General features: G+C 71.2%; 43 protein-coding genes and 3 pseudogenes (1 of these 46 running past the window's edge). 30 read left to right on the top strand and 16 right to left on the bottom strand.

The genetic code is table 11. The features are described from left to right. Positions 1-229: 229 nt before the first annotated feature. Positions 230-1,045 carry an NAD(P)H-binding protein gene (locus ABZ622_RS21610; protein WP_360545460.1) on the bottom strand — a complete coding sequence of 272 codons (816 nt, stop codon included), beginning with the start codon at positions 1,043-1,045 and terminating at the stop codon, positions 230-232. Positions 1,046-1,709: 664 nt separating this feature from the next. Here ABZ622_RS21610 and ABZ622_RS21615 point away from each other — a divergent pair. Next, positions 1,710-1,985, top strand: a complete 276-nt coding sequence (locus ABZ622_RS21615) for a hypothetical protein (RefSeq protein WP_360545462.1) — start codon at positions 1,710-1,712, stop codon at positions 1,983-1,985. Between the two features lie 12 nt (positions 1,986-1,997). Then, a complete protein-coding gene (locus ABZ622_RS21620) occupies positions 1,998-2,165 on the top strand; it encodes a hypothetical protein (protein ID WP_360545464.1) in 168 nt (55 codons plus the stop codon). Between the two features lie 521 nt (positions 2,166-2,686). On the opposite strand, the gene ABZ622_RS21625 is transcribed toward ABZ622_RS21620, so the two are convergent. From ABZ622_RS21625 to ABZ622_RS21635, 3 genes are all read right to left on the bottom strand, one after another. Then, on the bottom strand, positions 2,687-3,055 hold the full coding sequence (locus ABZ622_RS21625; RefSeq protein WP_360545466.1) for a nuclear transport factor 2 family protein: 369 nt from the start codon (positions 3,053-3,055) through the stop codon (positions 2,687-2,689). 147 nt (positions 3,056-3,202) lie between these two features. Then, the gene (locus tag ABZ622_RS21630; RefSeq protein WP_360545468.1) at positions 3,203-3,784 is read right to left on the bottom strand and encodes a GNAT family N-acetyltransferase; all 582 of its coding nucleotides are present in this window, start codon (positions 3,782-3,784) and stop codon (positions 3,203-3,205) included. Positions 3,785-4,152: 368 nt separating this feature from the next. Then, positions 4,153-4,374 (bottom strand): transposase, encoded by a 222-nt coding sequence (locus ABZ622_RS21635; RefSeq protein ID WP_360545470.1) that lies wholly within the window; start codon positions 4,372-4,374, stop codon positions 4,153-4,155. Between the two features lie 615 nt (positions 4,375-4,989). Between ABZ622_RS21635 and ABZ622_RS21640 the strand changes: the two genes are divergently transcribed. After that, positions 4,990-5,904 carry a serine protease gene (locus ABZ622_RS21640; protein WP_360545472.1) on the top strand — a complete coding sequence of 305 codons (915 nt, stop codon included), beginning with the start codon at positions 4,990-4,992 and terminating at the stop codon, positions 5,902-5,904. A gap of 817 nt (positions 5,905-6,721) precedes the next feature. Next, the gene (locus ABZ622_RS21645) at positions 6,722-7,183 is read left to right on the top strand and encodes a transposase family protein (protein ID WP_360545704.1); all 462 of its coding nucleotides are present in this window, start codon (positions 6,722-6,724) and stop codon (positions 7,181-7,183) included. 176 nt (positions 7,184-7,359) lie between these two features. On the opposite strand, the pseudogene ABZ622_RS21650 reads toward ABZ622_RS21645, so the two are convergent. Next, a pseudogene (locus tag ABZ622_RS21650) lies at positions 7,360-7,449 on the bottom strand (DinB family protein); the annotation flags it as partial. A gap of 472 nt (positions 7,450-7,921) precedes the next feature. Further along, complete coding sequence (locus tag ABZ622_RS21655) at positions 7,922-8,521, bottom strand: TetR/AcrR family transcriptional regulator (protein WP_360545474.1); 600 nt, start codon at positions 8,519-8,521, stop codon at positions 7,922-7,924. A 114-nt stretch (positions 8,522-8,635) separates the two neighbouring features. Here ABZ622_RS21655 and ABZ622_RS21660 point away from each other — a divergent pair, with 114 nt between their 5' ends. The 3 genes and pseudogenes from ABZ622_RS21660 to ABZ622_RS21670 all read left to right on the top strand — a co-directional run bounded on the left by ABZ622_RS21660 (position 8,636) and on the right by ABZ622_RS21670 (position 12,224). Beyond that, positions 8,636-9,688, top strand: a complete 1,053-nt coding sequence (locus ABZ622_RS21660; RefSeq protein WP_360545476.1) for an alpha/beta hydrolase — start codon at positions 8,636-8,638, stop codon at positions 9,686-9,688. A gap of 455 nt (positions 9,689-10,143) precedes the next feature. Then, a pseudogene (locus ABZ622_RS21665) lies at positions 10,144-10,302 on the top strand (IS30 family transposase); the annotation flags it as partial. 542 nt (positions 10,303-10,844) lie between these two features. Further along, positions 10,845-12,224 (top strand): FtsW/RodA/SpoVE family cell cycle protein, encoded by a 1,380-nt coding sequence (locus tag ABZ622_RS21670; RefSeq protein WP_360545478.1) that lies wholly within the window; start codon positions 10,845-10,847, stop codon positions 12,222-12,224. A 235-nt stretch (positions 12,225-12,459) separates the two neighbouring features. On the opposite strand, the gene ABZ622_RS21675 is transcribed toward ABZ622_RS21670, so the two are convergent. Next, a complete protein-coding gene (locus ABZ622_RS21675) occupies positions 12,460-13,419 on the bottom strand; it encodes an SDR family oxidoreductase (RefSeq protein ID WP_360545480.1) in 960 nt (319 codons plus the stop codon). A gap of 137 nt (positions 13,420-13,556) precedes the next feature. Here ABZ622_RS21675 and ABZ622_RS21680 point away from each other — a divergent pair. Further along, positions 13,557-13,640 (top strand): annotated as a pseudogene (locus ABZ622_RS21680) (ATPase); the annotation flags it as partial. 33 nt (positions 13,641-13,673) lie between these two features. Here ABZ622_RS21680 and ABZ622_RS21685 read toward each other — a convergent pair. Both ABZ622_RS21685 and ABZ622_RS21690 read right to left on the bottom strand, forming a co-directional pair. Further along, entirely contained in the window at positions 13,674-14,450 is a 777-nt protein-coding gene (locus ABZ622_RS21685) for a class I SAM-dependent methyltransferase (RefSeq protein WP_360545482.1), read from the bottom strand. 289 nt (positions 14,451-14,739) lie between these two features. Further along, positions 14,740-15,633 (bottom strand): NADP-dependent oxidoreductase, encoded by an 894-nt coding sequence (locus ABZ622_RS21690; RefSeq protein WP_360545484.1) that lies wholly within the window; start codon positions 15,631-15,633, stop codon positions 14,740-14,742. A gap of 69 nt (positions 15,634-15,702) precedes the next feature. On the opposite strand from ABZ622_RS21690, the gene ABZ622_RS21695 reads away from it, so the two are divergent. After that, positions 15,703-16,296, top strand: coding sequence for a helix-turn-helix domain-containing protein (locus ABZ622_RS21695; protein ID WP_360545486.1), 594 nt, complete (start codon positions 15,703-15,705; stop codon positions 16,294-16,296). 230 nt (positions 16,297-16,526) lie between these two features. On the opposite strand, the gene ABZ622_RS21700 is transcribed toward ABZ622_RS21695, so the two are convergent. Then, a complete protein-coding gene (locus ABZ622_RS21700) occupies positions 16,527-18,329 on the bottom strand; it encodes a DUF4157 domain-containing protein (RefSeq protein ID WP_360545488.1) in 1,803 nt (600 codons plus the stop codon). 302 nt (positions 18,330-18,631) lie between these two features. Then, positions 18,632-18,988, bottom strand: coding sequence for a hypothetical protein (locus ABZ622_RS21705; protein WP_360545490.1), 357 nt, complete (start codon positions 18,986-18,988; stop codon positions 18,632-18,634). Positions 18,989-19,398: 410 nt separating this feature from the next. Between ABZ622_RS21705 and ABZ622_RS21710 the strand changes: the two genes are divergently transcribed. The 13 genes from ABZ622_RS21710 (at position 19,399) to ABZ622_RS21770 (ending at position 39,832) form a co-directional block, all read left to right on the top strand. Further along, a complete protein-coding gene (locus ABZ622_RS21710; protein WP_360545492.1) occupies positions 19,399-19,977 on the top strand; it encodes a hypothetical protein in 579 nt (192 codons plus the stop codon). Between the two features lie 49 nt (positions 19,978-20,026). Then, positions 20,027-23,509: a CHAT domain-containing protein gene (locus ABZ622_RS21715; protein WP_360545494.1), complete on the top strand. Its 3,483-nt coding sequence runs from the start codon at positions 20,027-20,029 to the stop codon at positions 23,507-23,509. Then, positions 23,493-24,170: a hypothetical protein gene (locus ABZ622_RS21720; RefSeq protein ID WP_360545496.1), complete on the top strand. Its 678-nt coding sequence runs from the start codon at positions 23,493-23,495 to the stop codon at positions 24,168-24,170. Before ABZ622_RS21715 ends, ABZ622_RS21720 begins: the two co-directional genes overlap by 17 nt. Continuing rightward, complete coding sequence (locus tag ABZ622_RS21725) at positions 24,170-24,847, top strand: RES family NAD+ phosphorylase (RefSeq protein WP_360545497.1); 678 nt, start codon at positions 24,170-24,172, stop codon at positions 24,845-24,847. The genes ABZ622_RS21720 and ABZ622_RS21725 overlap by 1 nt, the downstream gene beginning before the upstream one ends. Before the next feature lie 58 nt (positions 24,848-24,905). After that, positions 24,906-26,003 carry a hypothetical protein gene (locus ABZ622_RS21730; protein WP_360545500.1) on the top strand — a complete coding sequence of 366 codons (1,098 nt, stop codon included), beginning with the start codon at positions 24,906-24,908 and terminating at the stop codon, positions 26,001-26,003. Between the two features lie 528 nt (positions 26,004-26,531). Continuing rightward, positions 26,532-28,418, top strand: coding sequence for a hypothetical protein (locus ABZ622_RS21735; RefSeq protein ID WP_360545502.1), 1,887 nt, complete (start codon positions 26,532-26,534; stop codon positions 28,416-28,418). Between the two features lie 38 nt (positions 28,419-28,456). Then, on the top strand, positions 28,457-29,632 hold the full coding sequence (locus ABZ622_RS21740) for a hypothetical protein (RefSeq protein ID WP_360545504.1): 1,176 nt from the start codon (positions 28,457-28,459) through the stop codon (positions 29,630-29,632). Beyond that, positions 29,629-32,127, top strand: a complete 2,499-nt coding sequence (locus ABZ622_RS21745; RefSeq protein WP_360545506.1) for a hypothetical protein — start codon at positions 29,629-29,631, stop codon at positions 32,125-32,127. Before ABZ622_RS21740 ends, ABZ622_RS21745 begins: the two co-directional genes overlap by 4 nt. Further along, complete coding sequence (locus ABZ622_RS21750; RefSeq protein ID WP_360545508.1) at positions 32,124-33,506, top strand: sugar kinase; 1,383 nt, start codon at positions 32,124-32,126, stop codon at positions 33,504-33,506. The genes ABZ622_RS21745 and ABZ622_RS21750 overlap by 4 nt, the downstream gene beginning before the upstream one ends. Then, the gene (locus tag ABZ622_RS21755; protein ID WP_360545510.1) at positions 33,503-35,146 is read left to right on the top strand and encodes a VWA domain-containing protein; all 1,644 of its coding nucleotides are present in this window, start codon (positions 33,503-33,505) and stop codon (positions 35,144-35,146) included. Before ABZ622_RS21750 ends, ABZ622_RS21755 begins: the two co-directional genes overlap by 4 nt. After that, the gene (locus ABZ622_RS21760; protein ID WP_360545512.1) at positions 35,143-35,835 is read left to right on the top strand and encodes a 4Fe-4S single cluster domain-containing protein; all 693 of its coding nucleotides are present in this window, start codon (positions 35,143-35,145) and stop codon (positions 35,833-35,835) included. Before ABZ622_RS21755 ends, ABZ622_RS21760 begins: the two co-directional genes overlap by 4 nt. Further along, complete coding sequence (locus ABZ622_RS21765; protein ID WP_360545514.1) at positions 35,832-37,217, top strand: hypothetical protein; 1,386 nt, start codon at positions 35,832-35,834, stop codon at positions 37,215-37,217. Before ABZ622_RS21760 ends, ABZ622_RS21765 begins: the two co-directional genes overlap by 4 nt. Continuing rightward, positions 37,214-39,832 (top strand): AAA family ATPase, encoded by a 2,619-nt coding sequence (locus ABZ622_RS21770; RefSeq protein WP_360545516.1) that lies wholly within the window; start codon positions 37,214-37,216, stop codon positions 39,830-39,832. Before ABZ622_RS21765 ends, ABZ622_RS21770 begins: the two co-directional genes overlap by 4 nt. A 40-nt stretch (positions 39,833-39,872) precedes the next feature. Here ABZ622_RS21770 and ABZ622_RS21775 read toward each other — a convergent pair whose 3' ends face one another. Then, positions 39,873-40,862, bottom strand: a complete 990-nt coding sequence (locus ABZ622_RS21775) for a hypothetical protein (protein ID WP_360545518.1) — start codon at positions 40,860-40,862, stop codon at positions 39,873-39,875. Positions 40,863-40,963: 101 nt separating this feature from the next. On the opposite strand from ABZ622_RS21775, the gene ABZ622_RS21780 reads away from it, so the two are divergent. Then, complete coding sequence (locus ABZ622_RS21780; RefSeq protein ID WP_360545520.1) at positions 40,964-44,671, top strand: CHAT domain-containing protein; 3,708 nt, start codon at positions 40,964-40,966, stop codon at positions 44,669-44,671. A gap of 150 nt (positions 44,672-44,821) precedes the next feature. Continuing rightward, a complete protein-coding gene (locus tag ABZ622_RS21785; RefSeq protein ID WP_360545522.1) occupies positions 44,822-45,853 on the top strand; it encodes an SMI1/KNR4 family protein in 1,032 nt (343 codons plus the stop codon). Between the two features lie 133 nt (positions 45,854-45,986). On the opposite strand, the gene ABZ622_RS21790 is transcribed toward ABZ622_RS21785, so the two are convergent. Together ABZ622_RS21790 and ABZ622_RS21795 are read right to left on the bottom strand one after the other, a co-directional pair. Then, the gene (locus ABZ622_RS21790; RefSeq protein ID WP_360545524.1) at positions 45,987-46,346 is read right to left on the bottom strand and encodes a DoxX family protein; all 360 of its coding nucleotides are present in this window, start codon (positions 46,344-46,346) and stop codon (positions 45,987-45,989) included. A gap of 171 nt (positions 46,347-46,517) precedes the next feature. Continuing rightward, positions 46,518-47,015 (bottom strand): cupin domain-containing protein, encoded by a 498-nt coding sequence (locus ABZ622_RS21795; protein ID WP_360545526.1) that lies wholly within the window; start codon positions 47,013-47,015, stop codon positions 46,518-46,520. An 81-nt stretch (positions 47,016-47,096) separates the two neighbouring features. Here ABZ622_RS21795 and ABZ622_RS21800 point away from each other — a divergent pair, with 81 nt between their 5' ends. Then, on the top strand, positions 47,097-47,948 hold the full coding sequence (locus ABZ622_RS21800) for a LysR substrate-binding domain-containing protein (RefSeq protein WP_360545528.1): 852 nt from the start codon (positions 47,097-47,099) through the stop codon (positions 47,946-47,948). Positions 47,949-48,080: 132 nt separating this feature from the next. Next, the gene (locus ABZ622_RS21805; protein WP_360545530.1) at positions 48,081-48,869 is read left to right on the top strand and encodes an IclR family transcriptional regulator; all 789 of its coding nucleotides are present in this window, start codon (positions 48,081-48,083) and stop codon (positions 48,867-48,869) included. Positions 48,870-48,932: 63 nt separating this feature from the next. Here ABZ622_RS21805 and ABZ622_RS21810 read toward each other — a convergent pair whose 3' ends face one another. Continuing rightward, positions 48,933-51,233, bottom strand: a complete 2,301-nt coding sequence (locus ABZ622_RS21810; RefSeq protein WP_360545532.1) for an FAD-dependent oxidoreductase — start codon at positions 51,231-51,233, stop codon at positions 48,933-48,935. A 438-nt stretch (positions 51,234-51,671) separates the two neighbouring features. On the opposite strand from ABZ622_RS21810, the gene ABZ622_RS21815 reads away from it, so the two are divergent. From ABZ622_RS21815 to ABZ622_RS21830, 4 genes are all read left to right on the top strand, one after another. Further along, on the top strand, positions 51,672-52,601 hold the full coding sequence (locus ABZ622_RS21815) for a sugar ABC transporter permease (protein WP_360545534.1): 930 nt from the start codon (positions 51,672-51,674) through the stop codon (positions 52,599-52,601). After that, positions 52,598-53,518: a carbohydrate ABC transporter permease gene (locus ABZ622_RS21820; RefSeq protein WP_360545536.1), complete on the top strand. Its 921-nt coding sequence runs from the start codon at positions 52,598-52,600 to the stop codon at positions 53,516-53,518. The genes ABZ622_RS21815 and ABZ622_RS21820 overlap by 4 nt, the downstream gene beginning before the upstream one ends. A gap of 64 nt (positions 53,519-53,582) precedes the next feature. Further along, positions 53,583-54,884, top strand: a complete 1,302-nt coding sequence (locus tag ABZ622_RS21825; RefSeq protein ID WP_360545538.1) for an extracellular solute-binding protein — start codon at positions 53,583-53,585, stop codon at positions 54,882-54,884. 232 nt (positions 54,885-55,116) lie between these two features. After that, complete coding sequence (locus tag ABZ622_RS21830) at positions 55,117-56,433, top strand: BNR-4 repeat-containing protein (RefSeq protein ID WP_360545540.1); 1,317 nt, start codon at positions 55,117-55,119, stop codon at positions 56,431-56,433. A gap of 51 nt (positions 56,434-56,484) precedes the next feature. Here ABZ622_RS21830 and ABZ622_RS21835 read toward each other — a convergent pair whose 3' ends face one another. Continuing rightward, positions 56,485-57,671, bottom strand: the 3' portion of a protein-coding gene (locus ABZ622_RS21835) for a hypothetical protein (protein ID WP_360545542.1). It continues 427 nt past the right edge of the window; only the last 1,187 of its 1,614 coding nucleotides appear in the window; its start codon lies off the right edge, out of view; it ends in the stop codon at positions 56,485-56,487.

The raw sequence follows: 57,671 nt of genomic DNA on the forward strand, positions 1-57,671 counted from the left end.
CTCAACCCCCGCACCCCGCCACCCCGTTGGCAAGAAACACAACAGAACGGACACGACTCCGCAGGCCACGCCAAAGTCAAACCTTTAAATACAAGCTTACGCACCACAGGAGTTGAGCCAGACCTCGATTCTTCGCGGGAACCCAGGGAGCATCTGGACGCGATGCCGAGGCTCATCGGCGGACAGTCCGTTCATGGCCTTGCAGGATCCACGGCTCAGCGAGCGATTCCTAGCCGTTCGCCAGGAACTCGTCGAACGTGCGAGGCGGGCGCCCTGTCAGATCCCTCACCGCCGTTGTCACTTCGGACATGGAGCCGGCCGCCATGTCTGCATAGAGCCAGAGGAGGTCATCCACGAACCAGCCGGGCAGCCCTTGCGCCCGTAGATCCTCAGATGCCTTCTTGGGTGTCAGATCATGGAAGGGAATGGCGAGCTTCGCCGCGATCTCCTCATGCGTCAGTGCCTCCGGGCCGGTGAGCGCATAGGCATCGCCGCCTCCGAGCGGTCCCGTCAACAGCGCGGCGGCACAGGCGGCGACGTCATAGGCGTCGATGTACGCCACACGCCCCACGCCGTACGGACCCGCCAGGGAGCCGCTGTGGGTGAAGCCGCCCTCACCGGTGAAGAAATTCTGCATGTAGCCGGTGGGCCGCAGCGACGACCACCGCAGCCCGGACGCCTGGAGATGTTGCTCGATCTCCCAGTGCGCGCGTACGGACGGCTTCGCATCCGGTCCGGGCTGCCATGCCGACACCTTCACCACCCACGTGACCCCGACAGTCCGCGCCGCGTCGACGACACCGGTCTGCTGCCGGACCATCGGCTGCTGCCCGGCCAGGGGGAGCGCGCCACCACTGTTGAGCAGGAGACGGTCGACCCCCTTCAGGGCGGACGCCATCGATGCCGGATCGTCGAAGTCCCCGACGGGAACCCTCCGTTTATCGGGAGGGGAGCACGCAGAGCCTGGGACGCACCGTCGCCGAGGACGTCCGTACCCGCGTTCAGAGACTTTCGTCGGCGCACTCGAAGGCCCGACCAACCGCATCCGTCACCACGCCACTGCCGTCGTCTCTCATCGACATTCACAAGCCAATGTGCCACCAACTGACCCTGGAACTCGGTTCTGGCACACACTCCATGAGCGATCTCGAGTTGGGTCTCACTGCGTTCGTGCGGTCTGCGATCGGCACTGGTCGCGTGCTTGGGAGGGTCGCTCTGCGCAACCTGCTCGACAGGGGGAGTGCCATGAACTTACGGTTCGTCGAGCAGACCGTTGTTTGGATCCATGCCTTCGAACGTCCAATGAGTCAGTGTCCGGATGCGAGATTTGAGTTCCGATCTCGGGTGTTGGTGTCGTCGGCCGCCTTGGCTGCTGTTTCCGTGCCCGCCGCTGTGGCGGCCGGTGTCGGCAGTACCTCCCTCGGATCAGCTGCCCGGGTCCGGGCCGTGGGCGAGGGATATGTCGTGGGCGGCCTTCGGTATTGCGGTGCCGGAGCGGACCACGCTGTCGTGACGGGCCGGCAGCGCCCGGCGGCGCGGCAGGCCGGCGGAGCGAATGTCGTGGCGGGCGCGGCCACCGGGGTCGCGCCAACTGCGGACAACCCCACCCTCGGTCCTTCTGGGATGGGTGGCTCGCTTCATGAATCGGCCGGGGCGCTTGTCATGGCAGCCTGTTGACCTCTGTGGCCCTGGCGGTGAAGGATTCGGGCATGCTGCTTCTCGCCGGTCGGAGCGATCCCGCCGCGGGTGGTGTGTTTCTGCTGATCCGGGGGCTGGCAGTGATCTTCGTGGGAGGGGCCCTTGCTACGAAGAGAGGGGCTACTGGGATTCGCGACCTCATCCTGAACAGCCGGGAGCGGAACCCCGGGCAGCAGGCCAGAGACCGCGCCGTGTCTGAGGGCTTCCTGCGTTTCGTCGGTGGGTTCCTGGTGATCTGCGGGATGGTGGCGGTGCCTGTTTCCGTGGTCATGCTGACCCGCGGCTGACCTTCCTGGGCTGTGATCGATCCGACGCCGGGGGAGTGGGAGATACCCCGTATCCCGCTGCGCTACGACCGGGCTGTCGTCACCGGCACGGTCGTACACGAGAAGCTGCGCACCACCATTGCCGTGCGGCGGGGACGGGAGTACGACCTCGCTACACACCAGCAAGCGGCGATGCCTTAGCTGTTGTTCGCAGACCAGGATGCCGATCCCGGCCGCCCGCGCCCGCAGACGGAGTACGAGCCGCGGTCGGCGATCGACCTGAGGCACCGCGAGCCCTGAAGAAGTCCCGGACGGATGTCGGAGCCCTGGAGTTCACCGACGAGCAACTGCGCTACCTGCGGTCTGTCTTGACGAAGCCGGCCGGTCCTGACCGCGAGGCGATGAACCGGTACGGCCGGAGGAAGCCACTGCACCGCGCCCGGTGCGGGAGGATGACGGGCGCGTACTGCCCCCAGCAGCCGGGCCCACACCACGGAACAGAGGCCGGCCGCCGAGCGCAGCCAGTTCCACCCCTCCCGGCGGGACCGGTGGGTGTTCGGCGACTGCGACGGTGTCGCCTTCCTCATCAAGTTCGCCTGGACCGGCATCGTCCGTCACCAGCTCGTCAAGAGCGGATCGTCTCTCCAGACGACCCCGTCCTGACCTGCGAAGCCCTCAAGGCTTGCTTGAGAGTAGTCGTCAATATCTATGGACCGGCGGCGTCATGGAGTGCTGAGCCGATAGGTCCACATCTCGACCATCTGGCCATCGATGACTCGAATTAGCCAGATGAGGCGGATGTCTATGGCGCGTGGGCGACTTTCATGGCCGACGCCGCCGACCACCGACAGTAAGTCGTCGTTGCCGAGAATCGTGTCGATGTAGAACCGGAGTCCTGGCCGGGTGGTGTGGGTCTGTGTGACCGCGAGTTGCACGTCGGCGGGGCCATTGACCTCTGGATGCGCGTGATCGGTCCAATCCGGGCTGAGCACCTGCGGTGCAATGGAGAGGTCGCCCGTGTTCCACATCTGGAAGTACTGCTGTACGACCTGGTGGGAGGGGGCCGAGTCCGTATGCATGATGTTCTCCATCGCTGCTGGTTGATGGGCGCGTTCGAGAAGAACCCTTGAGATCCCGCCGCGCCGTGTGCTTGCCGGGAGGCCGCCCCTTCAGGAAGCTGCCTTGTTGCCCATGACTGGTTGCGCAACTTGGGCAGACCTCGCTCTGCCGCCTTCTCTTCAGCCTTCACGGACGCGGGCGTGCAGATGCATGTCGTGCCAACCATCGACATGGAGCAGCGCCCGACGCCGTACACCTTCCAGGCCGAATCCTGTCTTCTCGGCGATTCGGCAGGATGCGGGGTTTTCCGTTGAGTGGCCGAGTTCAAGGCGGTTGAAGCCGGCGTCCTCAAGTGCCCAACTCGACACTCGTGCCACTGCTCGGGAACAGACGCCCTTACCGCGGGCCTCCGGGGCGGTCCAGTAGGAGATCTCGGCTTGACCGCCGACCAGGACGACGGACTGGAGGGAGATCCGTCCGAGAAGCCTGTCATCGTGCGCATCGGCCACGGCCCAATGGCAGGCGGTCTCGCTGTCCCAGGCGCGCCTCCACTGCTCGATCCACTCCTGGGCCTCGTCCTCGGATTCCGCCTTGCGTAGATGCCAGTGCTGAATCGTCGGGTCCTGGAACACCCGTGCGACGGCGGCTGCATCGGAGGGCTGCCACGGTCGCAGCACCACGTCACCACCGATCGGCAGTCTCGGTTGGGTGGAAGCGTTGAGGCTGCCGGGAGGTATGACAGGAGTGACCAGAGATGGCATGGTCAACATCATGGCAAGGCGGCCCCGCCGCCGGGCAATATCGACGGAACCCGGCTGTTGGCCTTCGATCCTGTTCAGTGCCGGCGGACTCGCCGCAGGACCCTCACACCCCGCTTGACCCGCGGTGGCGCGGATGGCTGAGTAATTACCGTGACCCGTTGGTGAGTTGGGGCGGATCAAGTTGCGTGAGTCTCGGGGGCTTGGGCGAGGTGTTCGATTTCGAAGCGGGCGCCGCTGCGGACGAGGGTGACGAGGTGGGGTGTGGTGATCACGTGCCAGCGGGCCTGGACGGACTCGGCGAGTTTGCAGACCATGGTGAGGGCGGCGGCCGGGCTGCCGGATCGGCGGTAGTCGTGCAGCAGGTCGGCTCACGATTCGGTGGACTCGCGCAGCCTCTGGGTGAGCGCGACCAGCTCCTTGGTGCCGTCCATGTGCACGCCCATGACGACCGGGACGCAGGAGTAGGCCTGGCCCGGGCGGACCTTGGAGTGGGCGCCGTCGGCCCACGCGTAGACCCGGTCGCTGCCCGACAGGTCGCGGGCCTGGAAGGCTGCGTGGTAGTCCTGCCACTGCTCGGTGAGCCGCGTCACGGTGGGTGCGGACAGTCCGGCCGCCGAGCCGAGGAACTGCTTTCAGCACGAGCACGAAGTTGCCGGAGGACAGGCCGTGCAGGTAGAGCGCGGGCAGCACCTCGGTCGCCCTTGGCGACTTGCGGCACCAGGGCGGCAGGATCTTCGAGGGGAACCGCAGCCGCTCGCCGGTGGCCTCGTCCGGGCGACACTGGTTGACCTGCGGCGCACTGACCTCGATCGCCCTGGACGAGGTGGCCACCGTCCGCACCTGGTGGATGCCGGTGCGCACCACCGAGCGACCGCCCCGCTCGTCCGTCGCACCGGTGAACCGGGCTATGTACTGGGCGACTTTTGCTTCCGGTGCGGTGGCGAACATCCTGCGTCCGCCTTCGCGGACGATGTCGTCGATCAGAGGGTCTCCCGCAGCCGCCCCCGGCCTTTGAGCCGCCTCCGGCCTTTGTGTGCCCAGACCGAGGAAGACAGTCCCGGTGCGGTGGCTGTCAAGGGAGTGAAAGGAGCCAGGACGGAGCTGCGGGGTAGCGGAGAACTTGGCTGTACGCCGACAATGCGATCACCCTTCACCGTCCAGGGCCACCGGGCTCCCGGACCGGACCGAGAGGACCGACCATCACCATGCGCAAGCCTCTCCTCGCCACTCTCACCGCCGTTGCCCTCGGCGCCGCCGTCCTGACAGGCGCCACGGGCACGGCAGCCGCAGCACCCAACCACGTGAGCGGGGCGACCCCCACCGGCGTGACGGCCGCCGTGCACCCTGACACTACGTCCGCCTCGGTGACAGCCTCCTCCTTTGCCGGCACCGTGGCGCTCAGTAACTGTTCAGGCTCCTTGATCCGCATGCCGAACTCGCAGGCGACGGACCCGGGACTGGTCATGACGAACGGCCATTGCCTCGAAACAGGCCTCCCGAGCGCAGGTCAGGTCATCACCAACCAGCCCTCCACCCGCAGCTTCACTCTGCTCAACGCCTCGGCCGGCGCCGCCGGAACGCTCAAGGCGAACAAAGTCGTCTACGCGACGATGACCGACACGGACGTCACGCTCTACCAACTGACCAAGACCTACGCCCAGATACAACAGTCCACGGGAATCGCGCCGTTGACGCTGTCCGCTACCCACCCGATGCAGGGGCACGCGATCGACGTGGTATCCGGCTACTGGAAGCGGGTCTACTCCTGCTCCATCAGCGGATTCGCGTACCGTTTGAAGGAGGGGCAGTGGACATGGAAGGACTCCGTCCGCTACACCCCGGAATGTCAGGTCATCGGCGGCACCTCGGGTTCCCCGGTCATCGACACGACGACCGGGCAGGTCACGGCGATCAACAACACCATCAACGAGAACGGCGAGAGCTGCACCCTTGACAATCCCTGCGAGGTGAACGAGCAGGGAGCCGTCACCATCCATCAGGGCACCGGATACGCCCAGGAGACCTACGGCATCCCCGCCTGCTTCACGACGGGCAACAAGCTCAACCTGTCGGCCGCAGGCTGCACGCTCGCGAAGCCGACAGCGGTAGCGGCACGCTGAGTTGGCACCTGAGAGGGTAAGCAGAGCTTGTCCACGACGAGTATCCGCTTGCCCGCCACCCGCCACCCGCCACCCGCCCCTCGGCAGAGGCAGTAGCGCGGGCCGTGTGGCGGCCGGCCGTCCCGCCAGAGGGTCGCGTCCGAGCAGTAGATTGCGAAGGGCTCGTTCGGACCCCGCATTGCAGAGAGCCTCGCAGAACCAGCCAATGTCGGCTGACCTCTCCTCTGCGGGCCGGCCTCCATCGGCGGCCGGCCGGCCGTTCTCATGCGCTGTTGCGGAGCCGGGTGACGGTTTGCTCCAGGTCGTCGACGGCGCGCTGTTCCTGCGGCGACATCGGAGAACTCTTCCTTGATGGGGCGGCCGTGGCCGGGGAGAACAGTGCGTAGTGCTTCCCCATATTCCAGCCAGAGCCCATGGTTTGGTCAGGCTGGGGGAGGTGCGGGCCGAACGGGATGAGCTTGCCGTGGCCGAGCGCGTGTGGCAGCGGAGGAGTGAGCAGCTCGCCGACGAGCGGGCACAGGCCGGATCGCCGGTGGTTCAGGTGGCGGTCGGGCAGTGAGGGTGGTCCCGGAGCGTGGGCCGGGAGCTTTGGAGTCCGCGTTGCCGGCGGAGTATCAGCGCATCCTGACCATAGTGCTGGCCGCGCTGCGGCACGATCAGGGCCTGGCCGACATGGCCGACGGTAACGACGTCTCCGCCACCACCGTCCGGCGCTGGCGCGAGGAGCTGATCACCTTGCTGGCCGCCAAGGCCCACGTGCGCCCTGAAGAAGATCGCCCGGCGGGGCGGCGAGGTCGTCCTGATCGACAGCACCCTGATCCCCACCCAGCACCGCACCGGGACGGCGAACCGGCAAACACACCACCGCCACGGCCCGCACGTCCTCGCCCTGACCGACGAACAGGGCCGGATGATCTGGATCTCCGCGGCTCGGCCCGGCCGCACTCACGACATCACCGCCGCCTGCCGTGACCGCATCATGTCCCACCCACGCGCCGCCGTCCTCGGCGCCCGGGCCGATCTCGGCTTCCTCGCCCTGGACGACGACCCGGATGCCCCTGTGGTCGTCACCGGCTTCCAGGCCACCCGCGCCCGCAAGCCCACCACCAGCGAAAAGGAAGCGAACCGGGCGCTCGCCGCCGCACGCGCCCCGGTCGAACACGGCTTCGCCCATCTCAAGAACTGGCGGGTCCTCACCAAGTTCCGCACCGATCCCGCCCGCGCGACCGGCTTGCCGCGCGCCCTGTTCGTCCTGACGAACCTCGAAGGAGCCCGCTGACAGATGATCTACACCCGAGTCATCCGCCCAACACCAGCATGACCACCCCGAACGACCCTCACGCCACCACCCTGACCCGCTACTTCAAGAGGGCGCAGCTTCACTGAAGCTCGCAGCCACGGAGCGTCACGGAGTCCACATAGGTTTCTGAAGCTCGATCGCCGGTTTCCGGAAAGTCATATTCGGCGCGCTACGGCTCCGTCCTGCCGGCGGTAGAGGTCGCGCAGCAGGGAAATCTCGGCGCCGTGATGGATCAGCTCCCCTCGCCGCCCGTGCCTGCGATGCGCTCCACGCGGTCTGCGGCCCCGGCGGACGCCAGATCCTGGCCGCGCGGCGGCCCGCCACGGCCCGCGGATTCCCGACGACCTCCCCCTCGTGCGCGCCGGTGAGGACCAGGCCTACGCCGAGAACGATCCGCCCGTGAGCACAGTGCCCCTGCGGCCGCAATGACTGCCGGAACCGCAGTGACGGGCCCTGCTTGGCTGTACTGGGCCGGGAGGCCGACGACGCTTCCCTGTCGGACATTGGCAGCGGTGGCCGTGCCCGTGCCCGTGGGACTGATCGCGGTGCCGATCACTGTGAGTCTTCGCTTCCTTGTCCGGCGTTGAGTGTCGGCGGCCGGGCGCCGACGTTGGACAGGCGGTGAGAGATCACCTGGTCGGAGGAGTGCGAACTCTCATCTCGCTGCCGCCTGCGCTGCTACAGCCTGATCGCCCGATACGCCACACAGGGCACGGTCTAGTTCCTCCCTCTCAGCCCGTCCAGCACCAAGTCCGTCAAGCGCTCCGGCAGTTCCGGCTCGATCGGGCGGTGGCCGAGCAGGGAACGGGTCTGGAGCGGGGCGCAGAGCAGTTCCAGCGCCAGGGCCGCGTCCGTATCCGCCGGGAGTTCTCCGCGTTCGACGGCCCGGCTGACGATGGCGCCGGCCTGATCGAGGCGGGACTTCCAGAAGGCCTGCCAAGCCTCGGCGAGGTCCGGGTCGTCGGCGCTGAGCGAGGCCGCTCGGGCAACTGAGCGGCCGGTCGGGGTGGCCAGGTACTCGGCCAGCGCGCGGGCGAAGGCGGCCAGGTCGGTGCGGACGGCTCCGGTGTCGGGGACGGGGATGCCCTCGTCGCTGCCGGTCAGCATGGCGTCCAGCACGAGCTTCTCCCGACTGCCCCAACGCCGATACACCGTTGTCTCGTTGACCCCGGCACGGGCCGCGACCCCGGCGATGCTGAGCCGGGCGATGCCCTCCTCGGCCAGCACCTCCATGGCGGCCGCGAGAACGGCTTGGCGGACGCGTGCGGCGCGGCCGCCAGGGCGGCGGCGGATCGGTTCCGGTTCTTCCTCGGTCATGTGTCGATCACCTCGATCACCACCTTAACGCAGGGGTGCTTGCGTTAGGTGTCGTCCGGGTGCATAGTCGTTAACGCAATAGTTCCGGCTTTAAGAGCTGCAGGAGGCATCACCATGTCTTTCACCTGGCCCCTGGACCCGCAGGACCTGTTCGTCGAGCGCTACCCACAGATGACCCTCGGCCTCCCTGCCGACGAGGTGGACGCGGTCCGCGCCGCCGTCACCGAGATGTGGCCCGACCGGCCCGGGAGCTGGGTGTACGAGTGGTCCGCCCTCGCCGCCCGGCACGCCGAGGCCGGGTACCACCGCCTGGCCGCGCAGGCGTACGGCTGGGCCAAGTTCCCCTCACTGGCCGACGACCCGAAGCGCACCGCGCTCGCCCGCCAGGTCGAGCAGTACGCCCTCGCCGCCCCCGGCTTCCCGGTGGAGTTCGAGCGCCGCACGCTCACTGTCCCGTACCGCGGCGGCGAGGCCACCTTGCCGATCCACCTGATTGCCGCTCCCGGCCTGCCCGCCGGCGCGCCTGTCGTGCTGGCCAGCGGTGGGGTGGACTCCTGGAAAACCGACCTGCACGGGGTGTGGGAGCAGCTCGCGTTCGCGCTGCCCGCGCGGTTGCTACTGTTCGACATCGTCGGCACCGGCGAGACCGCCCACCTGCCGATGACCCCGGACGGCGGGGCCGAGGTGATCGCCGGACTGGTCTCCTTCGCCCGCACGATCGGCAACGGGAAGGTCGGCCACTTCGGCATCTCGATGGGTGGTTACTACTCTGCCCGGACCGGACTGACCGGGGCTGTGGACGCCTCCGTGGTGCTCGGCGGCCCGGTGGAGCGCTCCTTCGCTCCGGGCCGCGGCTTCGCCTTCGGCATGGACGGCATAGTCGGCAACGCCCTGGGCTTCGACGCCATGCCGAGCACGGCCGAGCGCGAGGAGGCCTTCGCGGCCTTCGATCTGCGCCCGCTGCTGGACCAGAACGTCAATGGTCCGATGCTGGTGGTCAACGGCACCGAGGACGTCCACGTCCCACTGGACGACACCCTGGTGTTCGAGGGCCGCCGGGACACGCGGGTCGAACTGATCCCGGACACCGGCCACTGCGCCATCTCGCGCTTCGACGAGGCGATGGCCGTGATCGCCCCCTGGCTGAAGAACGCCCTGATCGGCTGAACCGGCAGTCCTGTCGCGACACGAAGCCGCCGACCCGCGAACGCCGTGCGTGGCGTCGCCGAGAGGAGAGACCACGCACGGCGCCCGCGGCTCCGCGCCGGCGCTTGAGCCGTGTCCTGTGCGACTGGCCGGGCGAGGGAGGTTCTGCACGGGGCGGAAGCAGTGTTGCCATCCCGTGTGGGTGTGTTCGCTTCCTTGTCCGGGTTGGTTCTTGGCTTGGGATCCGGGCTTGGGTGCTGCGGGCCGGGCTGATTCGGTTTGTTTCGTGGGGTGTTGAGGGTTGATGTCCGGGCGCCGACGTCGGGCAAGTGGTGAGGATTACCTGGTCGGGGGAGCGGGAGCTCTCAGGGGCACCGTCAGCGCAAGTGCAACTGTCACCGCAGCCTGGACTGTCGAATGGGTCGCCTCACCCTCAACGACAACAGAACCCGGAAGTGCACCACGTCATCCAGGCGTGGGACCAGGGCACCGAGATGGCCGCTCACCACGGCCTCGGCATCGTCACCAAGGTCCTGTTCTACTTCTGTGACTCCGACAGCCCGGGGCAGCGCGTGTCGAACGAGAACACCAATAGCCTGCTTCGGCCGTACTTCCCCAAGGGCACCGACCATTCCGGCCAGCCTCGTGAGCACCGTCGAACAGTCTGGGGTCCTTACTCTCCCAGGGGGAGACGAAGAGGCCCGGCCGGACGCCCCATGCGTTCAACACGGCGATCAGCTCGGACCCGTCGGTGGCATCAGCGGAGCTGATGAGGAATGCTCCGATGTCGCAGTCGCAGTCGAAGCCGTCGATGCGTTCGCTGTCGTACTCCCGGTGCTCAAGGCGGAAGCTGGCCGGTGAACGGGACACGGAGGCGCGAGGGCCGGGAACGCAGCACGATACGGAATCCCAGGGCAGCACGGGACGGGCTTGAGTAAGGCCGGCAGTACCGCAGGAACCACCGGAACCACCGGAACCACACACGCTTCCTTCACGTCTATGGCGATAGTCAAGGCAACAGCGCCGACGACCACGGCGGTTTCGAAGCCGCCGTTCCCGACCATCACCGCACCTACTCCCAGCCCCGGCTCCCGCCCGGCCTTCTGGAGGAGAGCAGAAGGCTGTCTCCTCGATGTGCGGTCAGCAGCATGCAAGCCGTGAGAGGCCCCGCCACACGATGAGCAGCACCACAGATACGTCGACGCACGACACATCCGCGATCGGCGCACCGAGCCGGCGCAACACCGAGCTGGCGCTGCTGGTGTTCGCGGTCGCCATCACCGCGTTCGCCTACGCCGACGCGGGCCTGGCCATCAACAATCAGGTGCCGTCGGGCCTGCTGAGCTACGGACTGGGCCTGGGCCTGCTGGCCGGCGTCGCCCATCTCGTCGTACGGAAGACCGCACCGTACGCGGACCCGCTGCTGCTGCCGCTGGCCACGCTGCTGAACGGACTCGGCCTGGTCGTCATCTGGCGGCTGGACCAGTCCAAGCTGCTGCAGTCGATCAAGCAGGCAGGAACGGCCGCGCCGCGGCAGCTGATGTACACGACGATGGGCATCGCCCTCTTCATCATCGTCCTGATTTTCCTCAAGGACCACCGTGTCCTGCAGCGCTACACCTACATCTCCATGGTGGGCGCCCTGTTCCTCCTGCTGCTGCCGTTGGTCCCGGGCCTGGGCGCCAACATATACGGAGCGAAGATCTGGATCCACGTCGGCAGCTTCAGCATCCAGCCCGGTGAGTTCGCGAAGATCGTGCTCGCGGTCTTCTTCGCCGGTTACCTGATGGTCAAGCGCGACGCGCTCGCCCTGGCCAGCCGCCGCTTCATGGGCCTGTATCTGCCGCGCGGCCGCGACCTCGGACCGATCCTGGTCATCTGGTTCCTCTCGATCCTGATCCTGGTCTTCGAGACCGACCTCGGCACATCACTGCTGTTCTTCGGAATGTTCGTCATCATGCTGTACGTCGCCACCGAACGGACCAGCTGGATCGTCTTCGGCCTGATGATGTCTGCGGCCGGTGCCGTCGGCGTCGCCTCCTTCGAGCCGCACGTTCAGCAGCGTGTCCAGGCCTGGCTCGACCCGATGCACGAATACATGCTCAGCCGCCAGGACGTGGTCGGTCACACCGAGCAGTCGATGCAGGCGCTGTGGGCGTTCGGCTCCGGCGGCACCCTCGGCACCGGCCTCGGCCAGGGCCACTCCGAACTCATCCGGTTCGCCGCCAACTCCGATTTCGTCCTCGCGACCTTCGGTGAGGAGCTGGGCCTGACGGGCATCATGGCAATCCTGCTGATCTACGGCCTGATCGTGGAGCGCGGCGTGCGTACCGCCCTCGCCGCCCGTGACCCATTCGGGAAACTCCTCGCCATCGGCCTGTCAGGCGCATTCGCCCTGCAGGTCTTCGTCGTTGCCGGCGGTGTGATGGGCCTGATCCCGCTGACCGGAATGACGATGCCATTCCTGGCGTACGGCGGTTCCTCCGTCATCGCCAACTGGGCCCTCATCGGGATTCTGATCCGCATCAGCGACACCGCACGCCGCCCTGCGCCGTAGCGTGCACCCATCACGTCCGCGTACGTACCGCCGGTTCCGGCTGAACGGATTCGGCAGTTGTCCACCCGGGGTCGCGGGCCGGCAGTAACCGTTCGGAGGGTGATGAGGAGGACGGGGGACTGGCCCCCCGCGTACCGGTCGCCCCCGGCCGGGCCGGAAACAGATTGCCGCCCCCCTGCACCCGCTTCCGGGAGCGATCGGAGCCCTGCTGACTTGTACGTCGCGGGCCGGGGGATCAGCGGTAGTCGTCCGCGGGGCTGTTCTTCCCGCCGTGCGTGATGTCCTCGAAGTACGCCCAGGCGTCCGGTCGGCTGCCGTCGACGTCACGTACGTCATAGGTCCTGGCGAGCTCCGCGCTGGAGGTGGACTTCCCGTTCCAGCGGACGGACCGGTCCGGGTCGGCGGCGAGCGCGGCGACCGCGCGGGCGAGGTAGTGCGGTGATTCGGCGATCGCGAAGCCCGGTTCCCGGGCGATGGCGTCGCGCCAGTTGTCCTCGCTCACACCGAAGTGGGCGAGCATCTGTTCCGAGCGCAGGAAACCCGGTGTGACGGCGACCGCTGTGCCCCCGTACTCCGCCAGTTCCTCGCCCAGCCCGAACGCGATCCGGATCGGGGCGTTCTTCGCGAGATCGTAGTAGAGGTTCTCGCGGTATCGGCGGTTGGAGACCGCGGTGCCGTCGGTGACCTCCACGTGCAGCGGTGCGTCGGAGCGGACCAGGAGGGGGAGGGCGAGTGCCGCGGTGATCACGTGCGAGCGCACCCCGAGCTCCAGGATGCGCAGGCCGTCGGCGAGCGGTGTCTCCCAGCTCTTCTTGCCGAAGACGGAGCCGACGAGCAGGTGCTCGCCGCCCCAGAGGTCGTTGACCAGGATGTCGAGCCGTCCCTGTTCGCGGTCGATCCGTTCGACGAGGGCGCGTACCCGGTCCTCGTCCAGGTGATCGGTGGGGATGGCGATGCCGGTGCCGCCGGCCACTGTGACCAGTTCCGCGGTCTCCTCGATGGTTTCCGTGGTCCGGCCGACCTCGCTGGTGTGCTCGCGGGTGGTACGGCCGGTGACGTAGACGGTGGCACCGGCGCGGCCTAGTTCGACGGCGAGGGCGCGTCCGGCGCCGCGGGTGGCCCCGGCGACGAGCGCGATCCGGCCGGTGAGCGGGCCGTCCTGGCCGGTGTGCTGGATGTTCCTGTACTTGGTCATGGCACCACGGTGCACGTTAAAGGCGACAGCTCATGTCGCCTTTTCTTCTCGGGTTGTCTTCGCACTGCGGGGTGCGTTCAAGCCCTACGGGGCCGACGCCGACGCAGTGGTGACGAGTGCCGCCGGGGATCAGGGCCGGTGCGATCATCGAGACCGGCACCGACTCCTACCGCCTCGCCGGCACCCGAGCCCGAGCCGAAGTGCAAGCCGCCGTCGGCTGACACCTGTCGTTCCGCGCCGGGTGGTGGAATCACCTACTCGCCGGCGCGGGCCACGAGCAGTGGTTGGAAGAAGCCGGTCTCCTGTGGCATCCGCCACTCGAGGTCGACAAACCCGGCCTCGGCCGCGATGCCGGTCAGCCGGTCCTGGCCGAGTGCCCAGTAGGTGGATCGGCGGACCTGGACGCGCCATTCTCCGCCTTCCGGAAGGAGTTGGAAGTGCTCCAAGTCGTAGTGCTCACCGTCGTCATGCCAGTGCCACAGCTGGAAGGTGACGGCTCGTTCGCTGTCGTCGGCGCGGTCGGCGATCCGGTGGACCTGCGGCGGTGTCGAAGCCGGGTGGTCGCGCAACAGGTCGTCATAGGGGCGTGTGCTGACCAGCAGCAGACCAGAGGGGCGCAGCACACGGCGCATCTCGGCCAGGGCGGCGTGCGCATCCTGCTCAGTCAGCAGGTGAGGCAGCGAGTTGTCGGCGCAGACGACGGTGTCGAACCGGCCATCGGGAAACGGGAGGCGCCGCATGTCGGCGACGGCCGTGTGCAGGCGGAGGTTCCGGTGGGCGGCCTCACGGGCGGCGCGGGCGGCGGCGCGGCGACTGATGTCGGTTCCGGTGACGCGGTGCCCGCGCATCGCCAGGCCGATGGCCTGCGTGCCGATGCCGCAGGAACAGTCGAGCACCGCCGCACGGTCCTGGCCGATCAGGGCGTCCAGTGCGTTCCCCTGTCGGCGGATGCTCGCGTCCCAGTCCGGGTAGATCAGGTGGTAGTCGTCGGCCAGTTCGTCGTAGAAGCGCGCCACCGATGTCTTGGGCATGGCCCGAGATTACCGTTCCCTTTCAGGAGCGGCCCTGCCCTGGTCGCTCCTTGATCGGCGCGAAATCCCTTACTGATGAAAGTGCCGTCCTTTCCCGTGGACATCCGCGAGTGCGCTGATCGCCAACTGCTGTGGAAACTCATCGACAATCGTTGCCGCAGAATGTGCACGAGGCCAGTGGCGGGTGTGTGCGCGGGGCTCCTTGTACGACGTGCTTCTGCCGGGCGGGCCACGGCAGGTTCGCCGGGAAATGCGACTTGCCGGGCCGCGTGATTGCGTGGGGATCGGCTCAGACGACTATGACCCGGCGCCCGCGCGTGTGACCGGCATGGCTGTCGATGTGGGCGGTCGCGGCCTCGGCGAGCGGGTACGACTTTTCGACCGGGATGTGGAGCTTTGCCCGCGAGATGAGGTCCGTGGCTTCGGCGAGGGCTTGTGGCACGTTCCCGGTCACACCGGAGTACCGGGCACCGAGCTCCGGCGCGGTGAGATCGGCGATGGAGACCACCTTCTGCGCGTCCCCGGTCAGTTCGACGAGTTCACGGATGACACCCGAGCCGGCCAGATCGAGAGCCGCGTCGACATGGCCGAGCTGTCGCACCCGCTCCTTCCAGCCCTCACCGTACGTCGTGGCGAGGGCGCCCAGGCTGCGCAGATAGTCCTGGTTCGCGGCCCCGGCCGTGCCGATCACCGTGATGCCGCGGTCGCGGGCGATCTGCAGCACCGCCGACCCGACTCCGCCGGACGCACCGCTGACCAGCAGCGTCTGTCCGGACTGCACACCGGCCTCGCGGATGATGCGCAGCGCGGTTTCCACCACGGAGGGGTACCCGGCCGCCTCCGTGTAGGTCAGGCCTTCGGGCACAGGGGCCCAGGCCGACAGCACAGCGAACTCGGCATAGGTGCTTGCGCCTCGCCCGAATACGCGGTCGCCGGCCTCGACCCCTTCGACGCCCTCGCCGACCTCGTCCACTATCCCGGCGGCGTCCTGCCCGACCCCTGCGGGCAACTCGATCGGACGGACCTTCTGGAACTGGCCTTCGCGGATCCTCCAGTCGACGGGGTTCACGCCCGCCGCCCGCACGGCGATGCGTATCCGGCCGGGGCCCGCGTGGGGTTCCTCGGCGTCGGTGAGTTGCAGAACATCGGGGCCGCCGAACTCGGCGAAGCTCACTCTCTTCATGCGCCGACCGTAGCACTAACGGTTAGTGTTTAAAAACGGTTGTTGTTTTGTGTTTGGTAGTGTCAGGGCATGACCGTGCCGTCCGGACGTCGTGAGCGCAAGAAGGCCGCGACCCGCCAAAAGATCGCTGACACCGCCCTGCGGCTCTTCCTGGAACGCGGGTATGACGCGGTGGGCATCCGTGACGTGGCCACCGAGGCCGATGTGGCCGTCACCACGCTCTTCTCCCACTTCGCCTCGAAAGAGGCCCTGATATTCGAGCAGGACGACGACTTCGAGCGACGCCTCACGCAGGCGGCCACCGGCCGGCCGCCGCACGAGCCACTGATCCCCGCGCTGCGCCGCGAGATCCAGGCCCTGGTACGGCATTGCACGGCGGACGGCGCCGCCCCGATCTGGCGCATGATCGACGCCTCGCCCGCGCTGCGGGAGTACGAGGAGTCGATGAGGCTGCGCCATGCGGAGTCGCTGGCGACGGCCATCGCCGCCGATCTCGACCTGCCCGGGACCACAACGGCCTGCCGGGCGATCGCGAGGTTCGTGATCGATGCCTATTCGCTGGCCCGTGAGGCGCCCGATCCGCAGTCCGCGGTGGACGAGGTCTTCCGGATGATCGAGGCGGCCTGGAAGGTCACCTGCCCTGCTGCCCTCGATCGCGGGTGACTGCGCGCGGCCGAGAGCCTGGCGGACGCGTCGGCCACCGCGGCGACATGCGTAGCCGGCGCCGCCCAGCCGCTCGCACTCGCTGTTGGCATGCGGCGCGCCCGGATCCGTTCACTGCCAGTGGCCGCGCCACTGGTCGGGTGGCCCGGGGGTGAGACTCCCTCGGGTCACCCGACCGCGGACCTCCGCACGCCGGGACCGCTCATTTCCCTGCCAACCCTTGGAATCGGTCACCCGGGCCATGCCTCCACCAGGACGCGGGGCAGGAAGGTGGAGGTCGGGACACGGACCTCCATGCAGAAGTCGGACAGTTTCATTCCCGCGGCGTCGGTGTCGAGCTTCCGGTTCCAATAGATGTGCTGCTTCACCCGGTATCGGTCGGTCGATGCTTCCTCGACGGGGATCGATCCGGCGTATCCGTCCAGGGTGAGGGCCCCGTTGTCCACGCGACCAAAGGCGGGCAGATCGAATTCCATGTCCCCGCCGGTTTCCTGGGCGTTGGGCAGGAGTCCGGAGAGCGAAACCTTTTCCTTCGTGACGACTGTTTCCTGTGCGGTGTTCAGTTTGACGTAGATGTACGAGCCCTTGATCTCCATGGGGTGGATTGGTTCACCGTAGTAGAAGAACTTCGTCCGCTCCTTGTTCTGGGAGATTCCTTGGTACCTCCCCTTCTCTATCTCGTCCATCCGGATCATGAAGTAGGTGTAGTCCCGCATGTGGTCCCTGCCCAGGGCGCCTGCCAGCCGGTCCACTTCCCCCACCGAGGTCACCTCGGCCCAGGCTCCGGCGTCGAACGGATTCGGGGTGGCGTTCACAGTGATGCTCAGGATTTCGCGCAGCAGGCGAGCCTGTTTCTTCTTGTCCTTGGCCGCGTTCGCGGCCTTCAGCTCGTCTCCCAGAGAGGTGAGACTCGTGAACCGGTCGTTTTCGAGCGGAGAGAAGTGCCGGCCGTCGTAGTCCGTGTCGTCCCCGCTCTTGGTCGGTTCCGCGCGGAGGCTGGTGTTGGGGCCGAGGAACTGATTTCCTCCCTGCCACTCGTAGAAGGCGTAGCGAATTTCCTTGAGGTTGTTTCCCTGGAATTCGGCCGTGTCGCCCCCGCCCGTCTTGACCAGCGCGGCACGGAACCTCTTCTTGAAGTCGTCCCGGTTCATGTGCGGCGGAATCTCGACCTTCAGGTTCTCCAGCATCCTGTCGGTGATCACCTCGGGAATCGCTTGGCGCAGCAGGGACGCCTGCTGTCCGGAGTCCAATGAGTCCAGCGCGCCGGCCAGCTGGGAGTGGGCAACGATGTGGTGCGCGGTCAGTTCCCACCCGTTGTGCGTGTCGCCGGCGGCGTGGGGGTTGTCGCTACGCATCCGCTGCACGTACGGGTCGCCCGAGCCGGGCGCGGCGGCCGTCGCCTTCGCCGCTTCACGGGCCGGGGCGCTGCCGGACAGGACGCGTTTCGCATGCGCTTCCGCCTCCCGTTCGAACCGGTCGGACGGGTCGGAGACCCGGAGGCCGCCGCCGTTGTCGGTGCCGCTCACCGGGCCCTGGCGCTGCTGGACGACGTGGGTCAGCTCATGGGCCAGGGTGTGCCGGTCACCGCCGCCGTCGCCCAGCACGATGTGGTTTCCCGAGGTGTACGCGCGAGCGCCGATCCCGGCGGCGGAGGCGCGGGCGGCGCCGTCGTTGTGGACGCGTACGTCGGTGAAGTCGGCGCCGAACCGGGCCTCCATGTCCGCACGGGTTCCGCCGTCCAGGGGCTGTCCGGCGGAGCGCAGTACTTCGTGCACGGCGGAACGCTGCACCGACGGTTGTCCGCCCCGACCATGCTCGCAGCCCGCACCGTGCTGGTGCGTCTCCTCGGCCCACGGGTGGCCCGCCTGCCGCAGCATCTGGACCACGGCCGCGTTCCCCGTCGTGCTCTGCAGCGCGGACAAGCCCTGCGGGGCGCCGCTCTCGGCTCTCTCCGGCGCAAGAGAAGGCTTGCGTGCCGTCGAGCGGTCCTTTTCGGCGCCGTCGCGGGCGGGACTATGGGCGTGTGGGCGCATGCGGGGTGGCCTTCCGGCTGGTCGGGGTTAACTTCCCCTGCATACCCGGGACATGCGGTGCCGGGCCAGGGCTCCGAGGGCAGAGAGTGTTGGCCGGTGGGCACCGGGGCCGCTGCATGTTCAGCCGGTGGACATGGTGGACATGTGGGAGATACGGCACCGGCCGCCGGCTCCGAACCACGGGGCTCCCTTCAGGTACTCCCGCTCGTCGGTCATGCGGAACAGAAGCACCAACCGGATGACCGCTTGGCTTGTTCCACATCCTGCCTTCGGCGGATTGCGGCTGGGCCGGGTGGGCCCGTTCAGGAGTCAAGATCCTCCATGACCTTGCGCAGCTCACGGGCACCCCGCTGCGACATCGCTTGCATCACGCCGTCGAGTAGGGCACGGCCTTCGAGAGGGTTGCCGCAGCAGTACCAGTGCACATTGCCGAACTCGTCGTCGTGCCACAACTCACGTTCGGGGCGGTGGACGTGGTTCTTCCACAGGCGCAATGCCGCGCCGACGTCCCCCGGTTGGAGATAGTTCCGTGTGCGTTCGAGGCGAACGATCTCGGACAGTGTGCCCGGAGAAAGGCGATCGATGGCCAGTCTGGTGCTCTGCGACTGGTGTCGGTCCGGGATTCCGGCCCGGATGCGGCCCGGCCGTCTACGCGGCATGGACCTTTCGATTGGTCGGCATGCAGTACATGGTGCCACGATCTCGAACGGCTTCTCGAACGGCTTTCTCGGACGGGTTCGCTCACCTGGCAGAGCCTGGTCAGCGACTGCATCGCCGTCCAGCGTCTGCTCCGGTCCGGCCTGCTCCGCCCGGAGCAGGCCGGACCGGAGGGCGCCGGCAGGCCGATTCGCCCCGATCCGAACGATGGGCCGACGAAGGACCCCGCGGGGTGCGGGACCGGAATTCCCGCCCGCCCCGCGCTCGCGTGTCGTTCCGGCTGGTCGCCTACGGGCCGTCCCCTGGGCGACTTCCGGGCGTGCTGTTCCCAAGCCCCGCGGGCCCCTGCTTCGCTGGATCCATGACGTGACCGGACCGTCGTGACGTGATCGGGCACCGGAGTGGGGGATGCGTGGACGTCGGGAGTGCGACCGCCCTGTCGGCCGCCGTCGTGGGGGTCGTCGGGACGCTGCTGTCCGCGTTGCTGACCCAGCGCGCCGCCGACCGCAGCCGACAGCACGAGCGGGAACGCGCCGAGCTGGCGCGGGAATGGCGCAGCGAGGCCAAGGAACTACGGGTGTGCTACGTCGCCCTCAACACCGCGGCACGGCAGTATCTGGCCGCACTCACCGACCAGGTGCACGCCCTGGGCCGTGACGACTCGACGCCCGTACGGCAGCGGCTGGCGGAGGCGCGTGACCAGCACCGCGACGCGTACGCGGAGGCCCAACTGCGGGTGCCGGACCGGGTCCTCGACCTCGCGGGCGACCTCAGCCGCGAACTGGGCACGACCTACGGCATGGTGCGGCGCCTCGACGGCGGAGTGGCGCGCGAGGGGGATTCGACGGCCGCCGTCCAGGAACGCATCGACGTGCTCTGGCGCCGTCTGCGGGAGATGCGGCGGGAGATGCGGGCCGAACTGGGCGTCCCCAGGGTGTTCCGTGGTCGAAGCCCGGGAACCCGTCGTCCCACGTCCGACGGATCGGCATAGTGGTGTCGTTGCCGAAGGCGGTCCGGGCTCCGGGGGAGAGGAAGTGCCGATGAGTGACCAGGCGAGCGGCGGTGTCCAGGGGCTGCGTACCTGGTCGGCTGAGGCGGCGGAGAGGGTCAGAGAGCTGATCCCGGCCATGGGGGCACGAGCGGTGCCGCCGGCGGTGTACGACAAGTCGGTCGGCGAACTCGAACAACTCGTCCGGCTGTTGGACCACGATCCGGTGCTGCGCGGCGCGGTGAGTGTATGGCTCGGTGGCGCGCTCGCCCTGCGGCTTTCCACAGGGGCCGGGACCGATACGGACCGGGAGCGGGCGGAACGGCTCCTGCGGGACGCGCGGGACCGCCGCACGGCGCTCGGTGCCACGGTCGGAACGCAGGAGCGGCGGTGGGCGGCGCTGTTCCTGCTGACGCTCCTGACACCGATGCGCTCGCAGCCGGGCGCACCGGGGAATGTGCCGGACCTCGCCGCGTTCGTCGACTGGCTCACGCGGTCCGGGCCCGACGGGGTGATGACCTTCGCCACGGAGATCCACGAGCTGACCGACGACATCGCGGAACTGCCGCTGCCGTCCGAGTTCCTCACGGAGTACCGGCGGATGCGGGAGCTGTTCTCGGTCAGTACGGGGCCGGAGTTCACCGAGATCCTTGCGACCATGATGCCCGCCGGTGATCCCTTCGCGGATGTGCTGCGGCAGACGATGGGGCGGATGTTCGGCGGCGGCGGGGCGCCGGGAGCCGAGGGGCCCGAGGAGGGGGCTGCGGCCGACGGCCCGGGGGGCGAACGGGATACCGGAGCCGCGCCCGTGGGGAAGAGGGGAGCCGCGCCTGCCGAGGAGACCGAAGATGCCCCCGTCCCCGTCCCCGTCCCCGTCCCCGCCCTCGACCCGGAGCCCGGACCCCCGCTCGCCCTCGGTGACATCCGGCGCGTCGCCGCCGCCCTGGACGCGGTGAACGCCACCACCCACGGGTTCGACGAGGCGCTCAGGAACGGTGATGCCCAGGCGTTCAACGAAATGCTCCGGAAGCTGCGTTCCGTGCAGGACACGCCGCCGCCCGGCCCCGACCCGACGCCCGGGATCGAGGCCCTGATGGCGCTGTTGCTCAATGTCAGCGCCGGGGTCGGAGGCACGATCCAGGACCAGTCCGCGGGCCGCGCCCACGTGGACGCCGTCGCCCGCTACTTCGAGAACTACGACGGCCCGCTGCCTCCCGGGTTCCGGGACCCGGCCGTCCTCGGACGGGCACAGGTGCTCTACACCAAGGTGCTCGACGCGGAGGACGGGGAAGCGCTCCGCGGCCTCGTCGACGACGCGGAGGAGCTGGCCCGGACCGTCCCCGAGGGCCATCCGCTCCGTTTCGTCGTCGAACTGACCCTGGGCGCGGCCCTGACCCGGCTCGGCGCTGTCATCGGCGACCTGGAGCCGGTCCGACGCGGCACCCCCTTCCTGGAGAAGGGGATGACCGGCGCCCGCGCGAGCGGCTTCCCCTTCGCGGGGGTGACGCCCCTGCCCACCGTCCCGGACTTCGCTCTGCTGCGCGCCGCCCTCTCCGGTGGGACGGCGCCCGGCGTCGACCACGTCCCACCGCCGGCGGACGCGTCCACGGACGAGGTCTACTCCGCCGCGCTCTCCGCCGGACTGCGGTACGCACTCACCCGCGACCAGGCCGTCCTGGACACGCACATCGAGGAACTGGAGCGCGTGCGGGACGCCGTACGGGAGGGCAGGGCGCCGCGGATCGCCGCGGAGGCGCTGTGGAGACTGGCCGAGGCCTACCGCGAGCGCGGCGTCCGCGACCAGGACGTCCAGGACATCAGGGCGCTGGGCGCGGCCGAGGAGGCACTGACGGCGCTCGGTGCCGACGTACTGCTCCAGGCCGGTGCGGAACACGGACTCCTCACCGCCCGCTCCGGTGCCGACCGGGGCGTCCAGGCAGCGCTGTGGGCCGCCTCGCAGGGGCGGCTGCACGAGGCGGTGGCCGTGCTCGAACTGGGGCGGGCCCTGGTGCTGCACGCCGCGTCCACCTCGTCCGCCGTACCCGAACTCCTCGACGCGGACGGCCACCACGAACTCGCCGAGGCCTGGCGGGAGGCCGTCGCGCCCGGGGCGGACGGAGGGCCGGGCGACGCCCGGGAGCAAGGGGTGCCCGGCGAACTGCCGAGCACCCTGCGCCGACGAGCCCTCGAAGCCCTCGGCTACCGCGAGCGGGGCGGTCTGCTCGGCACCCCCACACCGGCCGACCTCGCGGACGGTGTCGCGGCGAGCGGCGCCGACGCACTGGTCTACCTCGTCCCGGGAGAGGACGCGGCAGCCGGAGTGGCGATCATCGTGTCGCCCGAGCGCGGCCTCGCCATGAAGGTCCTGCCGCTCCTGTCGGGCACCGAGAACGGACCGGTGGAGCGATACCTCGACGCCACCGCCCTGCGCGACGCCGCAGCCCCCGACGACGCGGCCGCCGCCCAGAACTGGGAGGAGTCCCTGGAGGCGCTGTGCGACTGGGCCCACGACGTGCTCGGCCCCGTCGTCAGCGCTCTGGAGGAGGCGCTGAGGCCCGGTGGCGACCGGGCGGACGAGCCGCTCCGCGTCGTCCTGGTGCCCTGCGGCCGCCTCGGCATCATCCCCTGGCACGCCGCGCGCGGGCCCGGCGGGACCTCACCCGCCTACCTGTGCCGGACCACGGTGTTCAGCTACGCGGCGTCCGGCAGCCAGTTCCTGCGCACGGTGCGGCGCGCGCCGCGGGACCCGGTGGCCGCCCCCGTACTCCTCGCCGATCCCACCCTGGACCTGACCTACGCCGAGGTCGAAGTCCTGGCCCTGCGGAACGCCTTCTACCCGGGGGCCCGGCTGTGCGGGGGGATGTTCGAGGTCCCCGAGGACGAACTGCTTCCCGGTACCCCGGACGACGTCCTCGGGTTCCTCGCCGACGGGACCTCGCTGCTGCACGTCGCCTCGCACGGATCGGCGGGCGTCCGGCCCACGGTCTCCGCCCTGCACCTCGCCGCCGAGCCGGCGGGAGACCCGGCCGCCGGAGCGGAGGGCACGGACCCGGGCGACCTCACCGTGACGCGGCTGCTCGACCAGCCGGTGTATCAACAACCGGTGCATCAACAGCCGGTCGGAGATGGACCGTTGGTCGTCCTCAGCGCCTGCCGGACCGATCTGAGCACCCGCGATCACGACGAGGCCCTGACGCTCACCACGGCGTTCGTCTCGGGCGGCGCACGGGACGTCGTCGGATCCCGGTGGGCGGCCGACGACGGCACCGCGGCTCTGCTGATGGCGGTCTTCCACCACCATCTGAACGTCGAAGGGCTCAGTCCCGTCGACGCGCTCAGGGCCGCCCAGCTGTGGATGCTCGATCCCGGCCGCGAGAACCCGGGCTCGCTCAGCGGTGTGCTGCTGCGACAGGCGGAAAGAACCGACCTGGACCGCGTCCCGCTGTGGGCCGCGTTCATTCACCAGGGGCACCCCGGCCCGGCAGGGACGGGGAAGACACGTGAAGAAGGGGGACCGGATGAACACGAGTGGTGAGGGCCCGACGGGCCGGCTGCTCGCACTGATCGGGGAACACCGCGCCGCCGTCCGCGCGGCACTCGACGAGGAGCAGTACGCGTTGCTGCTCACCCGGCTGGAGGCGCTCGCGGCGGTGGCACCCGACGACGGCATGGCCGTCCGCAGGGCCTGCCAGGGCATCCGTCTCGCCCTGCTGGCGCTGCCGTTCGACCATCCCGTACGGCCCGCCCTGGACGCCGTACGCCTGGTCGCCGCGCCACCCGAACCCGCCGTGGTCCTGGACGCGCGGGAGCTGATGGCGCTGCTGGCGCCCACGCGGCCACCGGCACCGGGCACGCCGGAAGGCACCTCGGACGAGATCCTCCGCGCCCCGGCCCTCTCCAGGGACGAGGCACACGCCCGGTGCGGCGGAGCGGCGCCGCCGGAACTGATCAGGCTCGCGGACCCCCGGGGCGGCGAGCGCTACCCGCAGTTCCAGTTCCCCGAGGGCTGCGGAAGCCCGTACGAGGTGGTCATCCGGGTCAACCGGCTGCTCCTCGCCGACATCGACCCCTGGGGGGCCGCGGCCTGGTGGCTCAGCGGGAACACCTGGCTCGGCGGGACACCCGCGGCGCTCCTGGGCCGGCTGCCCGACCAGGAACTGGTGGGCGCGGCCACCGCGCTGGTGGAGGGGGACTGATGACAGGCATCTTTCCCATGACCTCGCTGGAACTACGGCCCGTCCTGCACGTGCTCCCGGCCGGGACCGAGCTGTGGCGGGTGCACAACATCCGTTACGCGCCGGACGAGTTCAACCCGAAGCTGGCAGATCCCTTCGAGTTCAAGAACGGCAGCCGTTTCGACGGCACACCGCTCGACCCGTACCACTGTCTGTACCTCGGGGACACGGCGACCACGGCCCTCGCGGAAAGCGTGCTGCGCTCCCGCCCCTTCGAACTGCCCGCCGGGCGGCGGCGCATCCCGTACGCCACCGTCCTGCACCGCACGCTGAGCGTGCTGCGCACCCGGTGCGAGCTGACCCTGGTCTCCCTGATCGAGGCGAAGGACCTCGCCGCCGTCTGCCAGGAGTCCACGCTCCTGGAGGACGAGCGCAACTATGTGTCCGCACGGCGCTGGGCCAGCGAGATCCGGGCACAGGCACCCGAGGCCATGGGCCTGATCTGGCAGTCCCGGCACAACCGGCCGCAGCGTGCCCTGGTGCTGTTCCACGACCGGTTCGCGCACTGCGACGGCAAGCCGCTGGACGTGGTGCCCACCTCGGGGATCCCGCAACTCGACTCCGACGCGGGCATCGACCGGGCGAACCAGTACCTCGAACCCCTGCGTGCGGAGATTTCACGGCCGCGACGGGAGTGACGCCCGCGAGAATCCGGACCGGCTTGTCCGCAGAGGGACGTGGTGCCATGGTGATCGCATGGCATCGCCCCAACCTGACCTTGCGTCAACTCTCGAAGAGATCAGGGAGGTCCGGCGCATCGGCCTCGTCCGGCTGCGCGGTCGCCCGCTGCCGCACCTGGAGTCGGCGGCGGCCGTGGCCGCGACCGGAGCCCGTACGCCGGGTGCGGCCGTCGAGTCGCTGCTGCGGCGCGCCGTGTCGCTCCTGGACGAGGGCACGCTCCGCACCACCGCCGAGTACACCCTGGGTCTCGCGCAGGGCACCCGGGACTGGCCCGCGTCCTCGCGCCGGGCCAGGGCGGCCTCGGTGTACGGCGTGAGTGTCGAACGCTTCCGCAAGGACCACGAGGTGATGGTCCTGGGGCAGGTCGCCGAGCACGTCGTACGCCTGGCGACGGCGCCGGCCGAGCCGGAAACGGAGGAGGGGGCGTCGCCGGGCGGCGAAGGGGAGCGGAGCACCGTCACGCACCGGACGGTGCGGGTCCTCGTCGGGGGCCGCGAGGTGGTGCTCACCGTGCACATGCACCCCGTGGACCTGCTGCGGGACGTGGACGTGGTGGTCTCGCCGATCAACGTCCACCTCGCGCTGCCCGAGGCGTACAAGTCCTCCGTCGCCGCGTCGCTGCGGCGGGCGGCGACCGTGTGGGGGGTGACCGGTGATGTGATCGAGGACCCGGTCCACGACGGGCTGCGCGAGTGGGCCGCCCGGCACAACACGTCGGGGCGCGCCGTGCTGCCCGGCACGGTGGTCGCCACCGGTTCGGGCGCCCTGACCGCGCAGGGCGTACGGCGGATCCACCACGCCGCGATCGCGGTGCCCCGGGCCGGCACCAATGACTACGACGTGCTGCCCGCCCATGTCACGACGGCGGTTTCGCGGACCTTCGCGGTGCTGGCCGAGGAGTCCGGGCAGACGGCCCCGCCGCTGCGGTCGGTGTGCTTCCCCCTGCTCGGCTCGGGCCGCGGCGGATTGCCGTACCACGTCAGTCTGGGCGCCGTGTGGGCCGCCGTCGAGGCGGAGTTGGCGCGCGGCGCGGACTGGGACGTCCACTTCGTGGTGCGTACGCCGCGGGCGGCTGCCCTGGTGGCGCGGATCGCGTCCAGGATGCGCCCGTAACGCGCCCGGTCCGCGACCGGCCGACCCGTTGGAATGGAGCTGAGCCCCTCCGCCCGGCAGATGGCGAGGCGAGAGCGGCGTGGCGCATTCGCGTCGCCGGAATCGCCGTAGGGACGCGCACGGTCGTGACTCCGCCCAACGGCACCGGTCGGTGAACGACGGGGTGGTGAGCGGGTTGATGGTGTGGCGTCCGGTCGTTCGCGCCGGTATCTGGGGGCGCCGTGCCGGCGGCGCGGGGCCGCAGGGGAGGCGCGGCCGGTGGGTGGGTGAGCACGGGGCGCCGCCGACGAGGATCGGAGGGGATTGTTCCGGTCGTGGTCGGCTGATGGAGTCTCCGGCGAGTTCCGTCAGCGGTTCACGGAAGCCGCCCGTACGTAGATCTGACGTGAAATCATCAATCCTCCTCTGCAAGGGGGTTGGGTGATCACGGCGGCCACCGGTGCGTGGCCTCGGCAGCGCCCGGACCGCCACGGCGAGCCGGGGCACGGACGGACTACGGGGGGCTGTGGTGTGCTTGGTGTCTGTCCGGTGTGCGCGACTCCGGAGGACCGGCGGGACATCTGCGCGGTCTGCGGCTGGCGACTCCACGACGACCCGGTGCTCGGTGAACTGACGGCACCGGACCTGGCAGCCGCCGAGACCGCACTCCAGGCGGCGGAACACGACTGGGACCTGCGAGCGGCGGCACTCGCCGCACCCGACCCGGGCGACCACCCGTGCCTCGCCGCAGTCATCAGGGGCGGCCCGCCGCAGAGGGAGGAGCGGCCCGGGGCCGTTCTCCCCGGCGGCCGGAGCGCCCCCGACGACCTTCCCGCGCCGGCCGGACACGGCGCACCGCTCGACGAGCTCCGGCACGGCCGCGCGGAACTGTCGTTCGTGGAGTGCGCGCCCGACGGGCTCCACCTGACCCGGGTGACCTTCACCGAAGCCGGAATCCCGGTCCTCCGCGACGCGGACAGCACCCCCTGGCGCACGGTCGTGCCCGCTCTCGACGCCGACGCCACCCTGCGCCGCTTCCAGCTCGCGGGCGGCAACGGCACCCTCCCGCCCGTGGACCGCCAGGCGTTCGACGACGCCGTACGGGGATGGCTCACCCCGAGCCTGTCGAACGTCCGGGGGACTACGGCCGTCCTGCTGCGCCCGCCACCGGGCTGGGAGCTGCTGCGGCGCGCGGCCGCCGTCGTGGCCCGGGACCACGCCGTACGCCTCGAACTGCCCGCGGACCGCACCGCGTCGGTGGAACCGGGCCACCCGGGGGAAACGCCCGCCCGCCGCGCCGCCGTCGACCGGGTACGGCGACTCCTGCGTACGCTGCCGCTCCTCACCGATCACACCCTGCTCCTGGCCCGCGCCGACCGGGACACCGGAACCGTGCACCCGTACAGCCATGTGCTCTTCCCCGCGGGTTCCCGGCTCGCCCCGGGCGAGACCGCGACCGCCGAGGTCACCGTGTACGGCGGAGCCACCGGCGGCAGCCCCCTTCACCTGCCGGTCCTCGCCGGGACCCCGGCCGCCGACGGCAACGGCGCCCCCACCGTGACCGTGCACCGGCTCAAGGTCGGGGCGCTGGAACCGGCACAGCTCACCTTCGTGCTGCGCGGCCCCGGCGAGGTGGACCTCGTCGCCCCCGCGAGTGAGCGGCCGCCCGAGCAGTCCTTCGTCGATGTGCCGCGCCTGCTGTCCGGTCTGCCCCGCCGGATGGTGCGCCCGCCCCGCCTCGATCTGCTGTTCACCGTCGAACTCAGCGGCGCCGACCTGGCCGAGACCGAGGAACGCCTCACCTTCGTACGGGACGTCGCTGCCCTTCTGGCCCGCAGGGATCACACCGGCACCGCCGTCCGGGTCGGCGCCGTCGGCCACTACGACCACACGGACTACGAGAGCACCTGGGCCAAGGAAGGCACGCTGCTGCGGGCCCCGGTCGTCGCGCGCCCGCCCGCCGAGCTGCCCCGGGCGCTGGCCGACTGGACACCGGCCCTGCGGCGCCAGGACGCCGTGTCGTCCCTGGAGGACGCGCTGCACGCGGCGGCCTCGCTGCCCGCCGTGCACTCCGGCACCGCCAGGGCGTGCCGGGTCCTCCTGATCGTCGGCCGCCGGCCGCCGGCCCCGTCCCGTCAGCACGGGGTCGTACGGGCCTGCCCCCGCGGCACGGACTGGCGGGCGGCGCTCGCCCGGCTGCGGACGGACGGCTTCCGCGTGCTGGCCAGGGCGGACCCCGCGACCGGACCGCCGCCACCCGACACGGCGGGCAGACAGACCAGGCGCTACGCGGACGAGGCCTGGCGGGCCCTCGGCGCCGACGGGGTGCTCCGTCCGGGCACCGACTCGGCCCAGGACGCGGTCCGGGCCCTCGACCCGCCCTGGCGGCACGAGGGCCCGGAATGCCCGTTCGCCTTCGCCGCCCCGCTCATGTGACACCACCCCACGACGTGGCCCCAGCACGAGGAGAGCCCATGGACGATCTCTACGACCCGAACAGGAACGACCCGACCAGGAACGGCCTGAACGGGCACGACCCGACCAGGAACGAGCCGGACGGTGCGGCACGGGACGGCGCCGACAACCAGGGGGACACGCCCACCGGCGCTCCCGGGGCCGTACCGCAGCCGGCCGTACCGGACTCCGTTCCGAACTCGACCCCCGAGCGCATCCCGTCCGGCGGCCCGGACGCGGATCGCATCCGGATAGGGCTGTGGGGCGCGCCGCGTTCGGGCAAGACGACCTACCTGACCGCGCTGCCCCTCGCCGCCATGCAGCACCAGCGGCACCACGACGGCGGCTGGAACATCAGCGGCATGACGGAGGAGGCCGGCGCGTTCCTCAGCCGGGGCATGGACCTGCTGACCCGGCAGCGGGCCTTCCCCGAGGCCACCATGGGCGTCCGCGAGATGGCCTGGTCCATCCAGGGTCCCAAGAGGAAGGGGAAGTTGGGGATGAGCGGCCGGCGGCCCAGCTTCGTCCTCGACATCCAGGACGCGGCCGGGGAGGTCTTCGGCAACGGCCACCCCCAACAGGCCCAGCTCGTCGGCCAGCTCGCCCGCTCCCACGGGCTGATCTACCTCTTCGACCCGCTCGGTGACGCCGAGACGGCGACCGAGAGCTTCAACTTCCTCCAGTCGACCCTGACCCAGCTCACCGCGCAGGTCCGCAACCGCCAGGGGCTCGTCGACGGCAGGCTGCCCCACTACGTGTCCGTCTGCGTCGCCAAGTTCGACCACCCGGACATCTTCCGGCCCGCCGTGGAAGCGGGCTGGGTCACCCAGGACACCGTCGGCGCGCAACTGCCCCGGGTGCCGGCGGAACAGGGCGCGAAGTTCTTCCAGTGGATGTGCGACGACTTCCGCGGAGCCAACGCACGCCTGGTACGGGACGCCCTGCACGCCTACTTCGACCGGCGCCGCATCTCGTACTACGCGACCTCCGCCGTGGGCTTCCGGCTCACCCCGCAGCACGTCTTCGACTACCGGGACTACGTCCAGCCGGTCGAGGTGGACGGGACGTCGCGTCTGCGTACCTCCCCGGAGCCGATCAACGTACTCGAACCACTGATCGACCTGGAGGAGCGCATCTACCGGGACCGGGGCCGCGAACGCGGCCTGGGCGGCCGGCTCGGGGGAAAACGACGGTGAACCAGAGCCTCGGGGAGGAACAACTGACCGTGCACTGGGCGGTGCTCGGCAAACATCCGGGGCGGACCATGGGGTACGAGGTGCTGCGCAGCAGCCTCCCCGGCAACCGGGCCGGCACCTACCTCTGGCGGGCCGCCGCCACCGGCGCGCCCGAGGGCCACGACCCCGACGGCGCCCTGCCCTGGCGAGTGTTCCTCGGTGCGTCGGACACCCACCCCGCCCCCGTCTGCGCCTGCGTGGACACGAGTTGGGACGGGACGGCCGACGGCACCGGCGCACCCAGCTACACCTGGCGCCTGACCCTGCTCGACTGGCCGGACGTCTCCCGCTCCGCCCTGACCTGGTCCGGCATCGACCGCGCACTGCCGGCGAAGCCACCGCCGCTGCCGGCCGACGACGCCCCGACCGAGGTCACCGTGGAGAACACGTCGGCCGCTGAACTCGCCGCCGTCGTCGACGACCTGGGCTTCGCATGGGCGTCCGGTGTCGCCGCGCTGCTGCTCGACAACCGGCAGGTCGCCATCACCCCGCGCCCCGGCCGGCCGCTGCCGGACGTCGCCGACCGTGTCCGGGCCCTCGACGCGATCTGCTCGCTCCTGCCGTACGCGTGCCGGTCCTGGCTCAGCGCCGCGACCTGGACCGGCCAGGCACAGCACGACCTGCGGCTGTTCTTCGCGCCGACGGCACGCGCGGGGCAGTGCGCGGCGGTGTTCGGCGGGGCCCCGCCGCCGGAGCCGCGCGGCTCGGCGGCCCGAGGCTATCTGAAAGGTCTGCGCGCGCTGCGGGCGAAGACCGGCGACACCCGGCCACTCGTGCGGCACCTGCTGGCCGCTACGGAACCGGCCACGTCCGCCCCTGGACCGGGCGGCGCCCTCAAGGCCCTGCGCGAGGCCGACCTGCTGGACTCGGTGGTCGAGGACGTCCGCTCCGGGGCGGGGGACCTGACCGAGGTGGCCCGGGTCCTCGACCGGCACCCGGCCGCCTCCCTCGACGACCGGCGGCTCACCGTCCTGACGGGCTACCTGGTCAACGGCGCACACGGCCGGAAGGCGCGCGCCGGTGCGCTCCTCGCCGAGCAGTGGTCCGATCGCCTGCGATCCCTTCTCGTCGCGGAGGTCCTGGCCGCCGGGGACCTGGCCCGGTCCTTCGAACAGGCCGAGCGATATCTGGGCCTTGTCCACAACGTGGTCGAGGCGCACCGCCCCGGAACCTTCGACGAGCTGTTCCACGCCCTGGTGGAGGCCCAGGAGCCGACCGAGGGCTGGGCGGGATCACTCATCTACATGGCGGAGGACCAGTGGGGCCGGAGCACCGAACGGGCCGACCGGATCCTCTTCCGCGAACCGGCCGTCGGCAAGACCTGGCTCAGGTACCTGCTGAAGAAGAAGCGGCGCGACCTGAAACCGCTGGAACGGCTGGTGCGCCGGGCACGGACCGAGCTGGCCGCCGACACCACCCCCGGCTGGCTGCGCTTCGCGGCCGTGCTGCTCGGCGAGCCACCGGCCGGGACCACCGCCACGGACGCCGCCGACTTCGCCGAGGCCTTCGAGGAAGGCTGGCGGACCACACTGGAGATCGCCCGGCTCCGGCGGCGGCCGGAGGTGCTCGGCCCGATGTGGCCCAGGCTGTGGCGGGTCGCCCGGACCGAACGCGGCCTCGGCGAGGCCGTGGGACGCCTGGTGCCGGTCGAGGAGCGGGCCGGGGGCGCCGTGGCGGCCGACGCGGACCTCTTCTGCGCGGCCACCCGCACCGGAACGCCGGGCATGCCCCGCCTGGAACGGCTCGCCGACGATTCGGAACTGCGGGCGTACATCGCCGCCCTGATCAACCGGCTCGGCTCGGACGGCGAACTGCGCCGCCTCGCCGTCGACGCCCTCCTGGCGGGGACGCCGGGACAGCGCGGCTGGCGGGTGATCGAGCAGCTGGGGCTCGTGCTGCCGGAGAGCTTCCTGCAGCCGGTGTGCGAGGTGCTGCACCGGCGCCTCGTCGGGCATGGACGCCCGCTCAACGACCTCGACGTACCCGCGTACCTCATGGAGCAGGTGTCGCAGCGGTACGACATGGCCTGGCTGCGGCCCGTCCACGAATTCCGCAGGGCGGTGAACGACCACGCGTCGTACGAGCGGCTGGCCCGTCTCCTGCTGGACGCGGGTGCGCCGCTGCGGCTGCCGGCGCAGCTCCTCGACACCGTAGCCGGGTGGATCGTGGCGCAGGGGCCGTACGGCCTGGAGCAGGTCACCCGGTTCATGGACGAACTCGCGGCGGACCTGCCGGGCCTGCGGCTGTACCGGGCGCTGGTGCGGGACGACCGGCACGCGGGGCTGCGTGTGCTGCTGACCGAGCACAGCCGGCAACAGATGGCCCGGCACGACAGGATCCTGACGGAGCTGCGGCACGGCCCCGACACGCCGATGGCCGCGGAGCCCGCCGCCGAGGGCGAACGCCGGGGAGTCCTGGGGAAGATGGGGCGGATCGTGCCCGGGAAACGCCGATGACGGCGCGCGCCGAACCCGCCGTCGCCGTCGACGCGGGCTCGCGCTTCCTCCGGGTGGCGCGGGTCGACGCGGACGGGACGCCACGTCTGGTCGACCTGCCGGGCGCGGTGCCCGGCGAGGGCCTGCCCACCCCGGCCGGGGTACGCGGCGACCGGGACGCCGCCCTCGGCGTGGCGTACGCCGCGTACCGCGATCACTGCGGCACCCCGGGACAGCTGGTCCTGGTCGTCCCGCACGGCGAACAGGCGCGGTCCGCACCGGACTTCGGTGGCCCGCCGTCCCGGCTCGTCGGCGCCCCGCACGCGGTGCTGGCCCTGCTGCGGCACGCGGGCGGTCCGCCCGTGACGCCGCTGCTGGTGTGCGACCTGGGCGCGGCCGGCATCGACATCGCGCGGTGCGCGCTCGTCGGCGGGACCGTGACCGTTTCCCGGGTGACCCGGCACGGGCCGCGGCCCGGCGGCTACGGTGCCGCGTTCGACAGAGCGGTGCTCGACGGGGCGGGCCTCGCCGTCGACGACCCGGACGTACTGCGCCGACTCGACCTGGCCAGGGCGGAGAGCACCCGGCGCACCGAGGTCGCGCTCGACCGGATGACGGCCCGCCCGGACCTCGCCGAGCGGACCGCGGACACCGTGGTCCATGAGGTGGCGGGCCGGGAGATCACCGCGGGTGTCGTACACCGGGCCCTCGCCCGGCTCACGGACGGCCTGGACCGGGCCCTCGCGGACGCCCGCACCGGCCCGGACCGTAAGCCCGTGGTCGCGGTGGGCGGCGCGGCCCGGTCGGGGACAGTGGTACGGCACCTCGCGGACCGTCTGGGCCCTGCGGTGCCGCTGCCGGAGGGCACCGATCCCGCGCTGGCCGCGGTCCTCGGGGCCGCGCTGGTGGCCGCGGACCGCGTCGACGCGGCCGACCGGTACCCGCACGCGGTCACCGTAGGCGTCCACCGCACCGTGCACGGACGGCCCCAGGACGGCGAACTGCTGATCAGCCCGCCCGGCACGCTGGTTCCGGGCGGAGCCACCGTCTTCGCCGAGACCGACGGGGAGCGGGTGAGGTTCGGGACCGCGACGGCCGGGGGGAGCGGTGCACGCGCGGTCCGGCTCCTGGTCCGCGGCTCCGGGGCGGAGACTGGTGTACCCGCGGCCGTCGTGACGGTCCCCGCGGTGGCCGAGGAGCGCTTCCACGTCGGGATGCGCGTCACCGCCGAAGGGGCCGCGCACCTCGTACTCCAGCCGCTCGGCCGGGGCCGGAGCGGTGCACACCCGCCCGGGGCCGGACTCCCGCCCGAGGAGTTCCCGCTGGGTGTCCTGCCGGTCGACGTGCGGCCCGGGTCGGGCCCCGGGCAGCCCTTCTCCCAGCCTCCGCCCGGGGGATGACCCCTGCCCCGCGACGCCCGGCAACCCGCCCATCCGCCCGACATCCAGGGAGCCCGTCCGTGAAGCGAACCACCCGGTCACCACGTGCCACGACCACGCTGCGGCGTGCGGCGGCCGTGGGAGCCGTCCTGCTGGCCGCCCTGGCGGCGGCCACCGTTCCGGCGACCGCCGCCGAGGGGCCGAACCGGGAAGAGATCTACCGGGAACTCGGCGTCGCCGCCCAGCCCGTGGATTATGTCATCCTGGTCGACACCTCCGGCTCGATGAAGGCCAAGGGCCGCTACGGCACGGTCCGTTCGACCCTGCGCACCTTCCTCGGCGGCCTGACCCGCACCGACCACGTCGCCCTCATCACCTTCGACGACCGCCCCGAGGCGCGCTACATCGGCTCGGCCGGTGACCCCGCGAAGATCATCGCCCGGCTGCCCAACGCCCCCGACCCGGACGGCGGCACCGACATCGGCGCCGCCCTCGACCAGGCCCTGCGGGAGCTGGAGCGGACCGACGCCGCAGGCGTCGCCTCCGTGGTCATGCTGACCGACGGCCGCCACCAGCCGCCGCGCGGGTCCGGCTACCCCAAGTCCACCGGCGCCCCCTGGAAGGCGCTGCAGAAGCGCGCCGACGCCATCGGCGCACGCACCGAACTCGCCGGGTACGCGCTGCCGCTGGCCTCCGGCGCGAGCGGCGCCGAGCTGCTCGGGGACGTCGTCGACAACACGCTCGTCCTGCGCCCGGGAAGCATCCAGGACCTGGGCTCCTACCTGCAGCGGGCCGGGGACAGCACCCGGGCCCGCTCGGCGGCGCGGCTGCTCGCCGAGGACCGGGGCAAGGGCGTCACCGCGTCCTGGAAGCAGACCGGCCCCCGCGATCTCACCACAGGCTCCGCGACCGCCGCCGTCACACTCCGGTCGGCCGCCCGGCACCTGCCGCTGACCGTGAGCGACGCACGGCTCTCGGCGGCCGGAACCCCGCTCGGCATCAGCGGTCTGCCGACACGGCTGACCCTGGGCCCCGGCGAGTCCAGAACGTACACCGTGCGCCTCGCGGGCGGGCCGGACGGAAGCGGCCTGCCCTACCGGCACACCGAGGAGGGCTCGGCCGTGCTGCGGGTGTCCGGACAGGTGTCGTCCCCGTGGCAGCGGGCCCTCGCGCCCGACGTGGACCTGAAGGTGCCCGAGGCGGTCGCGGTCGGCGGCGGCCCGCTGACCGTGCGCGCGGACATCGGCTCCGTCCTCCTGCTGCCGGGGATCCTGCTCGGCCTCGTCGCGGTCCTGGTGCTCGGCTGGCTGCGCTGGCGGAGCGTCAACCGGCCTGTTCTGTCCGGGGCGTTGATCGTCGTCCCGGTCTTCGAGGGAGGTGTTCCGGGCCGGATCGCACTGTCCGGCAGGCGGGTGGCGTTCCAGCCGCGCGAGGGCGGACGCGGCACGGTGCACGGCCGCCGCCGCCGTACCGCCGACGGGCCCGGGACGGACCTGATGATCCGGTACGTCCCGGACGGCGCGACCGGCCGGCCGGACCGGGTGATCTGCGCACCGGGCGCCCGGGCCGTGGTCGGCGGGCTGTCGTTCACGCACCGCCCGGACAGCGGCCCGGCACCCGCACCGGGCACCGCCCCGCCCCGCACCGAGGGGACACGATGACGGGGCGGCAGCCGCTGAACGTGGCGGCCACCCGCGTCGGAACCCGCACGCTCGGGCCCGGAGTGCGCTCCGTGGTGTGGGTGCAGGGCTGCCCGTTCCGCTGCGCCGGCTGCCTCGCGCCGGAGTGGATCCCCGAACGCCCCGCACGCCCGGCGCACCCCGACGACCTCGCGGCCGAACTGCTCAGGGACCCCCGGGTCACCGGACTGACCCTCTCGGGCGGTGAACCGATGGGCCAGGCCGCGGGGCTGGCCCGGCTCGTCCGGCGGGCCCGGCAGATCAGGGACGTCTCCGTGATCTGCTTCACCGGACACCGGCTGGAGCGGCTGCGCACCCGGCCCCCGTCCCCGGACGTGCCCGAACTGCTCGCCGCCGTCGACGTACTGATCGACGGCACGTACATGGCAGCCCTGAACGACGGGCGCGGTCTGCGCGGCAGCAGCAACCAGCGGGTCCACCACCTCACCCCGCGCCTCGTGGACAGCGGCTACGACTTCGAGGGCCGGGCACGGGACGTCGAGATCGCCGTCGACGGCCCGGAGGCCCTGCTCGTCGGGGTGCCTCCGCGAGACTTCCCCGCCGCCTTCGAGCGAGCGGTCGACACGGTCCGCGCCCGGACCCCGGGAGCGCACCCCCATGGCTCCGGCACAGGTCCGGACACGATTCCACAGCAGAAGGGACGGTCATGAGCGGCAGGAAGAGGATTCAGATCGACGAGTCGGAGTGGCACCGCCTGCAGCGCAAGGCGCGACAGCTCCAGGCCGTCAAACGGGACATCCCGCGTCTGGTCGCCGACGTACGCAAGCAGACCAGGGCCGATGTCGACCGGGCGTTCGCCACGGTGCAGGCCCGGCAGCGCCGCCAGGACGCGGCGATCGACCGGCTCAGCGACCGGACCCGGCAGATCGAGGCCGACACCAACCGCAAACTGCGCGACCAGGCCCAACGCCTGCACCAGGACCTGCGCGAGACGGCGGGCCGCATCGAGGAGAACACCCGGCAGCGCCTCGACGAGCAGCGCCGGGAGTCCGAACGCGCCCTCGCGGCGGAGCGCGTCGAGCGGCGGGCCGAGACCGCCCGCCTCGCCCAGGAGATCGACGCGTTCAAGGCCGACCGGGCCCGCGCCGAGGACACCGTACGCACCTGGCTCGCCGACGCCCGCACCATGGCCGACCTCATCGACGGGGAACTGCCCCACGACCGGTACGCCCCCGGCCGCCTCGACCGGCTTCGCCGGCGGATCGCCACGGCCGACGCGACCGCGGGCGAGGGCCGCTTCGACGCCGCGCTCGCCGTCGCGCAGGAGACCTTCCACGAGCTGAGCGACCTGCGGGTGGACATCGAGCAGCGGGAGTTCGAGCGCTGCCTGGCCCAGAAGGAGGCGGTCGAGGCCCTGGTGCAGGTGGAGGCCCTGGCGGAGGACAACCGGCACCGACCCGTCGTCGGCCCGGACGCCCGGCCGGTCCCGGACTGCACCCTGGACGTCGTGCACTGGTCCGAGGGCGAGTTCGACCAGGTGCTGCACGAGACCGCCGAGGCACTCTCCCGTGCCCGCGACCCGCACACCGGCGTACAGGACCTGCGGGTGCTGCGCGACGAGGAGGCACCCCGGCTCGAACGGGGCCTGGGCCAGGCCGTGGAGCGGGCCGGGATGCGCCAGCTCACCTCGCAGATGCGGGTGAACCTCGCGGATGTCGTGGCCCACACCCTCGCCGAGGTCGCCTTCTACGACCTGGTGGAGGAGGATTCCGGCTACGCCGACGACGACGAACGGGGAGCGTTCCACGCCCGGCTGCGCAACGCGGCCAACGGCAACGAGATCAGGGTCGAGATCGTCCAGGAGGACAAGGACTCGGACCAGTGCGTGATCCGCGTGGAGTCGAGCGACCACGACGTCACGGCGGAGGCCGAACTCCGCAGCCGGGCCGACGCGGTGCACCGGGCGCTGCGGGACCAGGGCGTGCCCCTGGGCCTGGATCCCTCGGAGCCGACGGTCATCCCCGGGGGTCCCGGGACCCCGGGCCCCGCGGATCCGGGCAGCCGGGCCGGCCGACGGGGGGCCGGCACATGAGCGGAATCGTGACGAAGGACAGCCACGCCCGCGGGCGTCCCCCGGGCACGGAGCGGCTCGCCCCGCAGGCCGTCCGTACCGGAGAGCCCTTCACGGTGTTCTACGGGCCGGGCGTGGGCGACGTCTTCGTCGACAGCACCGGTCAGGTCCGTTCCATGGAACAGGCACTCTGGCACATGCTGCGTTCCGAAGGGTTCGACCGGATCGTGTTCAGCACCCTGCACGACCCGGTCTATTTCCGCGACAAGGAGTCCTGGGAACGGTCCCGCCGCCCCGCCCGCCGGACATCCGGGCCGGACGGCCGGGCCGGCCCGGGTGGCATGCGCCACGCCGGTCTTCGCGGCCCGCTCGGCGGTGCCCAGCTCCTGGCCGCCGCGCCCGCCGCGGGACCGGAGCCGAGTTCCGCCTCGGGAGTGGGCGCCGCCCGCGCGTCGGGGATCGCCGACCCGTTCGGTGTGATGACGCTCACCGGGTATCTCCGCAGCACCGAACACCGTACGGCCGTGGTGTTCCCGTATGCGGACGAGTTTCTGCTGCACAACCAGGCCCCGCGCCAGCTCGCCGGCGCCCTGGCCGAATGGGCGGCCGAGGGCGTCGAGGGCAACCAGTGGATCCTGGTGTTCAACAGGTCCTCCCTGAGCCAGGTGGCCGCATTCCTGCAAGGGCTCGGACGCTGCCCGCAGCTGGAGACCTTCGTCGCCGAACGACGCGACGAGCCCGCCCGCGGCGGCACCCACCGGATCGGGCTCCCCCGAGGGCCGGAACTGGAACGGCTGGTGCACTCGGTACGGCTGCGCAAGGGGCTGCCGGTCGAGTGGCGGGACCTGGACCGGGTGGTCCGGGCGATGGCCGGTCAGCCCGAGACCGCCCGCGTCTGGCGGGAGCGCCTCGAACAACTCCTCGCTGCCGGAGACGCGTTGGACGTCGAATCGGTCCGGCCCTGGCTGGGCGGCAACGTCGCCGACGAACGCTCCCCCTGGGAGCGGCTGGCCGCGATGCCCGGTACGCGGGAGCTCGTACGCCGCTTCGAGGACCTGCGCGCGGAGCTGGCGACGAGTGAGGAACTCCGGGCCCGCGGCCGGTCGCAGGACGGCGAACCGCCTTCCCGGCACCTGGTGTTCACGGGCAACCCCGGCACGGGCAAGACCACCGTGGCCCGCCTGGTGGGGGAGATGTACCGGGACGTCGGCGTGCTGGACCGGGGCCACTGCGTGGAGGCCAAGGTCAGTGACCTGGTCGCCGGCTACATCGGACAGACCGCGCAGCGCACCGACGCGGTGGTCGACCGGGCGCTGGGCGGGGTGCTGTTCATCGACGAGGCCTACGGGCTCAGCGACCAGCGGGACGGATTCGGCGACGAGGCGATCCAGGCGCTCCTGAAACGCATGGAGGACGACCGCGGGCAACTGGTGGTCGTCGTGGCCGGCTACCCGGACAAGATGAACCAGTTCCTCGACGCCAACCCGGGGCTCCGCAGCCGCTTCCCCGAGACCAACATCGTCACCTTCCCCGACTACGACCCCGGCACCCTGCACACCACCCTCCTGAACCGGCTGGAACAAGGCGGTCTGAAGGTCGAGGAGGACACGGCGGCAACGCTGCGGCAGATCGTGGAGAGCATGCACCGCGGCCGCGACGCGCAGTTCGGCAATGTCCGGGAGATGCGGACCCTCGCCGACGCGGTCCGTTCCCGGTGGTCCGTACGCGTCGGACGGGACGTGGAACAGCCCGTCGGCGCCGACGACATCCCGGAGACCTACCGCGAGCACCTGCCCCGGCCCGCACCGGATATCCCGGAACTCCTCGCCTCCTTCGACCAGTACGTCGGCCTCGGGCCGGTCTGCGCGGAACTGGCGGGCCTGGCCCAGCGGCTGAGGATGCGCCAGGAGCGGGGCGCCGCATCCTTCGACCCGCCGCATCTGCTGTTCACGGGGCCGCCGGGCACCGGGAAGACCACCGTGGCCCGACTGGTCGGGGAGCTGTTCCGCGCGCTCGGGCTGCTGCGCAAGGGCCATGTCGTGGAGGTGACCCGCGTCGACCTCGTCGGCCAGTACATCGGGCAGACCGCACCCAGGGTCCTTGACGCGGTCGAGCGGGCGCTGGGCGGGGTGCTGTTCATCGACGAGGCGTACAGCCTGGTCCGGGACACTCGTGGGACCGGAGGCTTCGGAGCGGAGGCGGTGGACACTCTGCTCCGGGAGATGGAGCACCGGCGCGGCCAATTCGTCGTCATCGCCGCCGGATACCCCGGGGAGATGGAGGAATTGGTCGGCTTCAACGCGGGAATGCGGTCGAGGTTCACCACGAAAGTGCCGTTCCCCGAGTTCTCCCTGGATGACCTCGGGGAGATCCTGCGCCGCTCGGCCGTGGCGGGCGGCTACGTCCTCGGCCCGGGGACCGCGGAACGCGCCCGCCGATGGCTGGAGGAGACCCGAAGGGCCGACCCGCACTCGTTCGGCAACGCCCGTGAGGTGCGCCGGCTGATGGAGATCATGGAGGCTCTGAAAGCGGCGCGCTGGGACACCGGCGACAAGGGCCCGGAGTTCCTGCCCGAGGACGTACCGGACCCGGCGGAGAGCCGGCACACCGGGGAACCGCCTGGGCGTTCCGGGTGATACGGGCCCACGGCCCGGCCGTACGCCGGGCAGCCCCGTCTCAGGCCGGACTGCTGGTGATCTTCCTCCGGCCGTCGGCGTCGGGGGCGCTCCCGTCCACGAGGACACCGCGCAGGGCGCGGTCCGCCTCGGCGAGCCGCCGCTCGACGGATTCGGTGAGCACCGCCACCTCGGCCGGCGTCAACCCCGGTGCCCGCACCTCGCCGTCGACGCCCGCGGCCCCGTGCAGGGCCTGCGCCAGTTCCCGGTCGGCCCGGGCATGGCGGGTCAGGGAGGCGAACACCGCGCCGTACTCCGCCCGGACGCCCTCCAACGTCTCCTGCAAGGAGGAGAGTTCCTGTGTGCTCTCACCCATCCTGCGCCGGGTGTCCTCCAGCTCCCGCTGTGCCTCGGCCACCTGTTGCAGGGACTGCCGGGTCCGTGGGGCGAGAACCGAGAGCTGCTGCTCGGTGAGGCGCAGCAGGGAATCCGCGGCGGCGCGCAACTCCTGGTCGGCCGTGTCGGGGTCCTGGCCGCGCAGCTCCTGCAGCCGTCCGTCGATCGCCGCGCGCTGTGCCCGTACGCCGTCCAGCTCCGCCACGAGCGCTTCGAGCCGCCGCAGTTCGTCGACCTCGTGGCGCAGCTTCTCGTGCTCCGCGAGGCGTTGTCGCAGCTCGGCCTCGCGCGCCAGGAACTCGTCGAGGGCGGCGCGCTCCACCGCGATCCGCCCGGCCAGCGAGGTGAGTTCGGCCACCAGGCCCTGGATGTCCCGCCCCAGCCGCTCGCCCGCGCGGGCCGCCCGGAGCAGTGCGGGCAGCGCGTCGGCGAGGTCATGGGTGCCGGCCAGCGCGTCGTCCAACGCGTACAGGGCGGTCAGGGCGTCGGCCCCGTCGGTGTCCTCGGCGTCCCCCGCGGCGTGCGGCGTGCCGGTCCCGCCCAGTGTGTCGGCGGCCCAGCGCACGGCATGCCCCAGCACCAGGAGTGCCGTCTCCCGCTCGTCACGCCCGGAATCCGTCAGTGCGTCTGCGATCCTCGTCCTGGCGTCGCGCACGGTGCCCCTTCCCGGAGTGCTCGGCGGGTCCGTCGCTCGACGGCCCCGCGCTGTGCAGACCGTCAGCGTATCGCCGGGCGCGGGGCTTGAGGGGGGAGTCGATGACTGAGGAACTGCGCGGGCGGGCAGCCGCGGCGGTCCGTGCCGCGGGGCGGCTGATGGAGGGCGAGGGCTGGAAGGACGAGACCCGGCTGGGGCCCGCGATCGATGAACTTCTCGCTCTGGAAAGAGAGTTGATTCAGAACGAGGAGGAGTTTTCCGACGTCTTCGTGCATGTGGCCCTGCTGATCGGCACGCGCTGCCACCTACGGCGCGGCGGCGCGACGCTCGACCCCGACGAGCGGGCCGAGGCGCTGCGGCGCCTGCGCTGGGTGGACCATCATGGACCCACCGATGCCCCGCTCGCGGTGCTGTCCCGCATGCTGCTGCTCTTCCTGCTCACGCCCTGGGCCCTGCCCCGGGCCGACGGCAGCCGCACCGCCCTGCAGCACGCGCTGCTCGACGCGGCCGACGGGCGGGTCCTCACGGAGGCACTGCGCCGCGACCTCACCGAAGCCAGGGAGGTGACCGACCGGATCGCCGAGGCGCCGGGCGACGAGGAGTTCCGCAGGCGGACCGAGAGCAACCGGGAGGACATCGAGCAGATGCTCGCGGCCGGGTCCGCCCGGTCCGCCCGGTCCGCTTCCGCCGATTCCGCCGACGGGGCGGATCACGCCGCGGCGGCCCGCGACGGCGCCGACGCGGCTCCCTCGGCGCAGAGCCGACTCCTGGATGCTGTACGGGGACTGGTGGACCTGGCCGGCTCGTGCAGCACGGCGCGGTTCACCCGTGTACTCGTGTGGCTGACCGCCGAGTTCTCCTCCGGTCCGGGCGGCGACTCCACGTCCGACGACCCGACCCTCGACCCGGAGGCCGCGCGGCTGGTGCGAGGGGCGCGCGACGGCCGCGCGGCAGGCGCCGACGGCGTACGCCGGGCCGCCGACCTCGTATTGAGGAGGCTGCGCGCGTTGCCGCCGGACACGCCGCAGCGGGCCCGGGTGGCCAGGCTCCACGCCTACCTGCTGCTCGAATGGGAGATGTTGACCGACGAGGCGGCCGACTTCTCCGAAGTGGAGCGGCCCACGCCCGAGCCGGACGGCGACAGCGCGGACCGCCTGGCCGACTGGCCGATCAGTACGACCGTGGACCCCGGCGTCCTCCCGTATCTCGACAGCCACGTACGGGACTTCGTCGCCCACACCGGCATCCGCGAACGGCAGTCGGCGGCTCACCTGGACCGGCTCCTCGCCTACCGCACCGGCGACCCCGGCTATCTGGACGACGCCGCCGCGCTGCTCGGGGAGGCGATCGACGCGAGCCCCGCCGGCTCCTGGTGGGGCGTTTCCCTGCAGGCGGAGCTGGTCGGCATCCTGGAGCAGGCCGCCGTGTACGGAGGCAGTTTCCACGACGCCGACGTCGCGCTGGTCACCCTGCGCGAACTGCGCGCCGCCCTGGAGCGTGACGGCTCGGTGCCGCCCGACGCGCCGTTCGTCCTCGACCTCGCGCTCTCCGCCGCCGCTGCCGAGCTGAGCCACGCCCAGCGCACCGGGGACCACGCGGAACTGCCCCGCCTGGGCGCGGAACTGCGCGGCCGGTACGCGGCCCTGCCACCGGACAGCGACCGGCGCGAGAAGCTGGAAGAACGGATCACCGAGCTGGACGCCCTCCTGCCGCCCGCCCGGCAGGAGAGCCGGACACCCGAGGGGGCCCTCGAACCCGCGCGGCCCGAGGCGGCCGAACCGGAGATCCTGCATCGCGCGGTCTCCGAGCTCCGCCATGCCCTCGACGATCCCCAGCTCTACCACGACCAGGAGTACGACCGGCGAGGCGCTCTCGGCCTGCGGATGCTGTTCGACGTGGTGCGCGGTGAAGGGCCCGGGGAACTGCTGGACGAAGCCATCACCGAGTTGACCCGTGTCCGTGTGCTGATCACCGAGGGGCGCGGCCGGGCACACCGTGTGGACGTCCTGACGAAGCTGGCCGAGGCCCACCTCATGCGCGCCGCGCGCGGCGGCCCGCACCGCGCCGCCGACCAGCGGGACTGCACCGAGGTCTTCCGCGAGGCGCTGGGTGAACTGGCCGCCGACGTCCTGCTCCAGTCCGGCGCCGACCACGGCCTGTCCGCGGCGCTCAACGGGGCCATGCTGTCGCGGCGCCTCGCGTTCATCGCCTTCCGCGTCAACCGGCCGGTGGACGCAGTGGCCGACCTGGAGCGGGGCCGTGCCCTGGTGCTCCAGTCGGCCGCCGCCACCCGGGGCATCCCGGCACTGCTCGATGCCGCGGGCCACCCCGGAGTCGCCCGGCAGTGGCGGACCCAGGTCTTCGCGCACCCGGTCCGCCCCACCGCGGTGACGGCCCACGGTGCCCGAGAGCCGCAGGCCCCCGACGACACCCCACCGATCCCCAGCGGTCTGCGGCGCAAGGCGCTCAAGGCGCTCGGAGCAGGCCGGGGAGCCACCGAAAGTCCGGGCACCCGGCCGCTCCTCGGCGCCACCGGCCCGGCCGAACTGTCCGCGGGCCTCGCCGCCACGGACACCGACGCGTTGGTGTACCTGGTGGCCGGAGTGCCGATGGCCGGCGGCGGGTTCCCCGGCCGTGCGCTGATCCTCCGCCCCGGCGCGGCCCCGGTCGCGGTCGCGCTGCCGGAGCTGCTCCAGTCGGGCAGCCCACCACTGGACCGCTATCTGGAGGCGGCGGCGGAACGCTCCCGGGTGCTCACCGACCCGCAGCAGGGACCGGCGGCGCTCGCCGCGTGCGAAGGGCGCTGGCAGAAGGCGCTGGGCACGCTGTGCGACTGGGCCTGGCGGGCCGTGATGGGACCGGTGCTCGGCGCCGTACGGCCATTGCTCGCGGCCCAGTGGCCTCTGGCCCGGCCGCCACGGATCGTCCTCGTACCGTGCGGCCCGCTCGGTGTCGTCCCCTGGCACGCCGCGCGCATCCGGGGCCTCGGCGAGCACGGCCACCGGTACGCCTGCCAAGAGGCGGTTCTCAGTTACGCCCCTTCCGGCGCCCAGTTCCTGGCGGCTGCCGGCCGGCGGCGGATGACCCCCGCCACCGGACCGCAGGTGCTCGTCGCCGACCCGGAACTCACCCTGCCGTGGGCCGAGCTGGAGACGGCAGCACTGCGCTCCGCCTGCTACGCCGGAGCACTGCGCTACGGCGAGTTCTTCACCGCCGACGGAGAACGGGATGCCGCGGGCACACCGGAGGACCTGCTCGCCGTGCTGCCCGGAGGCACGACCCCGGCCTCCCTGGTGCACCTGTCCTGCCACGCCGTCGCCGCACCCCGGCCCACCGACTCGGAACTGCGGCTCGCCGTCCCGCCCGGTGCCGGAGCCGACGCGGGCAGGCTCACCGTCGCCGACATCCTCGACGCCTCCGCCGACCGGGGGCCCGGCGCCGCAGGCCCCCTGATCGTCCTCAGCGCCTGCGAGACCGACCTGAGCGCGGGCCATCACGACGAGGCACTGACCCTCGCCACCGCATTGGTCACGGGCGGGGCCGCCGATGTCGTGGGCTCACGCTGGGCGGTGCGCGACGGCCCGACCTCGGTGATGATGGCGGTCTTCCACCACCACCTCACTGCCCGGGGCCTGGCCCCGCCCGACGCCCTGCGCGCCGCCCAGCTCTGGATGCTCGACCCGCACCGCGTACCCCCGCCCACCCTCGACGGTCCCCTCCGCGCCGAGGCCGCCCGGCCGGATCTGCACCGGTTGTACCACTGGGCGGCGTTCACGCACCAGGGCAATCCCACGGCGGGCGGCGGGTAGCACTCCGGTCGGGGCAGGAGTACGGCGAGGACACCGTGCCGGGTCGGCCCCGACGGAGTCGACGGCCCACCCCCTCGAAGCCGGGGGCGCCGTGCTCGCGTCCGGGTCCGGGACGTACGATCGCCGGGCGAGCGGGCCTGGGAGGGCACAGTGGGACATTTCGAAGGCTTCGACGTGGCCGGGTTCTGGGACGACTCGGCATACGCGCTGCGGGAGTACGTGGAGGGGGCCCCGCCCACACCGGAACTGATCGCGTCGGTGGAGGAGGAGCTCGGCGGATACCGGCTGCCCGACTCGTACATCGCGCTGATGGCCGCGCACAACGGCGGCATTCCGGACCGGGACCACTTCCCCATGACCGAGCCGACCTCCTGGGCCGACGACCACATCGCGATCACCGGCATCAGGGGCGTGGGACGGACACGTCCGCAGTCGCTCGGCGGCGAGTACGGCAGCCGGTTCTGGATCGACATGTGGGAGTACCCCGACATCGGTGTCTACTTCGCCGACACACCCTCGGCCGGTCACGACATGCTCGCCCTCGACTACCGCGCCTGCGGCAGGCACGGTGAACCGACCGTGGTCCACGTCGACCAGGAGGACGACTTCGCGATCACCCCGGTGGCGGAGAACTTCGAGGCCTTCATCACGGGTCTGGTCGACGAGTCCGTCTACGACACCTCAGAGCAGGACCGGATCGACGCGCTGGCCACCGTCCGCGACGGCAGCTTCTCCCCGGTGCTGTCCCGTGCCTTTCGCGAGGTCGCCGATGTCCTGCCCGACGCGGACCGGCGCCTGCGCAGGCTCGCGGAGGCCATCGTGCACGACAAGGGGTTCTTCGCCCTGCATGCCGATGAGCGCTCCACGCTGATGTACGACTGCCTGTTCTGGCTGTTCACCAGTTTCAACCGGGTCGACTCCCTCGACCGGTACATGAAGCCGCCCGCGGGACACGAGCGTTCCTACGCGCTGCCGGACTACGAGCTCATGATCGTCTTCGGACTCGTGGCCGATCCCTACGACTTCAGCACCGGCGGATACGCCCCCGGCTTCGTCGAGGACTGGTGGGACTCCCGTGTCGCCTCGGGGCGTATCGCCGAGACCGCCGACGGCTACCGGATGACCGACGCGGCCGTCACCGCCCTGCTCGACGGACTCGCCGCAGCGACCGACGACCGGTAGCCGCGCGCGTCGGGCGGCGACCCCGGCCCGTGGCGGCCGCCTGCGACGCGGACCGGGCGGGTGGTGAGCAGGGACGGCGGCGGCGGTGCGGCCGGCCCCGGATTCGCATCCTCCGGTCGCAGACGGTGCTCGATCACAGCCTGGTGGCCAGCCAGATGGTCACGGCCGCGGTGGCGGTGAGCCCGACGTTGAGTGCGATCCGGCGGTCTCCGCCGGTCAGGTGCATGGCGATCGCACCGGTCTGCAGGAGGACGAAGCCGGTGGCCGCGGCCGGCGCCAGCGAGGGCGCGATGCCGGTCAGGGGCGGCAGGACCAGGCCGGTCGCTCCGAGTATTTCGACCGCCCCCAGCGCCCTGAGTGCGGGCAAGGACACGCGGTCGACCCACGCCATCATCGGGCGGAGCCGATCGCGGCTGCGGATCACCTTCAGCGTGCCTGCGTAGAAGTAGAAGAGGGCGAGCAGCCCGGCGACGATCCAGTAGATGATGTCCATCGTTCCCGTTCTTGGACCACCGGTTCGCGGGGCCCGTCGATTGCGTCGATTGCCGGGGAAGGCCCTGGAGAAGGCCCGGTCCGTCGTCCGGGGGGCCGGACGGGAAAGGCGCCGGCGGCCACGGCCCGGCCGGCCGGAAGAGGGGGGCTGGGCCGTTCCGTCCCGTCGGCTTCAGGCGGGGCCGGCGGCGGGCTCGGTCGCGTAGCGGCTCATCGCGTCGATGTTGGCCTGTCGCGTCAGCGGCCGGCCGTCGGCGAACGCCTCCTGGAGGTCGCGGAAGTACTGCACGTACAGGTCGGGGGTGAATGTGCTGAGCATGACTGCGGGCTCGTCGGCCGGGTTGGCGAAGGTGTGCGGGGTGCCTGGCGGAACCATCACGAACGTGCCTGCGGCGGCGTCGTAGTCCTCGTCCCCGACGGTGAACCGCACGGTGCCGGAGAGGATGTAGAAGCCCTCGTCGTGTTGGGCGTGGCGGTGTTGCGGCGGTCCCTGGGTGCGCGGGGCGAGGACGGACTCGGCGATCGCGAGGCGATGTCCGGTGTGGCTGCCGTCCTCCAGAACGCGCATGCGCGTGGTGCCCAGGACGATCGTCTCACCGTCGTCGGGACGCACCACCGACACGGCGGGGCCGGCCTGCGGCTCGATGGTCTTCGCTTCTTCTTCGGTCATGCTCACAAGTGCACCGCCCGGAGCCCGCCGGTGTCCAAGACCTGTCTCGCGGCGCCGATACCTCGTGGGTATCGTTGCAGCGTGGAGCTACGGACCTTGCGCTACTTCGTGGCGGTCGCCGAGGAACTCCACTTCGGCCGGGCCGCCACCCGACTGCACATGAGCCAGCCGCCGTTGAGCCGGGCGATCAAGCAGTTGGAGGCCGACGTCGGGGCCCTGCTCCTCGCCCGCTCGCCCACCGGCGTCACGCTCACGCCGGTGGGCGCGGTGCTGCTCGACGAGGCGCGGGCTCTGCTCGACCATGCCGACCGCGTCCGCGTACGCGTCGGCGAGGCGGCCGGCGCCGCGACCATCACCGTCGGCATCCTGGGCGACGGCACCGACCCGGGAGTGTCCGGGCTGGCCGCCGCCTACCGCCGGAACCACCCCGGCATCGACATCCGCATCCGTGACACCGACCTGACCGACCCGACGTGCGGGCTGCGCGCCGGACTGGTCGACATCGCCCTCACCCGGGCGCCGTTCGACGAGACCGCCCTGACGGTGCGTCCGCTGCGAACCGATCCGGTGGGGGCGGTTCTGCGCGCCGACGATCCACTGGCCCGCCATGACCGGCTGCGGCTGGCCGAGCTGAGCGACCGCCGCTGGTTCCAGTTTCCGCAGGGCACCGACCCCGTCTGGCAGTCGTACTGGAACGGCGGTACGCCGCGCGAGGGGCCAGTGGTGCGCACCGTTCAGGAATGCCAGCAGGCCGTGTTGTGGAACAGCACGGTCGGACTGGCCCCGTTCGGACACGACCTGCCCGTGGAGCTGGCCGTGGTGCCGCTGATCGACATGGCACCGAGCCGAGTGGTGGCGGCGTGGAACGAAGGTGACACCAACCCGTTGATCCGGTCCTTCGTCGAGATCGCGACAGCCACGTACCGCCACTGAGCACCGGCGACCGGTGCCGCCGCATCGGCCCGACGCCGTCCCCCGCGAGCCGGTGGAACTCAGGGGCATGCCCCAGGCGAACGCGATATGCTGATGCAGATAGTGCAAGCCATTTGCAAAATGAGGAGGGTCATGGCTACGCGGGCGACCGATGCCGGGACGAACCAGAGCGTCGAACGAGCGGTCTCAGTACTGCGCGCACTCGACGCCGGCCGCGCCGAACTACGCGTCTCCGACGTCGCCGAACTCACCGGACTGGGGTCTTCCACCACCTCTCGGCTCCTGTCCACCCTCGAACGGCTCGACATGGTCGAACGCGACCCGGTCAGCAATCTCTACCGCCTCAGCCTCGGGATTCTCCCGCTCGCCGCCACCGCGACCAACCGCCATCCCGTCCACCGCGCGGCCCGCATGGTCCTCCAGGACCTCGCGACCCGCACCGGGCTGGGGGCCAATGTCGCCGTCCGCCGGGACTCCGAGCTGATGTTCCTGTGCAATTTCGAGGGACACCGCGCCCCGAAGTCCTATACGCAGGCCGGGCACACGGCTCCGCTGCACGCCACCAGCATCGGCAAGTGCCTGCTCACCGGCCTCACGCCCAAAGAGCGCCGCAAGCTGCTTCCCGAGCCGCTCGCGGCACACACCGACTACACGACCACCAGCCACGACGTCCTCGACGCCGAGATCGACACGGTCCGCCGCACCGGCTACGCGATCGAGGCCGAGGAACGCGCCCTGGGCCGTGCTTCCCTCGCCGCGCCCGTCCGTGACGCCTCGGGCGACGTCGTCGCCGCCATCTCGCTGTGGGGCCCGGCCTCCCTCCTCGGCAACCACACCGAAACCAACGGGCAGCGGCTCGCCCTCACCCGTGAGGTCATCGAAGCCGCCGACGCCATCAGCCAGGCACTCGGCGTGCTCTGAACCACATGGCGAAGGGGCCCGGTGAAGGTCGGCCAACCTCCACCGGGCCCCTTCGCCGTGCCGTTACGCTCCGTACGCCTTGAACGCGATCACGTGCGCGTGCCGCGCGCCGTGCGTCGCATCCACCACGAGCCGCAGTGCGTCGGTGCGCAGGGGCCCGCCGTCCGCACCGTTCAGCGGGTGCACGCGGTGGCGGCGGCGGTTGCCCTGCACCGTCAGCAGCGTGCTCCAGGTGCCGTCGGGCTCGCGGCTCTGGATGCGGTAGTCGCGGACCAGTTCCGGCATGACCTCGAACGGGGTGCGGTGGCGGTGCAGGTTGTTGAGGTACTCGTCGACGTCGTCGTCGAACACCACCCGTGTCTCGGTGAGCTGCCGCTCCTCGTCCCAGTCCAGGCTCAGCCACTGCTCGGCCCGGTCCGGGTCGGGCAGCAGCTCGGACGACCACATCTGCGGGCCTCCGTAGGCGCGCTGGAATCCGCCGACGGCCCGCTCGGGCAGGAACGCACCGGTGTCCGGGGCGGCGCGGAAGCCGAAGGTCCGACGGCGCAGGCCGCGGGCCTGCCAATCCAGGACCAGCTGGCCGTCCTCCTCCGGAATGTCGTGGTCGACGGCCGCGTCCCCCTCGGCCCTGCTGCGCAGCGCGAGGACGCCGTCGGTGCGCTCGGGGACGAGGACCAGCGCGGCACCCGGGCAGGCGCGCACGATCAGGACGACGTTCTCCGGGGCGTCCGGGCGGTGGTCCAGGCGGGCCGTGACCCAGTGGGGGCCGTCGGCCGGCACGGTGACCGCGGTGGTGAGCAGGTGGTCGACCGGGACCGCGTTCTCGGGGCGGCCGGTGCTCCACAGCTCCACGGTGAGTTCGCCCGTCGGCTCGCCCGGGACGCCGTGGACGAGCAGGTCGACCGTGTCCAGCGCGGGGTCCACGGGCAGCAGCAGCGCGAGGTCGCGGTCGAGCGGGTACGGCTCGCCGGGTGCGGTCCGGGTGGGCTCGGCGGCCAGGCGGCTCAGGTGTGAGGAGGCGCTGACGCGGGCCGTGCGCGCCAGGTTCTCCGGGTCGTCGTCGTGCAGGCCGATGACCGAGGCGTCCTGCCGCAGCAGGGTGCGGCGTACCAGATCCGGGCGTTTCGCGGCGAGTTCGCGCGGGGTGAGGCCCTCGGCGACGCAGAGCGCGGCGGCCGTGCCCGCGGCCTCGCCGAGCGTGGCGCAGGTGGCCATGACGCGGGTGGCGCCGAAGGCGATGTGGGTGGCGGAGATGTTGCGCCCGGCGAACAGGAGGTTCGTGACGTTCGCCGAGTACAGGGAGCGCAGCGGGATGTGGAAGATGCCGTCCGCGTAGCGCTGGCGGGCGCCGGGTTCGTCGGCGTACATGCCCTGCACCGGGTGGAGGTCCACGGACCAGCCGCCGAAGGCGACGCGGTCGGCGAACTGCCGCTGTTCGAGGATGTCCTGCTGGGTCAGCATGTGGTCGCCGAGGAAGCGGCGGTACTCGCGCTTGCCGGGGAGGCTGCCGACCCATTCCAGGGTCAGGTTCTCGGCGTCCGGGAACTCGCCGGAGTTCTTGATGTGGTCCCAGATGCCCATGATCACGGACTGGAGCTCGTCGCGGATGCGTTCGTTGTCGTGAACGGTGTCGAGCTCGCCGCCCCACTCGATCCACCAGTAGTCGCAGCCGTTGTCCCCGGTGCGCAGGACGCGGTTGCGCAGGATGGGCGTGGTGGTGAGGTCGCGGGCGCTGGCGGGCGGTACGAACTTCACCGGCCGGCCCGTGTCCTTGGTGTGGAACAGGATGGTCGACCCGAGCAGCGCCTCGTCCTCCGCCTCGGGTGCCCAGGGCTCGCCGAACTCCGCGCGTGCCTCGCGGCCGATGCGGTAGCGGGCGCCGGCGAGGTGGCCGAGCAGGCCGTCGCCGGTGCAGTCGAGGAACTGTCGCGCGTGGAAGGTGATGCGCCGCTCGGACCCCATCATCCAGCCGGTGCAGGAGTGCACCTCGCGCGCGTCGTCCGGGCCGCTCGCTTCGGCCTCGCGTACGTCGGTGTTGAGGTACAGGTCGATGTTCGGCTCGGCCCGGACGGCGTCGAGGACCACCTGGTCCCAGTAGTACGGGTTGCCCTCGGGATTGCGGAACTGGTTCTCGGTGTACAGCTCGCCCATGATGCCGGTCTCCCGGGCCCAGCGGTGCACACCGTGGGCGGTGGCGCCGCAGACCCAGACCCGGACCTCGCTGCTGGCATTGCCGCCCAGGACAGGCCGGTTGTTGACCAGTGCGACGCGCCGGCCGAGCCGCGCCGCGGCGATGGCCGCACAGGTCCCCGCCAGGCCACCGCCGATGACGGCGATGTCGTAATGGGCCTCTTCTTCCCGCACGGTGCGGCCTCCTTGATGTGAAGCTCGGACTCTCTCCGCCGCAGCGGAGCGACCTTGAACGTACATCACATCCATATTGTGCAACCACTGTTCAGTCAGTGGGATGTGTTGTAAGTTTCCAGCGCAGCCGACGACACCGTCGCCGCGGGCCGACGGCCCAGCTCATGGAAAAGTGCGGCGACTTCGCCGGTCCCGCACAGAATCGGCGATTCACTCACCAATAGGGTTGACGCCGTCGCACGATATGGAGAACGATCCCGCATGCTGCAACTTGCGTTCAATGGAGCATGCAATGGCATTCACACAGGGCCTCGGGCGAAACAGGGGACGGGGCGAACCACCACTCGCGCCCGGCCGCGTCGCATCCGGCTGCCGGTGCACGGCCTTCCGTGCCACGCCCTGCAACACCGCTCCCGCCCCGTTTGAGAGGACACACCCATGAGTACGGCCGCACCTCCCCAGAAGGCCGCTCCACGCCGTGGGCGGACCGGTGGGCGACTCTCCAACGGCGCGTTCGCACTGCTGCTGACCGCCCCGGGGATCGCGCTGTTCGCGACGATCATCGTCTACCCGCTGGTCTCGGCACTGGTCACCGGCTTCTTCAAGCAGGATCTGCGGCTGCCGGGCCGGGAGTTCGTCGGCCTGGAGAACTTCGCCTACTGGCTGGACGGCGACTTCCTCACGATCCTCAAGCAGACGCTGGTCTTCACCGTCGGCGCGACGATCGTGCCCTTCGTGATCGGCTTCGCGCTCGCGCTCGCGCTGAACTCGGGCTTGAAGGGCAGTGGCTTCCTGCGCGGCCTGTTCCTGTTCCCGTGGGTGATCCCCGGCGTGGTGGTCTCCTTCCTGTGGATGTGGATCTTCAACGCGAACTACGGCGTGCTGAACGGCATCCTCATGAAGGCGGGGATCATCGAGGAGTCCATCTCCTGGCTCGGCCAGCCCGGCACCGCCATGCTCGCCGTCATCATCACCAAGACCTGGGCGAGCTTCCCCTGGATGATGGTGATGCTGCTGGCCGGTCTGCAGACCGTGCCCAAGGAACTGCACGAGGCGGCCTCCATGGACGGGGCGGGCTCGATCCGGCGCTTCTTCGCGGTGACCTGGCCGCAGGTCCGCGGTGTCGCCTCGATCGTGCTGCTCCTGGAGTTCATCTGGAACTTCCAGCACTTCGACACCATCTACGTGCTCACCGGGGGCGGCCCGGCCGGTTCCACCGAGACCTTCGCGACCGCCGTGTACCAGACCGCCTTCAAGGGCTTCGACATCGGCCGGGCGACCGCGCTGGGCGGACTGTGGATGCTGCTCCTGCTCATCCTCGTCGCCGTATACCTCAGGATCACCGAGCGGAAGGGCGACGCCCGATGACCACCACGACCTCCACCCCGCTGGCCGGCACCGAGCGGCTGAGGCCGCACACCACGTCCGCCGGGCGCACCTCGCGGCGCCGGATACGCAAGGACCTGCTGCGCTCGCGGATCGCGGCCTGGACCGCGGTCCTGGTGATCGGCGCCTTCGGCATGCTGCCGATCTACTGGCTGCTGGCCACCGCCCTGAGCAGCCCCGAGCAGACCTTCCAGTTCCCTCCGAAGCTCATACCCACCGAGATCACCTTCAGCAACTTCACGGCCCTCGCCGAGAACGACCAGCTGATCAAGTACCTGGTCAACTCCCTGATCGTGGCCTCGATCACCGCCGTGCTGAGCGTGGTCGTCGCCACGTACATGGGCTACTCGTTCTCCAAGTTCCGCTACCGCGGACGCCGGTCGCTGATGCACCTGGTGCTGGCCTCCCAGATGTTCCCCCAGGCGGTCCTGCTGGTGACGCTGTACGCCGTCTTCTCCAGCTTCGGCCTGCTGAACACGTACACCGCCCTGGTGCTGTCCTTCACCACGTTCACGATGCCGCTGTGCGTCTGGATGCTGAAGGGCATCTTCGACACCATTCCGGACGCCCTGCTGGAGGCCGCGTCCATCGACGGCGCGTCCCGGTGGCGGACGCTGCACTCCATCGTGGCGCCGCTGGCCGCGCCCGGCATGATCGCCGCCGGTCTGTTCGCCTTCGTCCGCGGCTGGAACGACTTCATCTTCGCGGTGACGCTGGCCGACAAGGAGAAGCAGACCCTGCCGCCCGGCCTCGTCTCCACCTACATCGGTGAGTTCCAGACCGCCTGGCCCGAGCTGATGGCGGCCTCGCTCGTCGTCTCCGTCCCCGTGGTCATCGCCTTCATGTTCCTGCAGCGCTACCTCGTCGGCGGCATGACCGCCGGTTCGGTCAAGAGCTGAGCCCGCGGGATTCTCCCGCACCCCCCACACCCTTCCCTTCCGCCCATTCCCCCATGGAGAGACCATGACCACCTCTGGCATCAGCCGGCGCGGCGCGCTGCGTATGTTCGGCATCGGCGCGCTCAGTGTGGCCGGAGCCGGTGCGCTGGGCGCCTGCGCACCGTCCGGCGCCAGCACCTCCTCGAACGGAGGCGACACGAAGTCCAAGGACTTCGACTTCACCTCCTGGTCGCTCAACGAGGAGGCAGCCAAGCCCTCCATCGAGAAGATCATCAAGGCGTGGGAAAAGGCCGAGGGCTCCAAGATCCGCGCGGTCTCGTACCCGTACAACGAGTACCTGAGCCAGCTCACCCTGAAGCTCGGCGGTGGGGAGACGACCGGCGCGGTGCACCTCGACATTGCCTGGCTCGCCGCGGTCGCGCAGATGGGCAAGCTCGCCGAACTCGACACCGTGGCCATGAAGGGCGGCTACACGAACGTGGCGCTGGAGAGCGGCGTGTACGACGGCAAGCAGTACGGCCTGCCGTGGAACACCGGCTCGATCGGCGTGATCGCCAACTCCAAGCTCCTGGAGAAGGCGGGCATCAAGAAGCACCCCACCACCATCGAGGAGTTCGAGGGCGCGCTGCGGGAGCTGAAGGGGCTCGGCAACGGCATCGTGCCCTACGCCGCGGCCACCAAGGTCGCGCAGCTCAAGGACATCTTCCCGTGGATGCAGACCTTCGGCTGCACGCTCATGGAGGGCGACAAGGTGACCATTGGCGACGACGCCTCCATCGACGCCGTCACCTGGTACAAGAAGCTGCACGACGAGAAGCTGATCGCCGCGGACGTGGACCGCTTCGACGCGCGCGCCCTGTTCGGGCAGGGCAAGGCCGCCTTCTACGACGACGCCATCATCGGCAAGGGCGTGACCTCGGCGCAGTCCAAGGACAAGACGCTGGCCGACGCGATGCAGCCGATGAAGCGTCCGGTGCTGCGCTCCGGAGACACTCCGCAGGCGCTGCTGTGGGGCGGTGTGATCGCGATCGTCAAGGGCAAGGGGCAGGACGCGGCGACACAGTTCGCGCTGCACACCACCACCGACCGTGCCACCACCACCGAGTACTTCGCCTCCCGCGCCCTGCCGCCGTCCACCACGGTGGGCCTGTCCGACCCGAAGGTCGCCCAGGACACCTTCACCACCGAGTGGACCGAGAAGATCACCGACACGGCGACCGGCAGCCCGTTCTGGCAGTTCGCGCAGAACGCCCAGATCGAGGAGGCCGTGGCCAAGCAGGTCCAGGCGGTCCTGGTCGGCAAGTCGAAGCCGAAGGACGCGATGAAGAAGGCCGGCGAGGAGGTCGCCGCCTTCATCAAGCGCTGAGTCGGCGCGCGGCGCTCCGGGCCCGGTGAAGGTCGAAACGGCCATCACCGGGCCCTTCGCCATGCCGCATGCGCCTTCCCCGAGGCGTATTCAAGTTCCGTATTGTGCAACCCCTGTTCACCATCTGGGAACTGTTGTAAATTCCGGGCGCAGCGGAGGGGATGCACCGACCTACGGGGCCACTCCCGTTCGCCTCACCGCCCCATGCCACACCCCCACGAAGGAGTTCACCTTGCGACGTCCCACGGCACGCGCATACGCCGCCTCGGCCGCGTCCCTGGCCGCCCTGCTCGCGCTCGTCCCGGCCGCCGCCCGGGCCGACGACACGGACCGCGCCGCAACCGCGGCAGCCGCGGCGACGTCGATCGAGAAGGTCCCGTACGCGATGGACTCGTCGAACCAGGCCGCCTGGTGGACGCCGGTCGCCACGTACAAGGGGCGCGGTCAGTACAGGTACTTCGCCTTCAACGAGCCCGGCTCGACGGCCGCCACGCACCGCCCGGCCATCGCGCGGCGCGACCCGGACGGGGTCTGGAGCCGTCTGCCGCTGCTCGACAAGAGCGGGCAGCAGGCCGAGTTCGCCGACGACAACGGTCACAACCAGCCGTCCGCCGCGCGCGACGGCAGCGGCCGCCTGCACGTGTTCACCTCCATGCACACCGACACCTGGCGCTACTTCCGCACCGAGGCCCCGGGCGGGGACGTCACCGACCACGCGGCCGAACTGCCCGACCAGGGCGTGGGCATCACCTACCCGGTCGTGACCACCGCGCCCAACGGCGACCTGTACCTGACCGCCCGCGTCGGTTCCGGCGCCGACCAGCGCCCCGGCAGGCTGTACCGCTGGGACAACGCCGCCTCGCGCTGGAGCGTGGTCGCCACCTTCGCCGGCGCGCTGAACCGCGCCGTGTACCCCGACGACCTGACGGTGGACGCCGCCGGGCGGGTGCATATCCTGTACGAGTGGTCCAAGGCCCCGTCGAGCGCGTTCCGGCACCAGCTCTCCTACCTGCGCTACGACCCGTCGACCGGCGCCTTCGCGGACAGCGCGGGCGCGGCCGTCACCACCCCGGTGACACCCGGCACGTCCGACGTGATCCAGGACCTCACCGCGGACGAGGTGTGGAGCAGCGACAACACCTACACGGGTCCGGCGGTGCAGAGCGCCAAGCTCACGCTCGACGGCTCCACCCCGAAGGTCGCCTACCGCTACCGCTCGGCCGACAGCGGCGGCAACTTCCGTGTGTACTACGCCTACCCGAGCGGCAGCGACTGGGTCCGCAAGACCGTTTACGCCGGTGGCCAGACCGCCGCGGCCCTCGGCATCACCTGGGACGAGACGGAAACCAAGCGGATCTACTACGTCACCGGCTCCGGCACCGACCGTGTCTTCGCCGCGACGCAGGCGGCTGACGGGGCCTGGACCGCGGAGTCCGCCGCACCGGGCGTGAGCGCGGACCGGCTCGCGGTACGGCGGGACTCGGACGGCAACGACGTTCTGTACCTGCCGGACACCGCGCACAACTCGCTCTACTACGGGCTTCGTTGACGCCCTGAACCGGCGGCGGGCGGCCGGTCTCCGCGGCAGCGTCCCGCAGGATCAGTCCTCGGTGTGCAGGACGCCCTCATAAGCGAGCCACTGGGCGAAGGCGTGCAGTCCGCGTGCCAGGCCCGTCGAGGGCGTCCAGCCGGGCGGTCGTACCGCGCCCGCCGGTACAGGCCGCTCGTTCCCGTTCCCGGACCCGCTCCGTACCGGGACGGGCCGCACGGCCTCGTGCACGGCCTGGGCCAACTCGGCCGCCGTGCACGGCTTCTCCGGCGCGACGGTGAGTATGTGCCGTTCCGGCCGGATCCGCAGTACGGCCTCGATCGCGTCGGCGAGATCGTCCACGTACACGGGATGCACTTCGGCGTCCGGATCACCCTCGACCACGATGGGACGGCTTCGCAGCGCGTCCCACACCATGCGTCCGACAGGACTGTGGTGCGAGCAGCCCGGTCCGTACACCTCACCCACGCCCAGGCGGTACGGGACGGGGTCACCCTGAGGACGGATCGTCACCTCCGGTTCGGCGCAGTGGAGCCGCGTGAGGTCGATCACGGCGGCGGACCGCTCCTGCCGGTCGGCCAGCCTGCGGGCGAGATGTTCGCCGAGCGGGGTCGCTGCCCCGCGCCACACGAGGCCGTCCGGCCGCCGGGGCCGTGCCCGCTGCCCGGCGGCGGCCTCGCGCCCGGCCTGGAGCGCCAGCCGCGCCACCTCGGCCAGGGGCTCCCGGCGCCGCGCGATGTGTTCCTCCGTACTGGCGTTGCTGATGCCGCCCGGACCGATCGTCGCCACCGCCTCCGCGTAGGCCTCCGACGGTGCGGGCGGCACGGCGAATCCGGCGCGGGCCGCCTCGTACCCCATCGCGAGAGCCGTCAGCCAGGTCCCTCGCACATCCGCCTCCCCCGCGCCGCCGCCGGGCGGGCGCAGCAGCGCGGGGGAGAGGCCGGCGCCACGCAGGTACTGCTCCGCGTCCAGGTGCAGCCACCGTTCCTGGCCGGGGCCCGCGACCCGTACCGCGCACTTCGCGACGCCGTACTTGAAGAACGGGATCACCGCCGGACCGGTCAGGGTCCGGCCCTCGTCACCCACCTCGTCCCCCGGCACATAGCAGACCGAACGGCGCGGGCCGCGGAACGCGTTCCCGGAGATCGAGCCGCGGTCCTCGTGCTCGGCGAGGTTCGGCACGGCGACATGGCGCGATACACCGTTGGCACACAGATAGCGGTACATCAGGATGTCGT

Source organism: Streptomyces sp. NPDC007164, from assembly GCF_040634135.1.
Lineage (GTDB): Bacteria > Actinomycetota > Actinomycetes > Streptomycetales > Streptomycetaceae > Streptomyces > Streptomyces sanglieri.

Excerpts from the sequence above, each read along its gene's own strand:
- ABZ622_RS21790 (WP_360545524.1), bottom strand. The coding sequence starts at position 46,346 with ATGGACATCATCTACTGGATCGTCGCCGGGCTGCTCGCCCTCTTCTAC.
- ABZ622_RS21750 (WP_360545508.1), top strand. The coding sequence starts at position 32,124 with ATGACGGCGCGCGCCGAACCCGCCGTCGCCGTCGACGCGGGCTCGCGC.
- ABZ622_RS21625 (WP_360545466.1), bottom strand. The coding sequence starts at position 3,055 with ATGGAGAACATCATGCATACGGACTCGGCCCCCTCCCACCAGGTCGTA.
- ABZ622_RS21690 (WP_360545484.1), bottom strand. The coding sequence starts at position 15,633 with ATGAAGAGAGTGAGCTTCGCCGAGTTCGGCGGCCCCGATGTTCTGCAA.
- ABZ622_RS21765 (WP_360545514.1), top strand. The coding sequence starts at position 35,832 with ATGAGCGGCAGGAAGAGGATTCAGATCGACGAGTCGGAGTGGCACCGC.
- ABZ622_RS21730 (WP_360545500.1), top strand. The coding sequence starts at position 24,906 with ATGGCATCGCCCCAACCTGACCTTGCGTCAACTCTCGAAGAGATCAGG.
- ABZ622_RS21695 (WP_360545486.1), top strand. The coding sequence starts at position 15,703 with ATGACCGTGCCGTCCGGACGTCGTGAGCGCAAGAAGGCCGCGACCCGC.
- ABZ622_RS21780 (WP_360545520.1), top strand. The coding sequence starts at position 40,964 with ATGACTGAGGAACTGCGCGGGCGGGCAGCCGCGGCGGTCCGTGCCGCG.
- ABZ622_RS21630 (WP_360545468.1), bottom strand. The coding sequence starts at position 3,784 with ATGCCATCTCTGGTCACTCCTGTCATACCTCCCGGCAGCCTCAACGCT.
- ABZ622_RS21615 (WP_360545462.1), top strand. The coding sequence starts at position 1,710 with ATGCTGCTTCTCGCCGGTCGGAGCGATCCCGCCGCGGGTGGTGTGTTT.
- ABZ622_RS21685 (WP_360545482.1), bottom strand. The coding sequence starts at position 14,450 with ATGCCCAAGACATCGGTGGCGCGCTTCTACGACGAACTGGCCGACGAC.
- ABZ622_RS21720 (WP_360545496.1), top strand. The coding sequence starts at position 23,493 with ATGAACACGAGTGGTGAGGGCCCGACGGGCCGGCTGCTCGCACTGATC.
- ABZ622_RS21655 (WP_360545474.1), bottom strand. The coding sequence starts at position 8,521 with ATGACCGAGGAAGAACCGGAACCGATCCGCCGCCGCCCTGGCGGCCGC.
- ABZ622_RS21670 (WP_360545478.1), top strand. The coding sequence starts at position 10,845 with ATGAGCAGCACCACAGATACGTCGACGCACGACACATCCGCGATCGGC.
- ABZ622_RS21610 (WP_360545460.1), bottom strand. The coding sequence starts at position 1,045 with ATGCGGTTGGTCGGGCCTTCGAGTGCGCCGACGAAAGTCTCTGAACGC.
- ABZ622_RS21675 (WP_360545480.1), bottom strand. The coding sequence starts at position 13,419 with ATGACCAAGTACAGGAACATCCAGCACACCGGCCAGGACGGCCCGCTC.
- ABZ622_RS21700 (WP_360545488.1), bottom strand. The coding sequence starts at position 18,329 with ATGCGCCCACACGCCCATAGTCCCGCCCGCGACGGCGCCGAAAAGGAC.
- ABZ622_RS21660 (WP_360545476.1), top strand. The coding sequence starts at position 8,636 with ATGTCTTTCACCTGGCCCCTGGACCCGCAGGACCTGTTCGTCGAGCGC.
- ABZ622_RS21725 (WP_360545497.1), top strand. The coding sequence starts at position 24,170 with ATGACAGGCATCTTTCCCATGACCTCGCTGGAACTACGGCCCGTCCTG.
- ABZ622_RS21815 (WP_360545534.1), top strand. The coding sequence starts at position 51,672 with ATGAGTACGGCCGCACCTCCCCAGAAGGCCGCTCCACGCCGTGGGCGG.
- ABZ622_RS21820 (WP_360545536.1), top strand. The coding sequence starts at position 52,598 with ATGACCACCACGACCTCCACCCCGCTGGCCGGCACCGAGCGGCTGAGG.
- ABZ622_RS21805 (WP_360545530.1), top strand. The coding sequence starts at position 48,081 with ATGGCTACGCGGGCGACCGATGCCGGGACGAACCAGAGCGTCGAACGA.
- ABZ622_RS21740 (WP_360545504.1), top strand. The coding sequence starts at position 28,457 with ATGGACGATCTCTACGACCCGAACAGGAACGACCCGACCAGGAACGGC.
- ABZ622_RS21715 (WP_360545494.1), top strand. The coding sequence starts at position 20,027 with ATGAGTGACCAGGCGAGCGGCGGTGTCCAGGGGCTGCGTACCTGGTCG.
- ABZ622_RS21795 (WP_360545526.1), bottom strand. The coding sequence starts at position 47,015 with ATGACCGAAGAAGAAGCGAAGACCATCGAGCCGCAGGCCGGCCCCGCC.
- ABZ622_RS21705 (WP_360545490.1), bottom strand. The coding sequence starts at position 18,988 with ATGCCGCGTAGACGGCCGGGCCGCATCCGGGCCGGAATCCCGGACCGA.
- ABZ622_RS21755 (WP_360545510.1), top strand. The coding sequence starts at position 33,503 with ATGACCCCTGCCCCGCGACGCCCGGCAACCCGCCCATCCGCCCGACAT.
- ABZ622_RS21770 (WP_360545516.1), top strand. The coding sequence starts at position 37,214 with ATGAGCGGAATCGTGACGAAGGACAGCCACGCCCGCGGGCGTCCCCCG.
- ABZ622_RS21825 (WP_360545538.1), top strand. The coding sequence starts at position 53,583 with ATGACCACCTCTGGCATCAGCCGGCGCGGCGCGCTGCGTATGTTCGGC.
- ABZ622_RS21640 (WP_360545472.1), top strand. The coding sequence starts at position 4,990 with ATGCGCAAGCCTCTCCTCGCCACTCTCACCGCCGTTGCCCTCGGCGCC.
- ABZ622_RS21760 (WP_360545512.1), top strand. The coding sequence starts at position 35,143 with ATGACGGGGCGGCAGCCGCTGAACGTGGCGGCCACCCGCGTCGGAACC.